The sequence below is a fragment of the Albirhodobacter sp. R86504 genome (assembly GCF_042466415.1).
Classification (GTDB): Bacteria; Pseudomonadota; Alphaproteobacteria; order Rhodobacterales; family Rhodobacteraceae; genus Albirhodobacter.
This window is the reverse complement of the sequence record NZ_JAXHCH010000002.1, coordinates 1,775,397-1,830,310: the sequence shown is the minus strand read 5'-3', so window position 1 is coordinate 1,830,310 and position 54,914 is coordinate 1,775,397. Positions and strand designations below refer to the sequence as shown.

Below are 54,914 nucleotides of genomic sequence, written 5' to 3'. Positions count from 1 at the left end.
GCAAGGCGCGCCGTCGCCGCAGGCTATTGCCGAAGTCATGATTGTCGGTGAGGAGCGGCTGCAGGCCTATAGCGCCTGCGCCAATGGCGGGGCGGGCGCTTATCGTTACAAATTGAGCGACGGGCGCGCGGTGGTGCATTGCCATGGCAAGCCGAGCGATCCGATCGGCGCTATCAATTCCGCAGGGATCGCGGGGTTACGCGTCGCGCAGACGGGCCAGAGCTGGGCTGTCGCGCCGCAAGAGGTTTCGCGCACTGGGCAGTCACCTGCACAGGCACAGGCACAGGCACCGGTTGCGGGGCAGCGCGCTTATATTTCCGGCGTGACGGGCCAGCCGATCAAGCGGGGCTTGTTCGGCGGGATCGCGAAATCCCAACCCGCACCGAAGACCTTCAACGCGCCCCTTATTGGGGGCTCAGGCTATGCGGTGCAGGGGGCTTATGCGCCTGCGTTTGTCGCGCCACTTGCGCCGGCCTATCAGGCTCCATCAGCGACGCCGTCGGGCTATGTGTCGCCCTATGCCGTGAAGCCGCAGGCCTCGGCGACGCAGGCCACCACGGCCTCGGCGGGTCGCGTGAGCGCTGCGCGTCGGGAGTACAAAGTTCCTGCGGGCTACACGGCTGCTTGGGATGACGGGCGGCTCAATCCAATGCGCGGCCCCCAGACCTTTGCGGGCAATGTGCAGATGGCACAAGTTTGGACCGAGGAAAGCCCCGCCAATCTCGTTTCTTCGCTTCGCTAAGAAGGCTTTTGGGCGAGGGCTGCGTGCCCCTGTCTGACGTTCTAAAATCAAAACCACCCCATGCGGGGTGTTTTTGTGCGTGCGCGTTAGGCCATGGCTCAGATACGCCAGTCTTTACGCGCACGCGATTTGCCTATGGTGCAGACCGAACACCCTTCCGCTTCGCTCGGCTTCGCGAAAAGCCGCCGCCGTTTAGCATGTTGCTACCGAGACGTTCAGCTCCTTCGCAGTGCGCGGGCGCGCGACACGCCTTTTTCTGGGGCGAGCATCGTTTGCACCCATGCTTCAAAAAGGGCTGCGTCAAAACTCGCGGCTTAGGTCTAGCGATCCCTTCACAGGAGGGGGCAGGGGAGGGCCCAGTCGCCGCTTCGCGCTGCTGCTTAGTGGATGGCCGTCCCGCGCCTGCAGCGCAGCGTGCGCAACGGGGCGAATATGCGCGCGCGTTGGATTTCACGGGAGGGGGCCGTAGCACCGTAATTGACGGATGGCGTCAATCCTGCACGACTATCTCGGAAACAAACGGAACTGTCTGGTGTGAATTGGTGGAGCCTAGGGGGATCGAACCCCTGACCTCCTGCATGCCATGCAGGCGCTCTCCCAGCTGAGCTAAGGCCCCGACACCGAAGCAAAGCCTCTGTGCGTTGGGGGCGATATAGGCGGCGGCGGCTGGGGGTGCAAGTGGAATTTAGTGCCGCGCTACAATTCTTTTGCAGATTGCACGTGAGGATAGGGCGCGTCCGCATTGCTGCGGGAAACGGCGTGTCACCAAGGTAAACGAAAAAAGGCGCACGGGAAGCCCGAACGCCTTTTTCGTTTTGAAGTCAGACGCGATTAGCTGTCGTCGTCGTTCGACGCGACATCCGCAATCTCGTCGAGCGAGACATTGTCGTCATCGTCATCGTCGAGCAGATCGTCGTCGATCGCATCATCGCTTGCATCCGAATCGATGTCATCGTCATCGGTCAGATCATCCGCAACGACTTCTTCCTCGGCGTTCTGCGACGATTTCTCGGACACCAGCGAGCGGCCACGGCTGCTCACAAGGCTTTCAGCCGAGAAGGTTGCATTACAGACCGGGCAGGTCATCGGGTCTTTGGTCAGGTCATAGAACCTGCTCGCACAATGCGGGCAGAGGCGCTTGACGCCCCATTCCTCTTTGGGCATGGAAAACTCCTTGCATCGCTCTTATTCAGAGAGTTGACGCCGCTTGCCACACTGGGGCGGGGGTGTCAAAGCCTTTTCGTCCGTCGATTGCCGATGGTTAGATAAAATCCACCTAACACGCCCGAAAGGACCGGATGTGAGCCAATATTTCATTCCGGGCGCGCCAGATCTCAGCGTCACCCTGAAACGGTCCGCGCGGGCAAAGCGATACTCGTTGCGCGTCTCACGGTTGGACGGGCGGGTGACATTGACGATCCCGACCCATGCCTCCGAACGGGATGCTTTGGGGTTCGCCGCGGAAAAGGCGGACTGGCTTCGCAAAGTTTTGGAACATTCAGTTCGGGCGCATCGGCCTGAATTTGGCGGGCAGGTCCCGTTTGAGGGGCGCATGTTAAAGATCACCCAAGGCGCGGTAAAAACCCCGCGCGTTGAGGGCGACGCGCTCTTGATGCCCGCAGGTGAGGATCGGTTGAGTGCACGGCTCGAGACTTTTCTGAAATTTCATGCCCGCGCGCGCGTCACGCAAGCCTCCGATCACTATTGCGCGCGGTTGGGGCGCGCCTATTCCAAAATTACGATGCGCGATGCGCGCTCGCGTTGGGGCTCATGCGCGCCGGACGGCGCGTTGATGTATAACTGGCGGCTGATCATGGCGCCGGTGGCGGTGTTGGATTACGTCTGCGCGCATGAGGTTGCGCATCTGGCGCAAATGAACCATTCGCCCGCCTTCTGGGCCGTCGTGGCAGATCTCCGGCCGAGTTACCCGGCAGAGCGTCATTGGCTCAAACAACACGGCACACAGTTGCAGGCGTTGCGGTTCCGTGATTGACGATATCTGTCGCATATGCAGTGATCGGATCTATGACGCCCAAACCTCGCCCTCAAGATACCGCCTCCGCGCATGACCGTCTTTATCGGTCCTTGCGACAGCAAATCCTGCACGGCGAGTTGATGCCGGGACAGGCGCTGACCCTGCGGGGGCTGGGGAAGGCGCACGGTGTGTCGATGACGCCCGCGCGCGAAGCCTTGCGCAGGCTCGTCGCGGAGGGGGCGTTGACCTTGTCCTCCTCGGGCCGCGTCGCCACGCCGGAGCTCTCGAACGAGCGGTTGGAGGAGCTTGCAGCATTGCGCGCCCTGATCGAGCCGGAACTGGCCTCACGGGCACTGCCAAGGGCCCACCTCGCGCTGATCGATCGCCTCACCGCGATCAATGCCAACATCGCAGAGGCGGTCGCCAAACAAGATGCGGTTGGCTACATCCGAACGAACCTCGAATTCCACCGCGCGCTTTACCTTCGGGCGCAGGCGCCAGCGATGCTGGCGGTCATTGAAACAGTCTGGCTGCAACTTGGGCCGACGATGAGCGCGCTTTACAACCGTGTGCAGCGCAACGAGCCGCCCCGCCATCACCGCATGATCCTTGCGGCCCTGAGGGCGGGCGATGATCCGGGGCTGAGGCTGGCAGTGCGAACCGATGTGACCCATGGTTTGCGGCATTTGGCGGCTTGACCGGAGCGCCGTTGCGAGCACACTCAGCGCATACGAGGCGCATTCCCCAATTTCAAAAGGCAGGCGGCATGACCGATACGATTACCGAAGCAGACCGTAAAACGCTCGAGATGACGGTTCTTATGACGCCGGATCTCGCGAATTTCTCCGGTAAGGTCCACGGCGGTGCCCTACTCAATTGGTTGGACCGCGTGGCCTTCTCGCTCGCGTCGCGCTACTCGGGGCGATACGCGGTGACACTTTCGGTTGATCAGGTCACGTTCAAACAGCCGATCCATGTGGGCGAGCTGGTGCGTTTTAGTGCGGCGGTCAACCATACGGGACGCTCGTCAATGGAAATCGGGATCCGTGTCGAGGCCGAAAGCATCACCAAGGGAACACGCCGCCACACCAACAGCTGTTATTTTACCATGGTCGCGGTGGATGAAGATGGCAAATCGGTCGAAGTCCCGAAGCTGGAGCCTGCGACCGAGGCGGAACGTCACCGCTGGCAGGCCGCCGAGCTGCGCAAAACCTTGCGGCGTGAACACGCGGCAAGGATGGAAGCGGCGGCGAAACGGCCGGATTAACCGCGACGCAGGCCTCCGCGCGGCATCGCACATCAATTGACAGGCGCTTGTGATAAGCGCTTGCCCCAATAAGTAAGGGCGGCGCAATCGGCCGCCCTTACTTATCGGTATTTTCGCCGGCTTATGCGTGGATTGCGCCATCCCCGCAGGCGAGAGCCGCCTCACGCACCGCTTCCGAATAGGTTGGGTGAGCGTGGCATGTCAGCGCCAGATCTTGGGCCGAGGCGCCAAATTCCATCGCAACACAGATTTCGTGGATCAGATCGCCGGCGCAAGGCCCGATGATATGCGCGCCCAAAATCCGGTCGGTCGCCTTGTCGGCCAAAATCTTGACGAACCCGTCGCCTTGGAAAATCGCCTTCGCGCGCGCATTGCCCATGAATGAGAATTTCCCGACCTTATAGGCGCGGCCTTCCTCTTTCAGTTGCTCCTCGGTTTTGCCCACGGAGGCCACTTCCGGCGAGGAATAGATCACGCCCGGGATGACGCCGTAGTTGACGTGCCCATGCTTGCCCGCAACGACTTCTGCCACGGCCATGCCCTCATCCTCGGCCTTATGCGCGAGCATTGGGCCAACCACCGCATCGCCAATCGCATAGATGCCTTTGACCGACGTCTGCCAGTGATCGTCGATCTTGATCTGGCCGCGCTTCTCCAACTCGACGCCGAGCGCCTCCAGCCCGAGGCCGTCGGTGTAAGGTTTGCGACCGGTTGCCACGAGCACAACTTCCGCATCGATGCTCGCTTCGGATTCGTCCTTGCGCAGCTTGTAGGTGACGGTGTTCTTGTTCTTGCCTTTGGAGACGCCCTGAACGGCAGCGCCCATCACGAAGTTGATGCCCTGCTTGGTCAGCATCTTCTGGAAGGAACGGGCGACTTCGGCATCCATGCCAGGTGTGATCGCGTCGAGGAACTCAACCACGGTCACATCCGCGCCGAGACGCTTGTAGACCGACCCCATTTCCAACCCGATCACCCCAGCGCCAATCACGACAACCGATTTCGGAATCTTCTTCAGGGACAGGGCGCCCGTCGAGGTGACGATTGTGTCTTCGTCAACGTCAATGCCGGGAAGGGAGGACGGAACGGAGCCCGACGCGACGATAATGTTTTTGGCGGTGTGAACGTCCTCGCCAACCTTGACCTGACCTGCGGCAGGGATCGACCCCCAACCCTTGAGCCAGGTCACTTTGTTCTTCTTGAAAAGGAACTCGATGCCCTTGGTGTTGCCGTCGACAACATCTTGTTTGTAGGATTGCATCTGATCCCAATCCACCGACGGGGATTTGCCCTTCAGGCCCATCTTGGCAAAGTTATGCTCGGCCTCATGCAGGCTGTGTGTCGCGTGCAGCAGCGCCTTGGAGGGGATACAGCCGACGTTAAGGCATGTGCCGCCCAAAGTCTCGCGCCCCTCGACGCAAGCGGTCTTCAGGCCCAATTGCGCGCAACGGATCGCACAAACATAGCCGCCGGGGCCGCCGCCGATAACGATCACATCAAATTCTGCCATGGTCTTCTCCTTGGTCTTGCGCGGCGCTAGGGCCGCATCAGGTCTGGTGTCTCTGCCGGATATTGGCAGGGGGTGTTGGGACGCGGGCGTGGTTTAGTTCAGCGCCGCAATGAAAAGCGTGGCACAGGCCGCCAGCGCGACCAGCCAGATATAAGACCGCCACGGCTGCCAACCAAGCGCATAGGCCGGGGCGTAGATGATCCGCGCGATGAGATAAGCCCACGCGGCGATAACCGTGACCGTTGTCGATTGCCCGGTCAGTGCGATGAGCAGGACGCCGGCCGCATAGAATGCGAACATCTGGGTATGATTATCATAGGCCCGTAGCATGCGTGCTGTCGATTTGCGCATCTCGCGGGAGGGCATCCGATCGCGCGGCGAGGTGGTGTATCCCGTCCCCAGATCGACATTGGCCATGTAGGAGGCGATCGCGAACTGTACGAAATGCAGCAAACCCGTCACCGCAAGGGCGATCATCTCGGGCGTCATGGGAAGGTTCGCGTAAATCACAGCAGGCTCGCAATGATCATGGCCAGTGTGGCAAGGAAGCCGATTGCGAAGATACGTGTTCGCCACGGAACCCAGGAGAAGGCGTAGGCCGGCACATAGAGCGCGCGTGCAATCACATAGATCCAAGCGCAGAGCGCGGTGAACAGGCTGTTTGAGGCGGTAAATTGCACCAAGACGACAGCGAGCACGAACAGCCCGATGTTCTCGGTGTGATTGGCCAGCGCGCGGCGCAGGCGTTTGGTCTTTTCCGAAAGCTGCGCGTCCAGATTTTCGCGTGTGCCGACATTGCCATCGTGCCCGATGTCAGCCTCAAGCGATCGCTGCGACCAGCCCACCAAGACGACATGGATGAGGGCTGTTGCGGCGAGGGCGGCAAGTTCAGGGGTCATCATCGTGCAAAACTCCGGATCACGGAAGCGGCGAGAGCCGCGCCTCCAGCGCCGATACGGGGCGATAAAGCACGGCTCTGCGTTGCGTCAACTTTGGATAGGGTGGCGGGCCAAACGCCGCGACCGTTGATCATCGCCGCAAAAATCAGTCGAAGACGGAGTATTGCTGACAGTGTGAAGATCAACAGCCGCATTGCCTTGGCCCTAACCGGATTACAGATCCATCAACAAGCGGCGCGGATCTTCGAGTGCTTCTTTGACGCGCACGAGGAAGGTCACGGCCCCTTTGCCATCCACGATACGGTGATCGTAGGACAGCGCGAGATACATCATCGGACGGATCACAACCTGACCGTTGATCGCCATAGGACGATCCTGGATTTTGTGCATCCCGAGGATACCCGATTGTGGAGGGTTCAAGATCGGGGACGACATCAAGGAGCCATATACGCCACCGTTCGAGATGGTGAACGTGCCGCCCTGCATTTCTGCCATCGACAGCTTGCCATCACGGGCGCGGGCGCCTTTCTCGGCAATCGCTTTCTCGATTTCCGCGAAGGACATCGCGTCGGCGTTGCGGATGACCGGAACCACGAGGCCCGTCGGTGTACCTGCGGCCACACCCATGTGCACGTAGTTCTTGTAGACGATCTCGTTGCCGTCGATCTCGGCGTTTACTTCCGGCACTTCTTTAAGCGCGTGGACGCAGGCCTTGGTGAAGAACGACATGAAGCCAAGACGCGCACCGTGCTTTTTCTCGAACTGGTCTTTGTACTGCGTGCGCAGCGCCATGACCTCGGTCATATCCACCTCGTTATAGGTGGTGAGCATGGCTGCGGTGTTCTGGCTTTCTTTCAAGCGCTTCGCGATGGTCGCACGCAGGCGGGTCATCTTCACGCGCTCTTCGCGCGACGCGTCATCGGCGTTGGAGGCTCCGCGCGGCGCAGCAGCAGGGGCCGCCGCGATCGAGACCGATGCCGATTTCGGCGCGGTCGCGGCCTTTGCAACGTCTTCTTTCATGATCCGGCCATCGCGCCCCGTGCCTGTGACCTGATCTGCCGAGAGACCGGCCTCAGCCATCGCTTTTTTCGCGGCAGGCGCATCCTCAACATCTTTTCCGGCAGCAGGGGCAGCTGCGGCGGGCGCCTCGGATTTCGGCGCTGGTGCGGCGCCTTCACCTTCAGACACGATCGCAAGTTTGGCTTTCGCGTCAACAGTTGCGCCTTCCGGCGCGAGGATCTCGGTCAAAACACCAGCAACGGGCGATGGAACCTCAACGGACACCTTGTCCGTTTCCAGCTCGCAGAGCATTTCGTCTTGCGCGACGGTGTCGCCAACTTTTTTGAACCATGTCGAGACGGTTGCCTCGGAGACGCTTTCCCCGAGCGATGGAACCATAACGTCAGTCATTTTGACCTCATTCGATTGTGCCGCAGCAGGGGCGGCGGAAGATGCAGGTTTGGCGTCGGCGACGGGGGTTGCCGCAGCATCGCCTTGCGTGAGTGTGGCGAGGAGCGCGTCAACGCCGACGGTTTCCCCTTCGGCGGCGACGATTTCTGCCAAGGTGCCGGCTTCGGGTGCATGCACCTCAACCGTTACCTTATCGGTTTCCAACTCGCATAGCATTTCGTCAGCTTCCACGCGATCTCCTGGTTTTTTGAACCAAGTTGCCACGGTCGCTTCAGAAACGCTCTCGCCTAGTGTCGGGACACGAACTTCGGTCATATCAACCCTCCAATGCGTCGTTGATGAGCGCTTCTTGCTCGGCTTTGTGGCGCGAGGCGAGGCCCGTTGCCGGGGAGGCGGATGCCGCACGGCCTGCGAAGCGCGGGCGCGCATGCTTGGAATCCGTCTTTGCCAGAACCCATTCTAGGTTCGGCTCGACGAAGGTCCAACCACCTTGGTTTTTCGGCTCTTCCTGACACCACACGATCTCGGCATCTTTGAAGCGCGAGAGCTCCTTGACCAAAGATTGTGCTGGGAACGGGTAGAATTGTTCGAGGCGCAGCAGGTAGACATTATCCAGACCACGCTTGTCACGCTCGGCCAGCAGGTCGAAGTAGACCTTGCCCGAGCAGATAACGACACGCTTCATCTTGTCATCTGCGACCAGTTTGGTGTCCGAATGGCCCAGTTCCGCATCATCCCACATGACGCGGTGGAAATGCGAACCCGTCGTGAATTCTTCCGCCTTCGACACGCAGAGCGGATGACGCAGAAGCGATTTCGGTGTCATCAGCACGAGTGGCTTGCGGAAGTTCCGATGGATTTGGCGACGCAAGATGTGGAAATAGTTCGCCGGGGTCGAGCAGTTCGCGACGATCCAGTTGTCCTCTGCGGAGTTTTGCAAGAACCGCTCAAGGCGCGCGGACGAGTGCTCGGGGCCTTGCCCCTCAAACCCGTGCGGCAACAGCATCACGAGGCCCGACATCCGCAGCCACTTGCGTTCACCCGAACAGATGAACTGATCGAACATGATCTGCGCGCCGTTGGCGAAGTCACCGAACTGAGCTTCCCACATGGTGAGGGCGTTTGGTTCGGCCAATGAATAGCCATATTCGAACCCGAGCACCGCATATTCAGAGAGCATCGAGTCGATGACCTCATAGCGCGCCTGACCTTCGCGGATATTGTTCAGCGGGTAGTAACGCTCTTCAGTCGATTGGTCGATCAAGCCGGAGTGACGCTGCGAGAAGGTGCCGCGCGTGCAATCCTGCCCCGACAGACGCACCGGATAGCCTTCCACCGTCAACGATCCAAAGGCCAGAGCCTCCGCCGTTGCCCAATCAAAACCTTCGCCCGTCTCGAACATCTTGGCTTTGTTCTCGAGCTGACGTGCCACGGTTTTGTGCAGGTCGAAGTTCGTAGGCGCTGTCGAGAGCGCCTTGCCGACCTCGGCAAACAGCTCCGGCGAGACAGCCGTCGTGCCAGCGTCGTATTCGTCCTTCTCCCGATCGAGGTGCTTCCAGCGGCCATCGAGCCAGTCAGCCTTGTTCGGCTTGAAGTTCTTACCGGCCTCAAACTCCTCATTCAGGTGAGCTTGGAAGGCTGCTTTCATATCTTCGATTTCGCCCTCGGGGATGAGACCATCCTTGACGAGACGTTCGGTATAAAGCTGCAGCGTGGTTTTGTGGCCCTTGATGTTTTTATACATCACAGGGTTTGTGAACATGGGCTCATCGCCCTCGTTATGGCCGAAGCGACGGTAGCAGAAGATGTCGAGGACCACGTCCTTGTGGAACTTCTGGCGGAATTCGATCGCAACTTTGGCCGCGTGAACCACGGCCTCCGGATCGTCGCCGTTCACGTGGAAAATCGGGGCCTCTACCATCAACGCGATATCCGTCGGATAAGGCGACGAGCGCGAGAAATGCGGCGCGGTGGTGAAGCCGATCTGGTTGTTCACGATGATATGGATTGTGCCGCCGGTGCGGTGGCCTTTCAGGCCCGAGAGGCCAAAGCCTTCCGCAACAACGCCTTGGCCCGCGAAGGCTGCATCACCGTGCAGCAAAATCGGCAACACTTGCGTGCGGTCCGTGTCGTGCAGCTGGTCTTGCTTGGCGCGCACTTTGCCCAACACAACAGGGTTTACCGCCTCGAGGTGGGATGGGTTTGCAGTCAACGAAAGGTGGACTTTGTTGCCATCAAACTCGCGGTCAGAAGATGCGCCGAGGTGGTATTTCACATCGCCTGAACCATCAACGTCATCGGGTTTGTAGGAGCCGCCTTGGAACTCGTGGAAGATCGCGCGGAACGGCTTGGACAGAACGTTGGCCAGAACCGACAGGCGGCCCCGGTGCGGCATGCCGAACACGACCTCTTTCAGGCCAAGCTGCCCGCCGCGCTTGATGATGCCTTCCATCGCGGGGATCAGAGCTTCACCGCCATCAAGGCCGAAGCGCTTCGTGCCCATATATTTGACGTGCAGGAATTTCTCGAACCCTTCGGCCTCGACGAGCTTGTTGAGAATCGCGCGGCGGCCCTCGCGGGTGAACTTGATTTCTTTGCCGTAGCCCTCAATGCGCTCTTTCAACCACGAAGCTTCTTCGGGGTTGGAGATATGCATGTATTGCAGCGCGAATGTGCCGCAATAGGTGCGCGTCAGAACGTCGATAATTTGACGCATGGAGGCGATTTGCAGGCCCAGCACGTTATCGATGAAGATCGGGCGATCCATGTCGCTTTCGCTGAAACCGTAGGATTTCGGGTCAAGCTCGGGATGGAGCGCATCATCGCGCATCCCGAGGGGATCGAGGTCTGCGACGAGGTGGCCGCGAATCCGGTAGGCGCGGATGATCATCAATGCGCGGATGCTGTCCAGCACGGCGCGTTTGACGGCATCATCAGAGACCTCAACACCTTTTTCAGAGGCCTTCTCGCGAATTTTCTTGCCCGCGCCTTTGGCTTCGGCCGGGGCGGCCCATTCGCCGGTGAGCGCAGCAGTCAGATCGTCATTGGCAACCGGTGGCCAATCAGCACGGCCCCAAGAGGCGCCAGCCGCCGATTTCTTGGCATCTGTTTCGGCATCGCCCAGCGTTGCGAAGAACGCGGCCCATCCCGCATCGACCGACGACGGATCGGCGGCGAAATTGGCGTAAAGCTGTTCTACATATTCCGCGTTGTGCCCTTGCAGGAAGGACGAAGCGTGGAGTTCATCGTTAGGGGTCTGGTCGTTCATTGTGTCACCTCGGGGGACGGGTGGTCGGTTACAGTCGGCCTGCGGTGAGGCAGGGGGTGTCGGCAGTGATTTGGGCCGTGGCGGATAGGCCACAGATATCGCGCGTGGTCGCAATCGCAAGCGCTGCGATCTCTCGATCGTTCAACTCACGGAGAGATTTCCCCGCAAGATCCGCCTCGATCTCATTGTTACTGGGGTTTTCCGCAGCAACCATGAGCAAGATCGCTTCTTGCTGTTTTTGCGCATCGAGTGACGGAGGGTCGGTCTTGTGTGCGCCTGCATGATATCCCGCTACGGCATAGGTCGTCTTCGAGTAGGGTTCGGGCGTGTAGGGCTCCACCAGGGAGCCAGCGGGTGCGATCTGCCCGACATCTGCTGCGCCACAACCTGCGAGGGAGAGTGCCGCGACGCCGGATAGAATGCGGAGCAAGATACTCATCCTCTGAATCCTTACTGGGGTGCGCTTGCGGGTTACTGATACGGCGTGGCGGCAATCGGGCCACCCGCGTAATGTGCGCAACCATCAGAATAGGCGGCGGAATTTGCAGCGCCGCACGGAGCGGCTTGCCCGTTGACAATCGACCCGTTCGAGCGTGCGGTGTTGGCCACGGCGTAGCCGGTGCCGCCCGTTGGTGTCATACCGGCCGGCACTTTGCCTTGGCCGATAATCGGGTGCGTCGTGACGGGGCCATGGTTGGCGTGAATTTCTTGACCGCCATAAACGACGGTGCCGGTTTGGTCTGGAATGCTGGTGATGCCGTGGTGGCTGCCGCAAGCGGCGAGCGATGTCAGGCCGAGGGCAAGCAACGAATTACGAAGGGACATAACAACTTCTCCTAAACGAACCATTTGGCCCATGTTACGGCGGTTTTCCCGGCATGTAAGGGCAAAAAAGCTTTTTGCTGCTTTGCGCTTACGAGAAGGGCGAAGAGGGGGCCGCGAGAACGCGACCCCGATTTTCTGTGTTGGTCTTAGGCCTTGATGGCTTCCATCACGGCTTGGCCGAGATGCGCAGGGCTTTCCGCAACGACGATGCCAGCGGCTTTCATCGCTTCGATCTTGCTCTCTGCATCGCCTTTGCCGCCCGAGACGATCGCACCGGCGTGGCCCATGCGACGGCCCGGAGGGGCTGTGCGGCCTGCGATGAAACCAGCGGTTGGCTTCCAACGGCCTTTTTTCTTCTCGTCAGCGAGGAACTGCGCGGCTTCTTCCTCTGCCGAGCCACCAATCTCACCGATCATGATGATCGATGTGGTTTCCGGATCTGCCAAGAACATCTCAAGGATGTCGATGTGCTCCGAACCCTTGATCGGGTCGCCGCCGATGCCAACAGCCGATGATTGGCCGAGGCCGAGGTCTGTCGTTTGCTTCACCGCTTCGTAGGTCAGCGTGCCCGAGCGCGAAACAACGCCCACGGAGCCGCGACGGTGAATGTGGCCTGGCATGATGCCGATCTTGCAAGCGTCCGGCGTGATAACGCCTGGGCAGTTTGGCCCGATCAAGCGCGACTTCGAGCCCTCCAGCGCGCGTTTGACGCGCATCATGTCGAGAACCGGAATGCCTTCGGTGATGCAGACGATGAGTTCCATCTCTGCGTCGATGGCTTCCAAGATGGAATCCGCTGCGAACGGCGGCGGCACGTAGATTGCCGATGCGTTTGCGCCTGTGCGCTCGCGCGCCTCATGAACCGAGTTGAAGACCGGCAGGTCGAGGTGGGTTGTGCCACCTTTGCCTGGCGTCACGCCGCCAACCATTTTCGTGCCGTAGGCAATGGCTTGTTCCGAATGGAACGTGCCTTGCGAGCCAGTGAGGCCTTGGCAGATGACTTTGGTGTTTTCGTTTACGAGAACGGCCATTGGATTACCCTTTCACCGCTTTGACGATCTTCTGCGCTGCATCAGCGAGGTTGTCGCCTGCGATCACGTTAAGACCGGAGTTCTGGATGATTTCTTTGCCGAGTTCGACGTTCGTGCCCTCAAGGCGCACAACCAGCGGAACTTGCAGGCCAACTTCTTTCACCGCCGAAATCACGCCCTCTGCGATCACGTCGCAGCGCATGATGCCGCCGAAGATGTTCACGAGGATCCCTTTTACGTTCGGGTCCGAGGTGATGATCTTGAACGCTTCGGTCACTTTTTCTTTTGTCGCGCCGCCGCCTACGTCGAGGAAGTTGGCCGGTTCTGCGCCGTAGAGTTTGATGATGTCCATCGTGGCCATCGCCAGACCTGCGCCGTTCACCATGCAACCGATTTCGCCGTCGAGGGCGATGTAGTTCAGGTCGAATTTCGACGCGGCCAATTCTTTCGGATCTTCTTCGGTCTCGTCGCGCAGGGCGGCGATATCGGCATGGCGATACATCGCATTGCCATCGAAGGACACTTTCGCGTCGAGCACTTTGAGGTTGCCGTCGGTCATGACGATCAACGGGTTGATCTCAAGCATCTCCATGTCTTTCTCGATGAAAGCACGGTAAAGATTTTTCACGAGAGCAACGCATTGCTTAACCTGCCCGCCTTCCAGACCCAGCGCGAAAGCAACGCGGCGGCCGTGGAAATCGGAAAGGCCAGAGGCCGGATCAACGGAGAAAGAGATGATTTTCTCGGGGGTCGACGCCGCAACTTCTTCGATGTCCATGCCACCTTCGGTGGAGACGACGAAGGAAACGCGCGAGGTCTGGCGATCGACGAGCAGCGCGAGGTAGAGTTCACGCGAAATGTCCGAACCATCTTCGATATAGATGCGGTTCACTTGCTTACCAGCAGGGCCGGTTTGGTGGGTGACCAGCGTGCGGCCAAGCATTTGCTTGGTCAGCTCTGCGGCTTCTTCCACCGACTTGGCGAGGCGGACACCGCCCTTTTCGCCAGCTTCGGCTTCTTTGAATTTGCCTTTGCCGCGGCCGCCAGCGTGAATTTGCGCTTTAACAACCCAAAGCGGGCCGCCGAGTTGGCCTGCTGCGGTTTTGGCGTCTTCCGCTTTGAAAACGGGTTGGCCGTCGGAGACCGGGCAGCCGTAGCTCTTCAAAAGAGCTTTGGCCTGATATTCATGAATGTTCATGGCAGTTTCCCATGCTGGTGCAATTTGGGCGACTGAATGCCACAGTTTTTTGACGCGGCAAAATGGTAAATGGTTCAAATTGTGCATTGTGCGCGTAATTCTGTGTTTTGTGATCACACAAATGAAAAGTGTGATCACAAAAAGAGTTCGGATAGCGGTGGCGGCCTTCGGATAGCCGAGTCGTGAGGCAATCGGCCGCAGGCAGCGTAGCGGGAAGCATCTCGCGGCGGATCAGCACCCCGCGAGAGCGCCGGAGCTTGCGCCGTAAAAGGCACTTTCCAAACAAAAAGGCGCAGCCGAAGCCGCGCCCTTTAAATCATACTAGAGTCGCTGATTATGCGAGCGAAGGATCAATGCCTTTGCATGCCTCAACGAGGCCTTTCACAGCGTCAACCGACTTGTCGAACATTGCTTGCTCGTCTTTGCTGAGCTTGATGTCGATGACTTTCTCGATGCCGCCAGCGCCGATCACGGTCGGAACGCCGACATACATGCCGTCGAGGCCGAGAGCGCCCTTCACGAATGCTGCGCACGGCAAGACACGCTTTTGGTCTTTGAGGTAAGCTTCCGCCATCTCGATAGCCGAAGTGGCCGGCGCGTAGAATGCGGAGCCGGTTTTCAACAGGCCAACGATCTCGGCGCCGCCGTCGCGGGTGCGCTGGATGATCGCGTCGAGCTTGTCTTGCGTGGTCCAGCCCATTTCGACCAAGTCTGGCAACGGAATGCCGCCGACGGTCGAGTACCGTGCCAATGGAACCATCGTGTCGCCGTGGCCGCCCAGAACGAAGGCGGTAACGTCGCGCATGGAGACGCCAAATTCGACCGAAAGGAAGTGGCGGAACCGAGCGGAATCGAGCACGCCTGCCATGCCGACAACTTTTTCTGCTGGAAGGCCGGAGAACTGCTGCAGCGCCCAAACCATCGCGTCAAGCGGGTTTGTGATGCAGATCACGAACGCGTTTGGCGCGTGGGCTTTGATGCCTTCGCCGACCGACTTCATGACTTTCAGGTTGATGCCGAGAAGGTCATCGCGCGACATGCCGGGCTTGCGCGGTACGCCAGCGGTGACGATGCACACGTCTGCGCCTGCGATGTCGGCATAGTCGTTCGTGCCTTTCATCACAGCGTCGAAGCCCTCGGACGGGCCGGATTCCGCGATATCAAGGGCCTTGCCTTGGGGGGTGCCTTCCGAGATATCGAACAGAACAACGTCACCGAGTTCTTTAATCGCAGCGAGATGAGCGAGCGTGCCGCCGATCTGTCCTGCGCCGATCAGCGCGATTTTGGGTCTGGCCATGAGGTCCTCCGGTCAGGTGGATTGATGTATTCTGACGCGGATGGGTTAGACCTTTGATCGCCATCTGGCAAGTGTTGTGCTGCAAAGCAGCGGTTGGATGCCTCAATTGTATGCAATTGCACACCGCGTTTGCGCTAACAGCAGCGGGCGTCATGCCAAACATACGTTTATGACGGGTTTCTTTTTGATGGGGGAGCGTGCACGACTGCGCAAACACCAACTCGCAGATCGATAATGCGGTCTTTATTGCGGTCAGACGCTTGGTTTTCGGAGCCGGTGGTGCATGGATTGACGTGATTCCGGAAGGGTGGGGCGCATGTTGGAGCTTGGAGTGTGGGAATGGGCGATCGCAATTTTCGCCGCGATAACGGTCGGCCTCGCGAAAGGCGGTCTGCCTATGATGAGCTCGCTGGGCGTGCCATTGCTCGCCGCCACGATGAATCCGGTTGCTGCGGCGGGGCTGTTGCTTCCGGTGTTTGTCATCTCCGATCTTTTCGGGCTTTACGCCTACCGCCGCAATTTTGATGCGCGGGTTTTGAAAATCATGATTCCCGCCACCGCGATCGGGGTCACGATTGGTTGGGCGACAGCGTCAATCGTGCCTGAGGATGCTGTCACGGGGCTGGTCGGTTTAATTGGTCTTGTTTTCGCTTTGAACGCGCTTTTGCGCCCGAGTTTAGGGCAAGCGCATCGGGCTAAGATCGGCGCGGGCATGTTTTGGGGCACCATTTCCGGCTTCACCAGCTTCGTCAGCCACTCCGGCGGCCCGCCATTTCAGGCCTACGCCATTCCTCTGCGGCTCGAAAAATCGGTGTTTGCGGGGACTGCGACGATCACTTTTGCTTGGGTGAACGCGATCAAACTAATCCCCTATATTGCTTTGGGGCAGATCAACTTGAGTTCGCTGGAGACGGCGCTTGTTCTGGCGATCCCAGCGTCCATCGCTGTGTTCATTGGGGTCAAGCTGGTCAAAATCGTGCCGCAAGACCTGTTTTATAAAATCGTGACGTGGGCGCTTTTACTGATCTCGCTGCACTTGCTGTGGAAATCCGTTTTCGGCTGAAATTCTCACGCAGGCTCGCCCTTTGCGGCATCGGTCTGCGCCGTCGATTCGAAATGCTCTCCCGTTGCGACGAGGCAGCTTTCTCCTGAGGCGATTGTGACGATGATGGTCCAGCTTCCTTGAGGGGAGGCGTAAGTCTCTATGACGGGGTTGTTTGTCGCGAGGCCGATGGATTGACGGGTTTCGGCATATCGTTCGGAGAGTTGGCGCAGCACTTCCGCGCGAGGCGCGCAGGTTGCTTGCGCCGCATGCGCATTTTGAACGGCAAGAATGAGCGCGACGAATCCGAAGGACAGGGCAAAGATGGTGGATTTCATGTGGGATCTCCTCTCGAAACCGCCGTTGATCTGATTGCGTTAACCCTGCCGAACAGTCGCAAAGATCGCGTTAATGAAGGGCGCGTAGGGGCTCCGGGCGCGTTGATTGCTGCGATGCGGCAAATTGAACCTTGCCAAATGTGCCGCAATAGTGCTTTGTGACGAAATAATCTTGCGAGGAGATCCGCGATATGACTGTCCGTCCCTACCGATCAGCGCTTTATATTCCGGGCTCGAAAGAGCGCGCTTTGGAAAAAGCGCGAAGCTTACCTTGTGATGCGATCTTGTTTGATCTGGAAGATGCTGTCGCGCCGGATGAAAAGATCGCCGCGCGCGATTTGCTCTGCAAGACATTGACGGAGAACGGCGCGGCGTATGGCGCGCGGGCAAAGATCGTGCGGGTGAATGGGTTAGACAGTGCTTGGGGTTCCGACGATTTGGCTGCCTTCGCCGCGGCGATCACGGCTGGCGCGCAGATTGATGCCGTGCTGATCCCGAAAGTTTCGTCGCCCGCCGATCTCGATGCGGTGGCTCAGTTGATCCCCGATGTGCCACTATGGGCGATGATGGAGACCGCATTTGGCATGATAAACGCGCCCGCGATCGCGGCGCATCCCCGCCTGACGGGTATGGTGATGGGCACCAATGATTTGGCGAAAGAATTGGGCACGCGAGTCCGCGCCGACCGTCTGCCGATGCAGGCAGGGCTGGGCCTTTGCTTGCTCGCTGCAAAGGCGCACGGGTTGGTTATTCTCGACGGCGTGTACAATGCGTTTAAGGATGAAGCGGGGCTGTTAGCTGAGTGTGAGCAGGGCCGCGACATGGGGTTTGATGGAAAAACGCTGATCCATCCCGCCCAGTTGGACACCGCAAATACCGCCTTCGCGCCCTCGTCGGCCGAGATTGATCTCGCACAGCGGCAAATCGCGGCTTTCCAAGAGGCGGAGGCGGCGGGGCAGGGCGTTGCGGTTGTGGATGGCAGAATTGTCGAGAATCTGCATATCGTGACCGCGCGGCAAACTCTGGCCAAAGCCGAGGCGATTGCCGCGCTCAGCTGATCTGAAAGGCAGGCAAGGCATATGACACTCCTTATTCTCGGTATCTTACTATGGGTGCTGCCGCATTCGTTCAAACGCGTTGCGCCCGCCGCGCGCATGAATATGGGCAAGCAAGGCCGATCAATGGTCGCAGGGCTTGTGATTTTCGGCGTCGTTTTGATGGTTATCGGCTATCGGATGGCGCCGGTCACGCCAATTTACACGCCGGTTCCGGGGATCGGACATCTCAATAACCTGATGATGCTGGTTTCGGTTTATCTATTCGGCGTGGGGGGCACGAAAGGGATCCTTTATCCGAAGATGCGCCATCCGATGCTTTGGGGCATGGTCATCTGGGCGGTCGCGCATTTGCTCGTGAATGGCGATCTGGCGTCGATCTTGCTGTTCGGGTCCTTGGGGCTTTGGGCGCTCAACGAGATGCGCTTGATCAACCAAACAGCTTGGGTTCGCCCCACCAACGGCCGCGGGATCAAGGGCGATGCGATGAATGTCGTCGGCACGCTTGTTTTGTTTGGCCTGTTCGCGAGCGTTCATATCTGGCTGGGTCATAATCCATTTGTGGGGACATACGGATGAAACTCTATCGTTTGATTACCGACGACGACACGTCGCAGTTTTGCCACCGCGTTTCGGGCGCGCTTGCCAAGGGGTGGGAGCTCCATGGCTCGCCCGCCTACGGGTTTGACGCGACCAAGGGGGTGATGCGCTGTGCGCAGGCGGTCGTGAAGGAAACCGAGGGTGAATATCACCCTGATCTGAAACTCGGAGAGCAATAGGATGAAGGCTGCCAAAACGAATTCGGGACGTTTTTTTGAAGATTACCACGTTGGGCAAGTGATCCGCCACGCCGTGCCCCGCACCGTTAGCGGCGGCGAGCGCGCGCTTTATCATGCGCTCTACCCTGCGCGCGGGGCACTGTATTCTTCGGATACCTTCGCGCAAGGCTGCGGCCTGAAAGCGAGCCCGATTGATGATTTGGCAGCCTTCCATCTTGTCTTCGGCAAGACCGTGCCGGACGTTTCTATCAATGCCGTGGCCAATCTGGGCTACGCACAGGGACGTTGGCTTTTGCCGGTCTATGCGGGTGATACGCTACGCGCCGAAAGCGAAGTGATCGGTGTGAAGCAAAATTCCAACGGAAAATCCGGCGTCGTTTACGTGCGCACACGCGGGATGAACCAGCGCGACGAGATCGTATTGGACTATGTGCGCTGGGTGATGGTGCGCAAAGGAAATCTTGACGCGCCCGCGCCGGAACCTGTCGTGCCGCAATTGTCTGAGGCGGTCGCGGTCGAAGATCTCGTGTGTCCTGCGGGGCTGGATTTCAGCGCCTATGATTTTGATCTGTCGGGTGAGCCGCACCGGATGGCAGATTACGACATCGGCGAGAAAATAGATCATGTCGATGGCGTCACCATTGAGGAAGCCGAGCATATGATCGCAACGCGGTTGTGGCAAAACACTGCCAAGGTGCATTTTGATGCGACTTTCCGCGAGGACGGGAAACGATTGATTTACGGTGGGCATGTTATCTCGTTGGCGCGGGCTCTGTCGTTCAATGGTTTGTCCAATGCGCAAATGATCGTCGCCCTCAATGGCGGTGCCCATGCGAACCCCTGCTTTGCGGGGGATACAATCACGGCTTGGTCGGAGGTGTTGGACAAAGCACCAACGGGCGCGCCGGGCGTGGGCGCGATCCGCTTGCGGCTCGTCGCGGTGAAGCAGGGGGCGGACCTCTTTGCGCTAAAAGGTGAGGATGGAAAGTACCGACCTGAAGTCCTCTTGGATCTCGATTACTGGGCATTGATGCCGTTATGACGGCGGGCGCGCTGAGGCATGCAAGCATCGCGAGACTCAGCGCCCCTGAAGTTGTCAAGCGGGCGCGTGCGGCCGTCAGGATGTGATCACGCCACGAAAATTTGTGATCACAAAGATGAATTTTACGCATTTCGCGCCTTGAAAACGCACTTTTCGCCGCCCGAGTAGGTGACTTGTGAGAAAATTAGGGTATTTGATAGAGCAGAAATCCAGCCAGGCCCGCCAGATTTCCAGTTGCGCGGCCTGCATGAGACAAGGGATGAGATCATGGCAGAGCCGACCCGGGTCAACCGGCCCCTTTCCCCCCATTTGCAAGTGTACCGTCCGCAGCTGACGTCGATCACGTCGATTCTGACACGGATCACTGGCAATGCGCTGATCGTGGCGTCGTTGCTGATCGTCTGGTGGCTGCTTGCTGCCTCGACGGGTGGGGCATCTTTCGAGACAGCGAACGCGGTCGTTACGTCGTGGTTCGGCGATCTCGTCTTCACCCTCTCGCTTTGGGCGATCTGGTATCATTACCTCGCCGGCCTGCGGCATCTGTATTTCGACGCCGGAAAAGGCCTCGAAATCGAGACGGCAGAGCTGTTGGGGAAGGCCGTCATCGGCGGTTCGGTGATCCTCACCATCATTACAATCATTCTGGTTTGAGGAGGCCGCAATGCGTTATTTGACCGACCGTAAACGCGCCGTTGGCAAAGGGGCTTCCGGCTCCGGCACTGAGCATCACTGGCACATGCAGGTGAGCTCCGTCGCGCTGGCCTTCCTGGTCCCGACCTTCTTGATCATCTTCGGCCGCGCCCTAGGTAAAGGCCACGCTGAGGTGATCGCCACCTTCTCGCATCCCTTCGTCGCAATCCTGACAGCGATCGTGATCTTCGTCTCGATGCGCCATTTTGCGGCCGGCGCAACGATGATGATTGAGGATTACTTGCGCGGTTGGGCGCGTAAAGCCGCGGTGATGACCGCGATTTCCCTTTCCTACGCGATCACAGCGGTGGGCCTGTTTGCGCTCGCCAAGATCGCGCTCTGAGGACTGAGCAATGGCAGAATATCAATACGAGACACATGACTACGATGTGGTCGTCATCGGCGCGGGCGGCGCTGGCTTGCGCGCAACGCTTGGCATGGCCGAGCAGGGCTTGCGCACCGCTTGTGTGACAAAAGTATTCCCGACCCGCTCGCATACTGTTGCGGCGCAGGGCGGCATCGCGGCATCCCTTGGCAACATGGGTCCCGATAGCTGGCAGTGGCATATGTTCGACACCGTAAAAGGGTCGGACTGGCTCGGCGATACCGACGCGATGGAATATCTCGCGCGCGAAGCCCCGAAGGCGGTTTACGAGCTGGAACATTACGGCGTTCCGTTCTCGCGCACCGAAGAAGGCAAGATTTACCAGCGCCCGTTCGGCGGCCATACCACCGAATTCGGTGACGGCCCCCCGGTCCAGCGCACCTGCGCTGCTGCAGACCGCACCGGCCACGCGATTTTGCACACGCTTTACGGGCAATCCCTGAAGCATAACGCCGAATTCTACATCGAGTATTTCGCAATCGATCTGATCATGTCGGACGATGGCGTCTGCCAAGGCGTTGTGTGCTGGAAGCTCGATGACGGCACGATGCATATCTTCAACGCGAAGATGGTTGTGCTGGCCACCGGCGGCTACGGCCGCGCCTATTTCTCGGCAACCTCCGCCCATACCTGCACTGGCGACGGCGGCGGGATGGTGGCGCGCGCGGGTCTCGCGCTGCAAGATATGGAATTCGTACAATTCCACCCGACCGGCATCTACGGTTCGGGCTGCTTGATCACCGAGGGCGCACGCGGCGAAGGCGGGTATCTGACCAACGCCGAGGGCGAGCGTTTCATGGAACGCTATGCGCCGCATTATAAAGACCTCGCGCCGCGTGACTATGTTTCCCGCTGCATGACGATGGAAATCCGCGAAGGCCGCGGCGTGGGCGAGGGCAAGGATCACATCCACCTCAACCTGTCGCACATCCCCGCGGAAGCTCTCGCAGAACGTCTCCCCGGCATTTCCGAATCCGCGAAAATCTTCGCCGGTGTGGATTTGACGAAGGAGCCGATTCCGGTTCTGCCGACGGTTCACTATAATATGGGCGGCATCCCCACGAACTATTGGGGCGAAGTCCTGAACCCGACCAAAGACAACCCGACCGGCATCGTTCCGGGCCTGATGGCTGTCGGCGAAGCGGGCTGCGCCTCCGTGCACGGCGCGAACCGTCTCGGGTCGAACTCGCTGATCGACCTCGTGGTGTTTGGCCGCGCCGCCGCAATTCGCGCCGGCAAAGTTGTCGACCGCGAAGCAAGCGTTGCCCAGCCGAACAAAGCCGCGATCGACAAAGCGTTTGACCGCTTCGACACGCTGCGCCATGCGAAAGGCGGCACGCCGACCGCAGAGCTGCGTCTGGAAATGCAAAAGACGATGCAGGCTGATGCTGCCGTGTTCCGTACCTCGAAAACGCTCGAAGAGGGTGTGACGAAGATGACGGCGATTGCGGCGAAGCTGAATGATTTGCATGTGACGGATCGCTCGCTGGTCTGGAACTCCGATCTGATGGAGACGCTCGAACTCACCAACTTGATGCCGAACGCTTTGGCAACGATTGTTGGGGCGGAGGCACGTAAAGAAAGCCGCGGCGCCCATGCGCATGAGGACTTTGCAACGCGTGACGACGAGAACTGGCGCGTGCACTCAGTTATGCGCGTCGAGGGCGACAAGGTTGAGTTGTCCTATCGCCCTGTCATCAAAGATCCGCTGACCACCGAGGCCGAAGGCGGCATCGAATTGGCGAAGATCGCACCGAAAGCACGGACTTTCTGATGCGATTTGCTGCGGCATACGGGGTTGCGGTGGCGGGGTTTCTCGCCGCTTGCGGCCCGGTGCCGGTCGAGCAAGCCGAGGAAATCTGCCTCCGCGATGCCGAACTCGCCGCCGCTCCCCGAGGGGAAGTTGGCGTCGGGATCGGCTCGGGTGGTGCGCGCTCCACGATCAAGCTCGAACTCAGCGGTGATTATCTTACGGGGCGTGACCCTTCGCAGGTCTATGCCCGTTGCGTCTCCAACAAATCCGGCCAGCTTCCGACGCGGCCGCTCACTTCCCGAACTGATTGGAAGGGATAAATTATGGTTGAATTTACACTCCCGAAGAATTCGAAGATCCGCGTCGGCAAGACGTGGCCAAAGCCTGCCGGCGCAACGAATGTCCGGAAGTTTCAGATCTATCGCTGGGATCCAGAGACGGGTGAAAACCCGCGCGTGGATAGCTACTTCCTCGATATGGATAAGTGCGGCCCGATGATTCTGGACGCTCTTATCAAGATCAAAAACGAGATTGATCCGACCCTGACGTTCCGTCGTTCGTGCCGCGAGGGCATCTGCGGATCCTGTGCGATGAACATCGACGGCATCAACACCCTGGCGTGCATCTACGGCCTTGATGAGGTGAAGGGGGATGTCAAAATCTATCCGCTGCCGCATATGGAAGTGGTTAAGGATTTGATTCCCGACCTCACGCATTTCTACGCGCAACACGCGTCGATCATGCCGTGGTTGGAGACAAAAACCAACAAGCCCGCGAAAGAATGGCGCCAGTCCATTGATGATCGCAAGAAGCTTGACGGTCTCTATGAATGCGTGATGTGCGCTTGCTGCTCGACATCCTGCCCGAGCTATTGGTGGAACTCCGATCGCTACCTCGGGCCAGCAGCGCTGCTCCATGCCTATCGCTGGATCATCGACAGCCGCGACGAGGCAACGCCGGAGCGTCTCGACGAGTTGGAAGACCCGTTCAAACTCTACCGTTGCCACACGATCATGAACTGCGCGAAGACTTGCCCGAAAGGCTTGAACCCTGCCAAGGCAATTGCGTCGATCAAAGGGATGATGGTTGAGCGCGTCGTCTAAGTCAGCCGCCTGATCATTGTGTTTCGAGAGGGCCCCGCTGAAATGCGGGGCCCTTTTTGTTTGCACGTTGGGACGTGTGACTTGCGGCATGTGCATACCGCACTTGCAGCATTACACCCTGCTGCATTGCGGCGTTAGCGATTATCAAGCGCGGCAGATACACACCACATATCTCAACGGAGGTCACCATGACCGCGCATGATCAAAAACTCAAAGCGGCATCGGCAATCAAATCTGCCGAGGCTGTTGAGGCGCTACTAGGCGCTTATTATCAACCGCAGCCGGAAGCGGCCTCCACGCGCGATGCCGCTGCGCAGGATTTGAACCCACTCGAGCAAATGTTTGCTTACTACGACTCCTGATTGCATCTGCATCGGCAAAAAACTGACGGAAAAGCCCTAGCGTGAAAGCTGGGGCTTTTCTTTTTCTCTCAACTTGCGATGCTGCGGGTATGAAGATCTTCTCCCATCATCCCGCCCCGTCCGATGCTGCAACGCGCCAAGCGGTCACGCCGGTGATTTGCTATCCTAATGAGACGCTACCTGTGCCCAATCTCGACCAATTACGGTCCGCGCGGGCGGGTTGGGAAAAGGTTGATGAGGTGTTGGTCCCCCCGCGCGACGCGGCGTGTTTCTCCGTGCCAGCGGGATGCTTTTTCCGGATTACATCGGTTGAGGGCCCTCAGGTCGGGGATCTCAACCTTTGGTCGCAAGACCTGACCGAGCGGTTCTACTCGGGTAAGACCCGGGCCCTGCACGGAACGCATGTGAGCACGGGCGATCAGCTTTGGACGAATTTCCCGACACTGCGCTCGATGGCGGTGATCACCGATGACACCCTTGACTGGTACGGGTTCGATTCCTTTGGCGGGGCGGTGCACGATGTTATCGGAACGCGTTGCGATCCCTATACGCACAGCTTGCTTAAAGGCGGGCAATACCATCAGTGCTGCCACTCCAATCTGACTCGCGCGCTGGCGGAGGCAAGGGGCATGGGCCTGTGGGAAGCGGAAGCCTATGTCCATGATGTGCTCAACGTTTTCATGTGCACCGGCTTCACGCGCGACACTGGGCAGTATTTTATGAAAGCCAGCCCTGTTCGCGTGGGGGACTATCTCGAATTCTTCGCGCAGATCGATCTCTTTGGCGCGTTGTCGGCCTGCCCGGGCGGAGACTGTTCCGCGGAGCACAGTTCAGATGCGGCGATGTGCTATCCGCTGCTAGTCGAAGTGTTCAAGCCCGCATCCGTGCCGCAAGGCTGGGAGGCTCCACGTCGCAACGGGTATGACCGGTCGCACGGAGTCTGATGACAGGGCAGGGGGCTAGTCTTCCTGCTTGAGTTCGGAGGCTAGAAACCGCTCGAACGCGTCGAGGTCGACGGGTTCGAACTGTCCGAAACTCTGTATCCATGTTGTCGCAGGGCGCATCGCATTCGGGTCGAGCTTGCACCATTTTACGCGACCGCGTTTCTCTTGGGTAATCAGGTTCGCATCGGCAAGGATCGTCAGATGCTTGGAAATCGCAGCGAGAGACATCTCAAACGGTTCGGCCACATCCGTGACCGCCATGTCATCTTCCAGCAGCATCGTCAGGATCGCCCGACGGGTCGGGTCGGAAAGAGCGGCGAAGATACTGTCGAGCGAAGGGTTCTGCATGCGCTAGTGATGGGGGCTGATTTGTTAAACGTCAACCGATTGGTTGAATATTACATAAAGGGTTTTTCAGCATCTTCTGGCACTCATCGCCGAGGGCCCCGATTTTCGAAATTATAAATTATATCGTATAATCAGTTAGTTGCGCTGATCTCGATCCGCCACTTCCGGCGTTGACTCACAACCCCGTGACGTCTATCAACCCGTTAAGTTTTGAGCGGGGAAAGATCATGAGCAACAGCCCCTCTGAACAGCCTGATCCGGAGCGTCTGAAGGCGCTTGAGGAACGGTTGGATGAGGTCAAGCGTGCCCATGCTCCCAAGCCCCGCGTCGATCAGGATCTATCGCGCGGTGATATGGCGTGGCGGATGGTGGTCGAGATGGTTTCGGGGCTGGGGATCGGTTTCGGCATCGGATACGGGTTGGATGTGCTGTTTGGTACCCTGCCGTGGTTCATGCTGATATTCACGCTTCTTGGCTTTGTGGCGGGGATCAAGGTGATGATCCGCACGGCACAAGACATGGGTAAAGAATCTGAAGCGGCCGCGGCCGCTGATGCAAAGGGGAAATAAACGTGGCGGACGAACAACACACTGGATTGGTATTCCACCCGATGGATCAGTTTCAGATCCATCCGTTGTTTGGCGATGGCCCGATCGCTTGGTATACCCCGACAAACGCAACACTGTGGATGGCGCTTGCGCTTCTGACCGTTGTGTTGTTCTTCGTTACCGGCACCCGCGGGCGCGCGACGATCCCAAGCCGCATTCAGTCCATTGCAGAGCTGACCTATGGGTTCGTCCATAAAATGGTCGAAGATGTGGCCGGCAAAGATGCGTTGAAGTTCTTCCCTTACATCTTCACGCTCTTTATCTTCATCGCAGTGTCGAACTTCCTCGGCCTGATCCCTATGTCCTTCTCGACTACGTCGCACATTGCGGTCACCGCAGTGCTCGCGTTGTTGGTCTTCGTAACGGTGACCGTTGTCGGCTTCGTAAAGCACGGCTTCGGCTTCCTCGGCCTGTTCTGGCCTTCGTCCGCGCCGCTCGCGCTGCGCCCTGTTCTGGCAGTGATCGAAGTGATCTCTTACTTCGTACGTCCTGTCAGCCATTCCATTCGTCTTGCAGGTAACGTCTTGGCTGGCCACGCCGTTATCAAAGTGTTCGCAGCCTTCGCGCCGCTGGTCCTCATGTCGTGGATCGGTGTGCTGGTGACGCCGCTGTCGATCCTTGCAATCACCGCAATGTATGGTCTCGAGATCCTTGTGGCTCTCATCCAGGCCTACGTGTTCACGATCCTGACCTGCCTCTACCTCAAAGACGCGCTGCACCCAGCGCACTAATCGAAGCAGGTTTTCAATTCCAACCTTTCTAATCCTCAAGGAGACTACCCCATGGAAGGCATCGCAGAATTCGGTCAATACCTCGGCGCAGGCCTCGCTTGCTTCGGCATGGCTGGTGCAGCAATCGGCGTGAGCAACGTTGCAGGGAACTTCCTGAACGGCGCATTGCGTAACCCGTCGGCAGCAGCTGGCCAGACCGCTACGCTGTTCATCGGCATGGCATTCGCAGAAGCACTGGGGATCTTCTCGTTCCTCGTCGCTCTGCTTCTCTTGTTCGCAGTCTGATCCTTACTTTGCATCCTTAATGTCGGATGGGCACGTGCCGCGTGCCCATCCGGTCAACTGTAAGGGTCCAGGGGGACGACATGGCAAACGAAACGCATGACGCGGCCACATTGGCGGCTAACGCGGCGCACGGAGCAGCACCCGCTGCAGACCACGCAGCACAATCCGCCGGCATGCCGCAACTTGATGTCACGACTTTCGGAAACCAGATTTTCTGGCTTCTCGTCAGCCTCGTCGTCATCTACTGGGTGCTTTCGCGCATCGCTCTGCCGCGCATTGGTGCGGTCTTGGCGGATCGTCAAAGCACCATCGTTGGCGATCTTAACGCCGCTGACGAGTTGAAAGCAAAAGCGAAAGCCGCTGAAGTTGCCTATGAAAAGGCACTTACCGATGCGCGTTCGCAAGCTCAAGAGATCGTAGGTAAGGCCAAGGCCGAGATCCAAAAGGATCTGGACCTTGCCATTGCTAAAGCGGATGCAGAAATTGCAGCCCGCACTGCGGAATCGGAAAGCCGGATTGACGAGATCCGCGCTGGTGCTGCGGAGGCGGTGGAAGTCGTCGCCAAGGACACGGCAGCGGAGCTGGTCGCGGTTTTGGGCGGCAAAGCAGATGCAGCAACCCTCGCGGCGGCTGTTTCGGCACGGTTGAAAGGGTGAGATGATGAAAAAACTGATCGCTCTCCTCACCGTTGCGGGCGCCTCGCCTGCTCTTGCTGCATCGGGCCCGTTCTTCTCGCTTCGCAACACCGACTTCGTGGTGCTGATCGCCTTCCTGATCTTCGTTGGCGTTCTCGTTTATTACAAAGTTCCTGCTCTTATCGGCGGGCTTTTGGATAAACGCGCTGCGGGGATCCAAGCGGATCTGAACGAGGCGAAAGCTTTGCGCGAAGAAGCTCAAACGATCCTCGCCCAGTACGAGCGCAAACAGCGCGAAGTGCAGGCTTTGGCCGATGAGATCGTTGTCTCTGCGAAGCGCGACGCGCAAGCAGCTGCGGAGCAAGCTAAGCTTGACCTCCAAGCATCGATCGCACGGCGTCTGAAATCTGCTGAGGAGCAAATTGCCTCTGCAGAAGCAGGCGCGCTGCGCGAAGTTCGGAATTCGGCTGTTTCGGTGGCAATCGCCGCCGCGAGCGAAATCTTGGCGAAGCAAACGAGCGCTTCCGACAAGTCAGCTTTGATTGACGCTGCGATTGCTGATGTGGAAACACGTTTCCACTAAACGTTGATCGTAGTGTCTCGGAATAAACCCGCGCTTCGGCGCGGGTTTATCTATATCTGGGGGAGGGGCCTTTACCTACCCGCGCTCAGTTTCTTGCCGTAACCGCAACCGCGCAACGGCTTCGTGCCGCTCGGATTTGCTTTGTTCGGCTTGCGCTTGATCGACAAAATTGAGATGCGCCTCCACGGCGAGCCGGGCAGCCTTTGGATCACGCGCTTGCAGGCCCGCGTTAATCGCACGGTGCTGTTCCAATAAAATATCGCGCGTCGAGCGCGAGCGGAACATGATCGCGCGGTTGTAGAACACCCCTTCGCGCAGCAGATCAAACATCGCCCGCATCATATGCAACATAATAACGTTGTGACTGGCCTCAATAATCGCCATGTGAAATTCGGCATCGAGCGTGGCTTCTTCCGAGGGGTTTCGCTTCGAATGTGCGAGTTCCATCTTATCCAAAATCGCCTGGATCACGGCGAGGTCAGTCTCGGACGCCAAAGACGCCGCGCGCTCAGCGGCAAGACCCTCAAGATCTCGCCGGAAGGAGAGGTAATCCGCGACCGCCTCCGAATGCGCGGCGAAGAGACGGATCAGGGCTGGTGAGAATGCCGATCCTAAGACATCCGCCACATAGATGCCCGCCCCTGCACGCGCGGCGAGTAGCCCCGCTTCTTGCAGCTCCGCGATCGCTTCACGGAGACTTGGACGCGAGACACCGAGCCTTTCCGAAAGCTCGCGTTCCGCAGGCAGTCGCTCGCCCGGGCGCAGGACACCTTGCAAAATAAGCCCTTCGATCTGGCGCACGACAGCCATCGAAAGCTTCTCCGATTCAACTTTTTGAAATGGCATGGCCCCTCCCGTTGGTCAGAATTTAGGACCACTTTGCGGAAGGAGCAATGAAAAAGGCCGGACAATTCGTCCGGCCTTCTCTTCGGGTGGGGAAAGACAGATTAGCTGTTCGGACGGATCACGAACTCGACGCGACGGTTTTGGGCGCGTCCTTCTGCCGAGAGGTTCGATGCAATCGGTGCATCTTCGCCGCGCCCATAGGCGTTGATCCGAGCGCGCGGGACACCGGCGCCGATCAGCACCGAAGCCACCGAGTTGGCGCGTGCTTGGCTGAGGTTTTGGTTGTAGTTCGCATCACCGGTATTGTCAGTATGGCCGACAACGTTAACGGTGGTGTCCGGATAGCGGTTGAGCGACCCTGCGAGCGTGTAGAGATCTTGCTGCAAATCGGCGCGAAGCGTTGAGCTATCGGTTGCGAACAAGACGTCTTGCGGCATGGTGACGACGAGCTCGCTGCCTGTATTGACGATTGAGACGCCGTTGGTGCCGAGGTCACGCTCAAGCTCGGCTGCTTGCTTGTCGAGCTGGCTGCCGATCGCGCCGCCAATCAAGCCACCGACGATCGCGCCTGCCGCTGCCTTCTCGAGCCGCTCGTCGCCGCTGCGTGTGCCTGCTGCAACGCCACCGATGAGGGCGCCGGTGATCGCCGCACGCTGCGCGTTGCTATATTCGCCACTTTGGTCGGCGCAAGCGGTCATTGCGAGCAGTCCAGTGAGGGCGATGCCCATTTTGCGGGAGATGATCTTGGAGCGCATGGCGCTTAGGGAAGTTGTTTGGGTCATATTCGGCCTCTTTTCATACCCCGTCTGCTCGGGGATCGCGGCCCTTATATCAAATCTCCCCATGAGAGGACTATCACAGATGCGATGTTGGCGAGTTTCCGCGCATCACTTCTCGGCGAGCGAACTCGAGCGCTAAGAGGCGCTCTTTTCGCGGCAATCCCCAGTGATACCCACCCAAAGCCCCCGACTTGCGCAGGACCCTGTGGCACGGGATGAGGACCGCAAGCGGGTTCGCGCCGACTGCATTGCCGACTGCGCGCGCCGCTTGGGGCGCGTCGATTTGGGCGGCTAGGCTAGAATAGGTGGTTGTTTCTCCGTCGCGCAGTTGCAGTAACGCCTCCCAAACCTTGATTTGGAAGGGGCCGCCGATCGGTGCTAGCCGAATTTCTGGCGTTTGGATATCGGGTGACGCGCCGCAATCGTCTTGGCCGAACGCCGCATCGATCAACGGTTGAATTGGGGTAGGGTCTTCGATCAATCGGCTGGCGGGCCATCTTCGGGCGAGGTCATCGCGGGCGGCGGTATCGGTGGTTTCGACAAAGCCCAAACCGCACAGGCCCCGCGTGGTTGCCGCGCCGACCATGCGTCCCAACGGGGTGTCAAACGCGCCATAGCGGATCTCCGTGGTGCCGCCCGCCGCAAATTCGCCCGGTGTCATGGCCTCCCAGCGGATCGTGAGATCATGAAGACGGGAGGGACCCGAGAGGCCGAGATCGTCCGCGATGGTGAGAAGCGGGGCACCCGATGCCAAGGCGGGGCGGGCGCGCGCCATGAGCAACGCTTGTTGATATCGCTTCGGCGAGATCCCTGCCCAAGCGGAAAAGACGCGCTGAAAATGCGCAGGGGAGAGGCCGCAATCGGCTGAGAGTTCGTCAAGCGAAAGGGAATGGGCGTTGGGTTGATCCATCCGGTCAAGAGCACGGGCGATCAGCCGGTAATGGTATGCCGTTGACGCCTGATCGTCGCAGGCGCTGCGCGAAAGGGTTGTCTCGCCTGTGTCATCGGGGCTCGGAAACCGCTCCAGCTCCACGCCGCTCTTATCTGCCATATCCAATCCTCGCGCTTTGGATCAGGTTAGCCTCGCGCCCGATGTTGCGCGACCTGAATCCTGCGTAATCCTCGGACTGCGGATCGCGTTCGGTAACTGTCTATGCCGCGGCACGTGCGCTTTTTCGGGTTTGCCGGACAAACATTGCGGTCTCCCATTCCGCAAGGCAGGCGCGTGCGGCCCTGACATGGTGGTGGAGAACTGGCGCCAGAGACGCTGCGGCCTCGGGCTCCAGCAGAGCGAGGAACTCGGGCGCGACGAGCGCAGAGGCCAGCCAGATATCCTCGGCGAGAATGATCTCGGGCCTCGGGAGCACGATCGACCAGAGAACCGTGTTCGCCAGCGGGGGGAAGGGAGTCGCATCGCGCGCGAAATCTTCGATTCGGGCGAGCATTTCTGTTTCTCCAAACCAGAGATCGAGGAGGGGGGCCGCCAATAGAATTTGCGCGGCGGGGGTCAGTGTCAGATCATGGCTTGGTTGATTCGGCCCGAATGCGTCAGCCTCAAGCGTTACCAGCTCCGCGTCGCGATCGGGCCCGCATGTTGTTTGCGCGATATGGACCACCGGTTGGTAACCATTGTCCCGCGTTAACACCATGTCTCCTTCGCGGAGCCAATCGACCGGCTGGGGGCCTTCTTTCGTTGCGATCATCGTCCCCGACGCAAGAAACCCCTGATCGAAGCTTCCTTGCGGGGCCGTGAGATGCCGCCTCGCAGGGGATTGATGATGGGCGCGATAGCGCTCTTTGGGGGTCAGACGCGCCGATGCCACATAAAGTGCAAGCGAGCCGTCGATCTCGAAGGAATCGATGCGGATGGCATCTCCAGCCTCCGCCCGCAGGATCAGTGGCCGGTCGGCAGACAGCGTCCCCGTTGCGCGAATTCTACCGGCGGGATCCTTCAGTCGGGCAAGCGGCAAGGCCCCCGTCGCGGCCTCACGCGTTGTCGGCTCTTGATAGTCAATGGGGAGGGCTTGCGCGGCAAGCTCAGGCGTATCTTCCGCCGTCTCGATGAGCCACATCATCCGATCGTGGTCGAAGCCATCAACCAAGGACCACGTGTCAGTTGCAGGGCAATAGATCAACGCATCTATAGAATATCCTTGATCCATAATTTGACCTGTCTGTGACAACATAACTTCGGGCGAGGGTCCCGTGGAATATTGCGCCAGTTTTCCCAAGACACTGTTAATCCCGAGTCAGGAGAGGCGGACAAAATCATGCGGATTTTAACGGCTCGCTGCCGTATGTGAGAGTTTTCGTCGAACACTTGCGATAGGCTCCGCGGCACGGCATTAGGGAGTGAAGTGCAGAGGTGCGATATGGCAAAACAGCTTGACTACCTAACGATGAAAGAGATTTTCACGCGCTTTCAAGCGGGTGAGCCGCACCCCAAAGGCGAGCTCGATCACATCAATGCCTACACATTGGTCGTCGCCGTAGCGCTGTCGGCGCAGTCGACAGATGTCGGTGTGAATAAGGCCACAAAGGCCCTTTTCCCGATTGCCGACACGCCGCAAAAAATGCTCGCTTTGGGCGAGGTAGGGCTGATCGAACATATCAAGACGATCGGCCTGTTCCGCCAAAAAGCGAAAAATGTCATAAAGATGAGCCAGATCCTCGTGGATCAGTTCGGCGGCGAAGTTCCCTCATCGCGGGCGGCATTGACCAGCCTGCCTGGTGTCGGGCGCAAGACGGCAAATGTTGTGCTAAATATGTGGTTTCATTATCCGGCGCAGGCCGTGGATACCCATATTTTCCGCATCGGCAACCGTTCCGGTATTTGCCCGGGTAAGGATGTTGACGCGGTTGAGCGCGCGATTGAGGATCACGTGCCTGTCGAGTTTCAAGATCACGCGCATCACTGGCTGATCCTTCACGGACGGTATATCTGTGTCGCCAGAAAGCCCAAATGCGGGGCGTGCCATATCCGCGACCTGTGCCAATTCGAGGAGAAGACCCAATGAAGAAATATCAGGTTGTCGGAATCGGCAATGCGATCGTCGATGTGCTGAGCCAGACAGATGACGCGTTTCTTGATCAGATGCAGATCGAAAAGGGGATTATGCAGCTAATTGATCGCGATCGTGGCGAGGCTCTTTATGCCGCGATGTCCGAACGCACGCAGGCCCCCGGCGGATCGGTGGGCAATACGCTTGCGGGATTGGGCAATCTTGGCCTGAAAACTGCCTTCATCGGGCGCGTCAAGGATGATGCGCTGGGGCGGTTTTTCGCAGCATCTCTGGCGGCTGAGGGGACTGATTTCCCCAATGCGCCTGTGGCCGATGTCGAATTGCCCACGTCGCGCTCGATGATCTTTGTGACGCCGGATGGCGAGCGTTCGATGAACACCTATCTTGGTGCAGGCGCAGATTTGGGCACGGAAGACGTGTCGCTGGATGTGGTTGAAAACACCGAATGGTTGTTCTTGGAGGGGTATCTGTTCGATAAGGATCACGGCAAAACCGCCTTCCTCAAAGCCGCGCAGGGCTGCCATCGCGGCGGCGGGCGCGCTGGGATCTCCTTATCCGATCCGTTCTGCGTCGATCGCCACCGTGATAGCTTCCGCCGCCTCGTGCGGGACGAACTGGATTTCGTGATCGGCAACGAGCATGAGTGGGCATCGCTTTATCAAACTGATTTGGAAAGCGCGCTTGCACAAGCCGCCCTTGAATGCGGCACGATCGCTTGCACGCAGTCGGGTCGGGATGTGTTGGTCATCCGCGGAAATGAGCGTGTCTCGGTGCCGGTCAAGGCCGTGACGCCGGTTGATGCGACAGGCGCGGGCGATCAATTCGCGGCCGGGTTTATCTACGGCCTTGCGCAAGGGCTGCCATTGGAGGTTGCGGGCCGAATGGGGTGCCTTGCGGCCTCCGAAGTCATCGGTCATTTCGGCGCGCGCCCTGAAAGCGATATCAAGGCGCTCTTCGCCAACGCAGGCCTGATCTAACCGGCCCGAGACGTCTGCGCGCAAGGAGGTTCACTCCTCGCGCAGACGCCTCTCATCCGCGACGACGTGCCCCGTAATCGGCGCATAAAATCGCACATGCCGCGCCTAGCGCCCAGCCGCCCAAGACATCGCTCGGCCAATGCACGCCGAGCGCAACGCGGCTGACGCCAACCAGCGCCGAGAGCGTGAGCGCCGCGCCTATCAAAGCGCGCCGCAGCTCGGGCGCCACGCGCGCGATAGCAAGCGCGAGTGATAGCCAAACAACAACCGCCATCATCGAATGCCCTGACGGAAAGCTCGCAGACGTCACAAGCGTGCCGTGCGGAACAAGGTCAGGCCGCGGGCGCGCGAAGAGCGCTTTGAGCCCGTTTGACAAGATTTGCCCGATGACGACTGCCGCGATGATCCGCGAGGCGAGCGCCGAATGGCCCATCCGCATGAAGAGGGCGCTGGACCCGAGAACGGTCAGCGTGAGCACAGTCACGCCGCCCAACCCCGTCAGATCGCGTAGGACGGTCTCCGTCCAGATCGGGCCGCGCAGCATCGCGAGATCGCCCGTCGTGCGGAATGCGTGGAGCAAGGCCGCATCCCAATCGGCGGAGATATTGGAGGCGACAGCCGCCCAGACCCCGCAGAATACGAGAGAGCACAGCCCTGCAATCCATCTGCTACGTGTCATTTCGCTAACGTCCATTCTTGTGCGAAGCGCCCCATCCCATCAAAGCCCAAGCCCAAAGACATAGCGCCCCAGCGCGCAGCAAAAGGGGGCTGCCGCCCCCTTCACGCCGGAATGATCACACGATCAGCTGTTGAGCTTGGCGTGAACCTCATCGAGGTCAATCTCGCCGATCGGCATTTTGTTATCAGGATTGTCAAAATCATACTGGAACAATTGGAAATCTTTTTTGTAAATTTCCCACACCAGATGCTTCGACAAATCGTCGAAATAATCCGACACCTTATGAAGCCGCTTCGGCCCGTGACCCTCGGATTCGTTGAATTTTGGAATCGCGGCAAGATCCACCGCATGGCGTGTCTCGATCTTGTCGAGCACCTGCTGCATCCCGTCATTGAACTGTTCGGTGAAGAAAATCTTGTCGTAAGTTCCACCGTTCACGATGAAGGTCGAAATATGACCTGACATCGCGGACCAATGGATGTCTGGCTCCATCGGGCGCTTCCAACGGATGGTGTCGCGCGCGAACAGCAAGAATCGGCGGAAGCTTTTGATTTGATCGAATTCGAATCCGTCCTCTGGCGAGCCGACTTCGATGCCGTATTTCTGGATCAGCTGTGGCACGAGATTGCCACGGTACCGCTTACCGTTGCGCTGGATTCCGCAGATCTTATCGAAGAAGGATGATAAGATCCGCGCATAGGGGTTGCGCACGCAGGTGAAGGCGTAGCTCTTGTGGTTGCGGACGTTTTTCTCAATCGCCGCGTGCGAGTTTTCCATCGACCACTTGTGCATGCCGCTTGTCGCATCATGGATATCGCCGTCGAAAAACTTGCCTTGATCCGAATAGTACATGATTTGACCGATGGTCGAACACGCACATTTTGGGACAACGCGATACACGACGGACTCACTTTCCGTCATCCACGTTCCAGGAAAACCCATGAAAACCTCCAATGCAGCACAGTGCAGTTTGCATCCGGCCGATATAATTAGATATTTAAAATCAAAGAACCTCTGTCTTTTCAACGTCTGATGACGTTAAAACTGCGGATAATCAACATTAGGCACGGCGTATCGTTTCGAATATGGCAAAAATCGCATTCATTTTGCTCACCCACAAGGATCCCGAGGGAATCATCGCGCAGGCTCAACGGCTCGCGTCGACGGGTGATTACGTGTCGATCCACTTCGATGCGCGTGCGAAACCTGCCGATTTTGAAAAAATACGCGCCGCTTTGGGGGATAACCCTTCGGTTGCATTCGCCCGAAAGCGGTTCAAATGCGGTTGGGGCGAATGGAGCCTTGTCGCCGCGACGCTCGAGGCGGTGCGCGCGGCCTATGCATCTTTTCCTGATGCGACCCATTTTTACATGCTCTCGGGCGACTGTATGCCCACAAAGACGGCCCAATATGCCCATGATTTTCTTGATCGCGATCCGGTAGATTACATCGAGAGCTTCGATTTCTTTGCGTCCGACTGGATTAAAACAGGGTTCAAGGAGGAGCGGCTCATCTATCGCCATTTCTTCAATGAGCGTACGCGAAAATGGCTGTTCTACCGCAGCTTTGATTTGCAAAAGGCGCTGGGGATCACCCGCAGCGTCCCTGACGACATTCAGATGATGATCGGGTCGCAATGGTGGTGCTTGCGGCGGTCGACGATCGAATCGGTCCTCGAGTTTTGCGACACCCGCCCCGACGTGATGCGGTTTTTCCGCACGACATGGATTCCGGACGAGACCTTTTTCCAGACGGTCGTGCGCCACGTGGTGGCTGACCGCGAGATTCGTACCCGCACGTTGACCTTCTTGATGTTTACCGACTACGGGATGCCGGTCACTTTCTATAACGACCATCACGACCTTCTGCTGAGTCAGGATTTTGTCTTCGCCCGCAAGATCAGCCCCGAAGCGCTGGATCTCAAAGCCCGCCTCGGGGCTCTTTGGGGCGAGCGGGATGTGCATTTCCCGATCTCCAACGAAGGCGCCTCGCTGTTTAAGTTCCTATCGGGGCGCGGGCGGCTCGGTCGCAGGTTTGCGCCGCGCTTTTGGGAAACGGAATCCAGTTTGGGCCGCGATCGCGAGCTGATGATGATCGTGTGCAAGAAATGGCACGTGGCCAAGCGGGTGGCGGAACAATTGCGCCGTCTGTCCGATGTTCCGGTGGTTGAATATCTGTTCAACGAGGAAAGCTGCTGGCTACCCGATCTCGGCGGGATTCAGTCCACCATCGAGAAGCGCAACCGCCATCGCCGCGCATTGGTGCGCATGCTTTATGATTACAATCAAAGCGACCGTCTGGTGATCTGTCTTGATCCCGCCGCGATTGACCTGATGGAAGATTTTAGCGGTGATAAGGTCGTCTCGCGCGTGCTTGAAATCGATTGCGAATTTACGGACGACTATCTGATCGGACATGCGCGCCGTGTTGGGCTGGCGGGCGAAAGCACACCGCAAGAGGTTATCAACCGAATGCTGCCAACCATTCGCGCGGATCTCCGGTTTGAGAGCGACCGGATCAGGGATGCGAATTTCCCGGTGGTCCTACGTCTGCGCGAATCGGCGTCGGTCGATGAAAACGCCAGTGTCCTCGCGCAGATGTTCGGCCTGACATCCGAGGCCGCGCGCGAGATTGCCGAAACACATTACCTGTTTGTCGATTGAAGGAGCCGCCGATGGCCTATGCTTACGACACTTCGAATATTTTCGCGCGCATTTTGCGGGGCGAAATTCCGAACTCGACCGTACTTGAAACAGAGCATAGCCTCGCGTTTCGCGATATCGCGCCGCAAGCGCCTGATCATGTGCTCGTTATCCCGAAGGGGCCTTACGTGACCTATGATCACTTCTGCGCAGCCGCCTCTGACGCGGAGATCGTCGATTTCGCGCGGGCGGTGGCGCGGGTTTGCGCGGCGCTTGGTGTTGAGGAAAACGGCTACCGCGCGATCACCAACGCAGGCACTCACGGTGTGCAAGAGGTCCCGCATTTCCACATGCATATTGTTGCGGGCCGCCCGATGGGCCGGATGCTGGAGCAAAGCTAAAGAGCAACGCGGGCGAGGGGGGCGAGCCGTCCGCTCCCCCCGCCTGACGCCGCTGATAAGGGTACTCAGCCGAGGTCTTCGCGCAAGGCGATGGGGAAGAACACGCCTCGAGACCGCAGGCCGATCCAGTCTTCGCCGTCTATGGCCTCCACCTCCGCGATGTCGATCAAGCGGTAGAAGCTTTTTCGATCAATGCGCGCTTCAAGGCCGCGCCGGATATGCAGATACGGGCGCGGCTCGTCACCGTTAAATTGGACACGAATTGCATTGTCCGGCCCCGCGATCACCTCATCGCCCAGATTGGTCGTAAAACACAAATCGCCCTCGGCATTGCGGTCGAAGTCAATCGCGATAAACGGTGCGTCCTCGACGCGGATGCCGACTTTCTCCACCGGCGTGACGAGGAAATACTGACCGTCTTCGAGCTTCAAGATCGAGCCGAACAGCTTCACCAAAGGCATCCGCCCGATCGGCGTGCCGAGGTAAAACCACGTCCCGTCTGCCTTGATCTCCATATCCAGATCGCCGCAGAACGGCGGGTTCCAAAGATGGACAGGGGGCGCGCCTTTTTTCGACGCGCTGCGGGCGGAACTGGCGAGACTATCGGCAGTCACAGAGTTTTGTGGGGGGGTGTTTGTCTGCATGTGCCTTTGCCATTGGGTTCGACTGCGATATCTGCTTTGTTCATATTATAGCGTTAAAGGAGCTTTTGTCACATGTCCGAGGCAGATCAGATGATGCATGAGATTGAGGCCTTGGGCGAAAAGCTCGCGCAAGCAAAGGCTTCGATCAATCACAGGTTTATTGGTCAGGAACGTGTGGTGGAGCTTGTCCTCGCCACCTTGCTTTCAGGCGGTCATGGATTGCTCGTCGGCCTTCCGGGGATGGGTAAGACGCTTCTCGTCGATACGCTGGCCACGGTGATGGGGCTGGGATCGAATCGCGTGCAATTCACGCCGGATCTTATGCCGGGCGATATCCTGGGCTCGGAGGTGCTTGATACGGGCGCAGACGGCAGGCGAGCATTCCGGTTCATTGAGGGGCCCGTGTTTTGCCAGCTTTTGATGGCGGATGAAATCAACCGCGCCAGCCCGCGGACCCAATCGGCGTTGCTGCAAGCGATGGCGGAGAAAGAGGTCACAATCGCGGGCGAGCATCGTCCCTTGGGGCGGCCATTCCATGTTCTGGCAACGCAAAACCCGATTGAACAAGAAGGCACCTATCCGCTGCCAGAGGCGCAACTTGACCGCTTCTTGATGCAGATTGATGTTGAATACCCCACTCGCGCGACTGAACGCGATATCTTGATGGCGACGACCGGCGCGCAGGAGGCGCAAGCGCATGCGGTCTTCACCTCGGATGAATTGATCGCTGCGCAATCCTTGGTCCGGCGGATGCCCGTCGGGGCTGCGGTGGTCGACGGTGTGCTGGATCTTGTGCGCGCCTGTCGTCCGACCGAGGCCGAGGCCCATGACGCTGTGCGGGCTTCGGTGGCTTGGGGCCCCGGGCCGCGCGCGGCGCAGGCCTTGATGCTGACGGCGCGTGCGCGTGCGCTCTTGCGCGGGGAATTCGCGCCGACACTCGACGATGTCGCCGCTATGGCGCGCCCTGTCTTGAGCCACCGGATGGCCCTGAATTTCGCGGCGCGCGCGAAGGGCGAGACTCTTCACGGTGTGATTGATGCCGTCATGATGTCCAGCTTTCAGCGTGAGGCGGCTGAGTGACGCAATCGGGTGACCCTCTCGCCGCTTCAGGCGCGTCCGCGGCGGTCGAGTTGCGCGGGAAGGCGGAGACGCTCAGCTCTGGTCTGCCGCCGCTGATGCTTTCGGCCATGGCGCTGGCGGATACCGTTCGCATGGGCGCGCACGGGCGTCGCCGTATCGGCGCGGGGACGGAGTTCTGGCAATACCGGCCCGCAGAGGCGGGCGACGGCGCACGGCTGATTGACTGGCGCCGGTCCGCGCGCGCGGATGCGCAGGTCGTTCGCGAACGCGAGTGGCAACTCGCGCAATCCGCATGGGTCTGGGTTGATCCTGCAACGTCCATGCGGTTTTCGGCGGGGGACGATCGCCCGCAAAAGGCGCATCGCGCGGCGGTGCTCGGGCTTGCAATGGCGGTCTTGTTGATCCGCGCGGGCGAGCGCGTGGGCTTGCTTGGCCAAACCCCCTTGGCGGCGCGGGGTGGGCGGGCGCAAATTGAATCTTTAAGCGCGGCGATGTCGCCTGAGGGCGAAGCCGGTCTTCTCCAAACTCGGGCAGGCGGGTTGGACACAGGGGAGGTTCCACCGCATGCCGAAGTCATCGTGATATCGGATTTTCTGGCGGATCCGGCTCCGGTCGAGGCGCAAATAGCCTTGCTGGCGGCGCGCGGTGTTCGGGGCGTTCTGATGCAGGTGCTGGACCCGGTGGAGGAGGATTTCCCGTACCGTGGTCGCGCGATTTTCGAGTCCGTGGGCGATGATCTGAACTTCGAGAGCGCAGATGCCGCGGATCTTCGACCGCGCTACCTCGCGCGACTGGCCGAGCGCCGCGAACGGATTTCGGCGGCGGCCCATGCGGCGGGCTGGCATTTTGGCACGCATCACACAGGCGAACCGGCGCAATCCGCCTTGCTGTGGATGGCGGGTGCATTGCAAACGTCGGCCGCTTCATCGGTGGCGCCGCGATGATCGGTTTCGTGTCGCCTTGGCTCCTTACGGGGCTGATCGCATTGCCAGTTCTATGGCTCTTGCTGCGCGCCGCGCCCCCCGCGCCCTTGCGACACCGGTTTCCGGCTGTCGTGTTGCTTTTGGGATTGGAAGATCGCCAGAAACAGGCCGAGCGCACGCCTTGGTGGGTGTTGTTATTGCGCATGTTAACGCTGGCTGCGGCGATCATTGGCTTCGCCGGCCCGATTCTCAATCCGGTCGCGGTCACCAATTCGGATCGTCCGCTGCTTATTCTTTCCGATGCGAGTTGGGCGCTGGGGGGGCGTGTTGCGCAGGTTGAGGCGCGGATACGAACCGAGATTGAAAGCGCGGGCGCGTCCGGTCGCCCGGTTGCGCTGGCGGGTTTGACGCGCGAAATGCCAGATCAAATCACCTTCACTACGGCGGAGGATGCGCTCGCGACCCTCCCCGATATCGCGCCTCAGGCGTGGGATCCGCTCCCCGTTAACGCCGCAAACCTCCCCGAAGGCGGGTTTGATACGCTTTGGCTCTCCGACGGGTTGGAGCGTGCAGATCGCGCAGATTTGCTCGCGCAGTTGCGTGCGCGGGGCCAAGTGCGTGTGGTGGAGCGTGGCGGCCTTGTCGCGCTGAGCCCCGCGAAAGTGGTGGAGACTGCGCTGACCATCCGGGCGATTGCGCCGCGCGCGGGAGGCGAGGTCGAGGTCGCCGCAATCGGCCTTGATCCTTCGGGCGTTGAGCGTCGCCTTGCGCAGGTCACGACACCCGTGAATGCGGATGCTGTGTTCGACCTGCCGCCGGAACTGCGCAATCGTATCACCCGCTTTGAGGTTTCGGGCCAGTCCCATGCCGGCGCGGTGAGCTTGACCGATGACGGGTTGAAGCGCCGCAAAGTTGCTTTGGTCGAGCTAGGCCGCGCGCGCGAAGGGTTGGAGTTGCTTTCGCCGCTGCACTATCTGCGCCAAGCGCTTTCGCCGTCGGTGGATTTGATTGAGGGTGATCTGGCGGATGTTTTGCAAGCCTCGCCTGATGTGATAATTCTTGCCGATCTGGCGGATATGCCCGAGGCCGACCGTCTGGCGGATTGGGTTGCGGAGGGGGGGCTATTGCTCCGGTTTGCGGGGCCGCGGCTCGCAGCGTCCGATAACGTAACCGACCCGCTTTTGCCGGTGACTTTACGGGCAGGCGGGCGATCTGTGGGTGGTACGATGTCTTGGGGCGCGCCGCGCAATCTCGCGCCTTTCAACGAAGACTCGCCCTTCAGCGGGCTTATCGTTCCCGATGAGGTGGTCGTGCGGTCGCAAGTGGTGTCCGAACCCTCGCCGGAACTGGCCGATCGCGTGATTGCCTCGCTGGAAGACGGCACGCCGCTTGTCACCCGCGCGCAGTTCGACGACGGGCAAGTGGTGCTCTTCCATGTCACCGCAAATGCGGAATGGTCGAGCCTGCCGTTGTCGGGATTATTTGTATCGATGCTTGAACGTCTGGCCGTGTCGGCGCGCGCAGGGGAGTTTGGTGCGCAAGATGTATCGGGTGGCCCGTGGGAGGCCCGCAAGCTGCTTGATGCGCGCGGGCAATTGCGCGACGCACCGGAAACGGCGGGTGTTGAGGCGGCCGATCTCGCGCAGGCCCTCACCGCGCCCCAGCGAAACGATACGCCAGCGCCCGGCCTATATTCCGCAAATGAACGGCAGGTCGCTCTCAACGTGATCAGTCAGGGGCGGGGGTTGTCTCCGGCCGTTTGGCCACAAGATATCGTTGTGGAGGGCGGAGACGAGATGCAGCAGATGCCACTGAAAGGCGCATTGATTTCCGCCGCGTTGATCGGCGCGCTGCTTGATATTTTCGCGTCCCTCTTTGTCGCAGGGCGGCTTTGGGGCCCAAAGCGGGGCAGCCGTCGCGGCCAAAAGGGCGCAGCACTTCTCTCGCTTTTACTTGCGATGTCGTTGTTGAGCGTCGCGCCGCATCCGGCGCAGGCTGAAACCGACCCCGCGCGGGCTGTTCGCGCGGCTGGGGGCGTCGTGCTGGCCTATGTCCAAACGGGGGATGCGGCGCAGGACGAGGTCTCACGGGCAGGGCTGGACGGGCTATCCCAAATGCTCGCGCGGCGCACCACCGTCGAGCCGGATGCCCCGATGGCGGTGGATTTGGAAACAGATGATCTGGCGCTGTTTACCTTCCTCTACTGGCCGATAACCGAAGATCAACCCACCCCCTCGGCGCAGGCCTATCTCAAGATTAATCGCTACCTGCGGTCTGGCGGGATGATCCTATTCGATACGCGCGATGCAGGAATCGCCGGGTTTGGCACCGCCACGCCGGAAGGGCGCAGGTTGCAAGCCTTGGCCGCGCCGCTTGATATTCCGCCGCTTGAGCCGATCCCGCAAGACCATGTCATCACGCGTAGCTTCTACCTTTTGCAAGATTTCCCCGGTCGCCATGCGCGCACCGCCGTCTGGGTTGAGGCGGCGGTGGACGCGGAGGAGGCGGCGAATGAGGGAATGCCGTTCCGCCAGCTCAATGACGGGGTCACGCCGGTTGTGATGGGGGGCAATGATTGGGCGGCTGCTTGGGCTGTCGATGCGCGCGGCGCGGCGATGTTTCCCGTCGGGCGCGGAATGGGCGGCGAGCGCCAACGCGAGGTCGCATATCGATTCGGTATCAATCTGATCATGCATGTCCTGACGGGTAATTATAAATCGGATCAGGTCCATGTGCCGGCTCTGCTGGAAAGGCTCGGGCAATGAACGCGTGGAACATCGAATTTGCGCCGCTCGTTGGGTGGGTGCTGGTGGGCGGCCTCGGCGCGGCTGCTGTGATCTTGACGGCTTTCGCGCTTTGGCGCGGATTGCGGGGCTGGGTGCTGCGGGGCATCGCGCTGGGCGCTTTGGCTTTGGCGTTGGCGGGGCCTGCTTTACAACGACAAAGCTTTGAGAGCCTCTCTGATATCGTTTTGCTAATTGAGGACCGTTCCTCTTCGCAAACCCTCTCGGCCCGTGCCGATCAGACGGATCGCGCCGTTGCCGATCTGGAGCGCAAGATTTCCGCGATGCCCAACACCGAACTGCGCAAGATTACGGTGGCCGATGCCGAAGAAAACGCAGGGACTTTGATCGGCGCGGCGCTGGCCGAAGCTTTCGCGGCCGAGCCAAAGGCGCGCATCGCGGGCGCGTTCATCGTCACGGATGGTCAGGTGCATGACGCAGGTGCGCTGGTTGATGCCGCGCCCGCGCCCGTGCATGTGCTTTTGACGGGGGAGGGCGATGACTGGGATCGCCGCCTCGTGATTTCAAATGCGCCCACGTTCGGGATCATCGGCGAGCCAGTGTCCGTGCGCCTCAAAGTCGAGGACGAGGGGGCGGCCCCGGCGGGCGGATTTGCCGATGTAACGATTTCGATCGACGGAGAGGATCCGCAAACGACCAATGTTCCTGTGGGTGTCGATCTGGAGTTGCCTTTGGTGCTCGATCACGGTGGCCAGAATGTCGTGCAGATCGAGGTTGCCGCAGGCGAGACTGAGCTGACCGACCGAAACAATGCGGCGTCGGTGCAGATCAACGGCGTGCGCGACCGGCTATCGGTTTTGCTCGTCTCCGGTGAGCCCCATGCGGGTGAACGGACATGGCGCAACCTCCTAAAATCAGACGCTGGCGTTGATCTGGTGCATTTCACGATCCTGCGCCCGCCAGAGAAACAAGACGGCACCCCCGTCTCCGAGCTCTCGCTGATCGCCTTTCCGACACAGGAACTGTTTGTCGACAAGATCAATGATTTCGATCTGATTATCTTCGATCGCTATTCCGAACGCGGGATCCTGCCGAGCTCGTATTTCCGCAACATCCGCGATTATGTGCAAGGCGGCGGTGCGATTTTGATCGCTGCGGGGCCGGAGTTCGCATCTGTCGAAAGCCTCGCCTATTCGCCCTTGGCCGAGATCATTCCCGCCAGCCCGACGGGCCGCGTGATCTCGGGCGCATTCCTGCCACGCCCCACGGCGCAGGGGTTGCGCCATCCCGTTATCGCCGCGCTGGAAGGGATGCCCGAAGTTGCGGGCGAGGGCGGGGACGATCAAGCCACTTGGGGGCGTTGGCTACGCCAGATCGAGGTGACCGATCCGACGGGGGAGGTGGTCCTAACCGGCGCGGAGGATAAGCCGTTGCTGATCTTAAGCCGCGAGGGCGAGGGGCGCGTGGCGCTTTTGGCCTCTGATCAGGCATGGCTGTGGGATCGCGGCTATGAGGGCGGAGGGCCGCAATTGGAGTTGCTGCGCCGCATCGCCCATTGGGAAATGAAAGAGCCCGAACTGGAGGAGGAGGCGCTTTACGCAGAAGTCTCCGCGGGCACGATGGCGCTAACGATCATCCGCCGCACCATGGAGGAGACTGTCGGCGATGTGCAGGTGGTCCATCCCGACGGGGAGAGCGAGGCGGTTACATTGACGGAGACCGCACCGGGGCGCTTCACGGCCCGTTGGATTGCGCCGGAGCCTGGCCTCTATCGCTTGATTGAGGGCGATCTTGAGCGGGTTGTTGCAATGGGCCCCGCCAGCCCGCGCGAGTTTGAGCAGACGATAGCCGATCAGGCTCCGCTCGCGGGGCCTGTTGCGGCCTCATCGGGAAGCTTCCAGCGGATTGAAGATGGCTTGCCCTTGGTGCGGCGCGTGCGTGAGGGCGGGGTGACTGCCGGCCAAGGATGGGTCGGCATCACGCCGCGTGAGGCGCAATCGGTGACGGGCATCCGCCGCACGGCGCTGTTGCCAGACTGGGCTTATCTGGTCTTCGCTGCGCTTATGCTCGTCGGGGCTTGGCTCTGGGAAGGGCGCGGCGGACGCAGGGCTTAAGATGGCAGATCTGTCAAAAGGGCGCGCCGCGAGACCGAAGCAAACTCACGTCGCCACAGCATGGCGAAGGTGAAGACGCTTGCCCCCATCAACGCCAAAGGTCCGAGCAACCAAGCCAGTGACGCAAGGGCAAAGTAAACCGAGCGCAGGCCGCGGTTGAAGGCGCGCGCGGCATTGATGTTGACCACGGCGGCCTGCGCGGCGCGGGCATAGGCCAGATCACCGATTTCATTCGGCACGGCCGCCATCGTGATGGCGCAATAATTGAACAGCCTGTGCGACCAGACAAATTTTAAAAACGCGTTTGATCCAAACAGAACCGCCGTCAGAATCTTGGCCTCCCACAAAAGGGCGGGCCCGTCATCTAGCGCCAAATCGGAGGCGAGCGATGTCAATCGATCTGGATTGCCGATCAGTGCCAAGCCACCGCCAATCGCAATAAGGGCCGTCGATGCGAAAAATGTCGTCGCTTGGCGCAAACTATCCATCATCCCCGCGTCGAAAATCCGCGGCTGGCGGGTCACGAATTGTCGCATCCATTCGCGCCGGTAGCTTTCCATCAGCACCCCGACCGAGAGCCTGTTTGCGGACGGGTTTTCCGAAAGCCACCCGATGATCCACCAAGAGAAAACGAATGAGGCGAGGGCCACCAGATCGGCGGCTGCGAAGGGTCCGAGAAGGAGTGTTTGTGAGGTCATGCAGTCTTCTTAGCGCGGCTTGGGGGGCGGGGCTAGCGGGCAAATCAAGGGTTGCGCGCCGACCTTAATTGGTTATAAAATATTACCAGATGGAGGCCCTACCATGCAGATGCCAAAACCCGATGCGATGGTCATCGCGCGCAAACCACGGATCGTTGCCGCTTTGCGGGCGGTGTTGCCGGATGACGCGGTAATTGATGATCCGCGCGAAACCAAAGCGTATGAGTGCGATGCGCTTGCGGCCTACCGCTGTATGCCATTGGCTGTCATTTTGCCGCGCACCACTGCGGAGGTTGCGAGCGCGTTGAAAACCTGTGCGGCTTTGGGCGTGCCGGTCGTGCCGCGCGGGGCGGGAACCTCCCTCGCGGGTGGCTCGATGCCTTCTGAGGATGCGGTTGTTTTGGGTCTCGCGCGGATGAATTCCGTGCTGGAGGTCAGCTATGCAGATCGCGCGATTAAAGTTGAAGCGGGACGAACAAATCTTTCGGTGACGGGGGCAATTGAGGGCGATGGGTGGTTCTACGCGCCCGATCCGTCGAGCCAGCTCGCCTGCGCGATTTCGGGAAATATTGCGATGAATTCGGGCGGCGCGCATTGCCTCAAATACGGCGTGACGACGAATAACCTCCTCGGGGTCACGATGGTGACGATGGCGGGAGAGGTGGTTGAGATCGGCGGCCCTTATCTCGATGCGGGCGGTTTGGATGTGCTCGGCGTGATTTGCGGATCGGAGGGGCAGCTTGGCGTTGTGACCGAGGCGTGGCTGAAAATCCTGCCAAAGCCCGAAGGTGCGCGCCCTGTTTTGGTGGCATTCGGGTCCAACGAGGTCGCGGGGGCATGCGTGGCCGATATCATCCGCGCTGGGGTTTTGCCGGTTGCGATTGAGTTTATGGACCGGCCCTGCATTGAGGCGACAGAGGCGTTCTGCCATGCGGGTTACCCCGACTGCGAAGCGCTTTTGATCATTGAGGTTGAAGGGTCGAATAACGAGATCGCGGAGCAGATCGCGCTGATCCGGTCGATTGCGATGCGCCACGATCCGATCGAATTCCGCGAGGCGCAGACAGAGGACGAGGCAAAACGTATCTGGCTGGGTCGGAAATCAGCTTTCGGGGCGATGGGCCAGCGCGGCGATTATATGTGTCTAGACGGCACGATTCCGGTATCGGAACTGCCGCGTGTGCTTGCGCGGATTGCGGACTTGTCGGCGCAGTTCGGGCTGGAGGTGGGCAATGTGTTCCACGCTGGCGATGGGAACATGCACCCGCTTATTATCTACAACGCCAATAAACCCGGCGATCAGGAGCTGTGCGAGGAATTGGGCGCGGAAATTTTGAAGCTCTGTGTTGAGGTGGGCGGCTGCTTGACGGGCGAGCACGGCGTTGGGATCGAAAAGCGCGACCTGATGGAGGTGCAATTCAATGCGCCCGATCTGGAGGCCCAAATGCGGGTCAAGGATGTGTTTGATCCCAAATGGCTTTTGAACGCCGCTAAAGTTTTCCCATTGCATGTAAGCGCCGCGCGCCGTGAGGTCCAATGACGTATCGCCCTGAGACGGAAGCCGATCTGGCCGAGATTTTGCGCAAGGTGCAGGCCCCGCTGGAGGTGCGCGGCGGGGGCACGCGGGCTGTCGGGGATATACGCGGTGAGGTTCTTGAGACGCGGGGTCTGACCGGCGTCCGCTTGTATGAGCCGGGCGCAATGACACTTGTCGTGGGCGCGGGGATGCCGCTCGCGGAGGTTGAGGCGTTGCTCGCGTCGGAGGGACAGCGTTTGCCGTTTGAGCCGTCGGGCGCGGCGGGGTCGACGATCGGCGGTGTCGTGGCGACGAATGCTTCGGGTCCGCGCCGTGTGCAGGCGGGTGCGTGCCGCGACAGTCTGATCGGCGTGCGATTTGTCGACGGGTCGGGTGAGATTATCAAGAACGGCGGGCGCGTGATGAAGAATGTCACGGGCTACGATCTCGTGAAGCTGATGGCGGGATCGTGGGGCACATTGGGTGTTCTCACAGAACTCTCTTTCCGCGTTCTTGCGATCCCGCAGGCGTCGGCCACGGTTGTTGTGCGCTGCGCGGCGGGTGAGGCGCCTCGAGTTTTGGCCAAGGCGCTCGGATCGCCGTTCGATGTCTGCGGAGCGGCATGGGCTGAGGGGCGCGCACTGGTGCGCGTCGAGGGCCTTTCCGCGTCTGTCGAATATCGCGCGGCGCAGCTTTGTGCGATTTTGGGCGGCACGGTGGAGGCGGTTGACTGGGCGCAGATCCGCGATTTGACACCGCTCTCAGGCGCGGGCGATCTGTGGCAATTTTCGCTGCGCCCATCGCAGGCGGCTGATGTTGCGGCACGGCTTGATGCGCCGTTGATCATGGATTGGGGCGGGGGGCGGATCACCGCGCGCTTGGCCAAAGGGGTCGATGCGCGGGCCCTCGCCGCGCCCTACACCGGCCATGCCACACGTCTATCGATGGGGGCAGGGGCCTTTGAGCCTGAGACAGCGCCGGTCAAGAAACTGACAGATTCATTGCGAGCGCGTTTCGATCCGCGCGGGATTCTCAACGCAGGAAGGCTCGCCTGATGCAAACCAGCTTTACCCCCGAACAACTCACCGACCCCGGTATCAAACGCGCGAGCGAAATTCTGCGGGCCTGTGTTCATTGTGGCTTTTGCACCGCGACCTGCCCGACCTATCAGGTCTTGGGGGATGAGCTCGATAGCCCGCGCGGGCGAATTTATCTGATCAAGGATATGTTGGAGAGCGGGCGTCCGGCGGATGCGAAAACGGTAAAACACGTTGACCGCTGCCTGTCTTGTCTGGCCTGCATGACCACTTGCCCGTCGGGCGTGCACTACATGCATCTGGTGGACGAAGCGCGCGCGTATATTGAGCGCACTTACACCCGCCCTTGGCACGATCGCGCGCTGCGTTTCATGTTGGCGAAGATCGTGCCCAATCCGCGCCTGTTCCGGTTTGCGATGCGCGGCGCGATGTTGGCACGGCCGTTCGCGCGGTTCCTGCCCGATGCGCGGCTACGGGCGATGGTGGGGATGGCCCCGCCGCGATTGCCGAAACCTTCGCCCAATGATCTGGCGCAGGTGTTTCCCGCCAATGGCGCGCGCAAATTCCGCGTGGCCTTGCAGATCGGCTGCGCGCAGCGGGCGCTGAACACGGATATCAACGATGCCACGATCCGGCTGTTGCAACGGCTGGGATGTGATGTCGTGATCCCGAAGAATTTGGGGTGTTGCGGCGCGCTGACACATCACATGGGCCGCGAGCATGAGGCGCACGCGCAGGCGCGCCATAACATCAACGCCTATCTGGACGCGGGCGATTTGGATGCGGTTATCATCAACACATCGGGTTGTGGCACCACGGTGAAGGATTACGGGCATATGTTCCGCAATTCCGAGATGGCCGCGGGAGCGACGAAAATCTCTGCGCTGGCGAAAGATGTGTCCGAGTTTGTGGCGTCCATTGGCCTGCCGTCCGGCGCGCCGAAGGGGCTGCGTGTGGCCTATCATTCGGCCTGTTCGTTGCAGCACGGCCAGCAAATCAAAACCGCGCCGAAGGATCTTTTGAAACAGGTCGGGTTTGAGGTGGTGGAACCCGCCGATCCGCATCTGTGCTGTGGCTCTGCTGGGACCTATAATTTGCTGCAACCGGAAATTTCGGGCGAGCTGAAGAAACGCAAGGTCGCGACGCTGGAAGCCAAGAAGCCCGATGTCATTTCGGCGGGCAATATCGGCTGCATGATGCAGATCGGCTCGTGCACCGGTATTCCGATTGTACATACGGTGGAGCTGTTGGATTGGGCGCTGGGCGGGCCAAAGCCGCGTGCGATGACATGAGGGCTTTGCCATAGTCTCGCCGCAAGGTATGGGTATCCCAGCACAATGCCGGAGACGCTGCCGGATCCCCCAATCGGAGCCCAGATGCGCTTTCTCCTCACCTTGATCCTCATCTTGCCCATGTTAAGCGGCCCGCTTGCGGCGGAGACATCCCGCCTGAAAACGCTCGCGACGGGCGACGATACGCGGGGTTGGCAAGGGGTGGGAAGGCTCGAGATTGGCGATCACTCTTTTTGCACCGGGGCGTTGATCGCGCCTGATTTGGTGCTCACGGCGGCGCATTGCCTGTTCTCGAAAGAGACGGGCGAAATGGTGGCCGCCAGCGATATTCGCTTTCTTGCAGGGTGGCGCAACGGGCGCGCCGAGGCCTATCGCGGCGCACAGCGCGCGGCGGTGCATCCGGGCTATGATTATATCGACCGTGATCGAATCGCCCGCGTCGCCTCCGACATCGGGTTGATCCGGTTGGATAAGCCTATTCGATTGCCCTCGATCCAACCGTTTGACCTGAATGCAACGCCTTATCCCGGCGATCAGGTCGGGGTTGTGTCCTACGCGCGGGACCGTTCCGAGGCCCCCTCCCTGCAGGAAGTTTGTGAAGTGCTCAAACGCGACGGGGATGTTTTATTGATGTCTTGCGCAGCAGAGTTTGGGGCCTCAGGCGCGCCGGTATTTTCCATGCGCAACGGCGAGGCGCCGCAGATCGTGTCGGTGATTTCAGCGAAAGCGGAAATGGACGGGGCGCGGGTGTCTTTAGGGACGGCGGTGGATGCCGTCGACGAGGTCCGCGCAACGCTTGACGGGCCTGACATCGGGGGTGCCTCGGTGACCAAGCGACTTGGGGCGAAATTCCTTCGGCCCGAATGAACCTGCGATTTTTGCTGGCCTCGGGCATGTGACGCGTGCGGGAGGGGCGGAGGGATCGGCTGACGTCCCACTCCCCGCCTAAAAACTCGCGCGAGGTCTTGAAACCCTCAATTTCGCATCCCAATTTGAGAGGGCAGGGGCGCCATGACGGGCCCTTGATGAACCGTTCGGCCCCGCTTGGGGCGAACACTCCCATATCGCTCAAATGAGGATGTGCTATGCGTAATTTTGATTTTTCGCCGCTCTACCGTGCCACTGTCGGCTTTGACCGGATGGCCGATTTAATGGATCGCGCCCTATCCGCCGAGACCGTTCAGCCCGCTTACCCCCCCTATAATATCGAAAAACTGAGCGATAACGCTTACCGGATTTCGATCGCGGTGGCGGGGTTCTGTGCTGACGATCTGTCGGTTGAGTTGCGCGAGGGCCAGTTGATTGTCGCGGCCAAGAAGGCCGATGACGGTGTCGAACGCAGTTATCTGCACCGCGGCATCGCAACGCGCGCGTTTGAGCGCCGCTTTGCGCTGGCGGACCATGTGAAGGTGACGGGCGCTGCCAATGCGGACGGCATGTTGCATATCGATCTCGTGCGCGAGGTGCCAGAGGCGCTCAAACCTCGTCGGATCGAGATCACTGCCGTGCAATCTGAGGGCACGACGCTTGATGCGAAAGCGGCCTTGCCGGCGGCCACGCAAGTTTAACCTTAGCTATTTAAGGAAAAGGGCGCGCTTGTTGCGCCCTTTTCTGTATCAATTCGGGGGCGCGTATCGCGCGCAAACTCCCGCCAAACGCGCGCGGGGCTTTGTGCGTATCTGGGCATGGGCGACGCGCTTGCTCTGTGATCTTACGAACGCTGTCGGGAAAAACCCGTGCGCAAAGCGCCATCCCTCAATCGGGCGATTTTAGAACGCTTTGCGTGCGCGCATGGCGGCTTGAATCGTGCCGTCGTCGAGATAGTCAAGCTCTCCGCCAATCGGCACGCCCTGCGCGAGAGAGGTGATCGACACCGACAGCTTCTCCAGCGCGTCGGCGATATAATGCGCGGTGGTTTGCCCCTCGACAGTTGCGTTGAGCGCGAGGATCACCTCGTCCACCGTGGCCGCGCGCTCGAGTAACTTGGGGATACCCAGTTCTTCCGGCCCAACGGCGTCAAGCGCGGATAGAACCCCGCCGAGGACATGGTAGCGCCCCTTGAAATGGCCGCCCCGCTCCATCGCCCAGAGATCCGCGACATCCTCGACGACGCAAATCTCGCGGTCATTGCGCTTGGGGTTGGCGCAGATTTCGCAAATTTCCGATGTCGCGATATTCCCGCAGATCGAGCAATCACATACCGTCTCTGCGAGATGGTCCATCACCGTCGCAAGCGGGGCCATGATTTGTTTGCGCTTGCGCAAAAGATGCAGCGCCGCGCGGCGCGCAGAGCGCGGCCCAAGCCCCGGCAACCGCGCCATCAGCGCGATCAGGGCTTCGATCTCCGCGCCCGCTGACATCAGAAGGGCAGGTTCATATCGGCAGGCAGACCCATCTCGGATGCCAGCTTTTGCATCTCCGACTGTCCGCGCGCGGCGGCGCGGGCCTGCACCTCTTTGATCGCGGCCAGAATCAAATCCTCGACGACTTCCTTTTCGGACGCGACGAGAATGGAGGGGTCGATCTCCAACCCGGTCAATGTGCCCTTGGCATTGGCCCGCGCTTTGACCAAGCCCGCGCCGGCTTCGCCCTCAACCTCGATATGCTCGAGGCTCTCTTGCAATTCCGCCATGCGGCCTTGCATCTCTTTCGCGGCTTTCATCATCTTGGCCATATCGCCAAGACCGCCCAAACCTTTCAACATGCTCTCTCCTTGGCTTTCGCCTTAGCTATCCTCGAACGGATCCCATTCATCCTCAACCTCTGCCAAAGCGCCTTCCGACACTTCAGCGGCAAGATCTTGCGCGGTTTTGATGTCGTCGATTTTCGCCTTTGGGAAGGCGGCAATTACGGCTTGGACCACGGCGTTTTGTAACGCTTCCTCGCGCGCGGCGGTGAAGGCGGCGTCGCGATCCTCGTTTATGGTGCGTCCGCCGCCCGATGACACGACCGACACGCCCCAACGCGCACCCGTCCAGCTTTGCAGGCGCGCGCCGAGCACCTGCGCGAGGTCGCGCGGTGCTTCGGGGGTCGGCTCGAATTCGATCCGGCCCGGAGTGTAACTGACGAGCCGCAAGTGAGATTCGACCTCAACGAGAAGTTTCACATCCCGCATGCGCTTGATCAAGGCGACGACATCTTCAAACCGCGCGAACCGCTCCAATGATGCCTCAGGCGCAATTGCGACAGCCAAGGCGGCACGCCCACCACCGATTGAACGCGGACCCGATCGCGCGACCGCGCCGGGCATCGCCCACCCCAATCCTGCCGCTAAGGCTGTCGGACCCGTCATCGCGCCCGCTCCTGCCTCCGCAGTCGCGACTGCATGCGTGCCTGTGCCACCGGGGGCAGGGGCGCCGCCGCCAGAGGGTGGCATGGGCGGGCCGCCATTCGGGCCTTTGGCGATGCGTTTGAGGAGCGCTTCCGGATCGGGAAGATCCGCGACATGGGTAAGCCGGATGAGGGCCATCTCAGCCGCCATCATCGCGTTTGGCGCGCCGCCGACTTCCTCGAGAGCTTTCAAAAGCATCTGCCACAGCCGCGTGAGAACGCGCATCGGAATCGCCTCTGCCATGACTTGCCCGCGGGCTTGCTCGTCAGGGGGCACAGTCGGGTCATCGGCGGCGTCGGGCGTGATTTTGATGACAGAAATCCAGTGAGTGATTTCCGCCAGATCACGCAGAACCGCCATCGGGTCCGCGCCATCGGCGTATTGCGATGACAGCTCGGTCAACGCCTCTGCTGCCTCGCCTTTCAAGATCATATCAAACAGATCGAGAACGCGGCCACGATCCGCAAGCCCCAGCATCGCGCGAACTTGCTCGGCGGTGGTTTCCCCCGCGCCATGCGCAATCGCCTGATCCATAAGCGACATCGCATCGCGCACGGAGCCTTCCGCCGCGCGGGTGATCAAAGCCATGGCATCGGGGGCGAGGGCTGCGCCTTCGAGCTGCGCAATCTTTGCCAGATGGGCGAGCATCACTTCCGGCTCGATCCGTTTGAGGTCGAAACGCTGGCACCTTGACAGAACCGTCACCGGAACCTTGCGGATTTCGGTGGTGGCGAAGATGAATTTCACATGCTCCGGCGGCTCCTCAAGCGTTTTGAGGAGTGCGTTGAACGCGCTGGTCGAGAGCATGTGAACTTCATCGATGATATAGACTTTATAGCGCGCAGAGGCCGCGCGATAATGTACGGATTCGATGATCTCGCGAATGTCTCCGACGCCGGTGCGCGACGCGGCGTCCATCTCCATCACGTCGACATGGCGACCTTCAGCAATCGCGACGCAATGCTCGCAGGTGAGGCAGGGCTCGGTTGTCGCGACGCCTTTGCCATCTGTCCCTATGCAATTGAGGCCCTTCGCGATGATCCGCGCGGTGGTGGTTTTGCCCACGCCCCGCACACCGGTCATCACAAACGCATGGGCGATCCGGCTGGCTTCGAACGCGTTTTTCAACGTCCGGACCATAGCCTCTTGCCCGATCAAATCGGCAAAGGTTGCGGGGCGATATTTGCGCGCCAGAACCTGATAGCCTTTCGGGTTGTGATCGGTCTCGGGATTGTCGCTCATGAAGGCTCCTTGGTTGGGGCCAATCTAGGGTCTCTGCGCCCCATCGGCAAGCAGTCGCGGCGAAAACGGCCGCCACGGTGCGCAGGGGTTTGATGCGATGATCGAACACGCGGTCGATTGCGCCGATGTGACGTCATACATATGTGGGGGAAAAGGTGAGAGGCTGGACAGCGACCCAAACGGGACTCGTTGCGGCTGCTTCCTTCCGGACCTGACCGGGTTGGCGAGGCGCTCGCCCGCGCCAACCTCTCACGGGTGGATATAGGGCGGCGCGACGGGATTCGCAAGATCGTGTTTGAAAGATGATGCGGGCGCGCGCTGCCCGCCTTGCTCTACACGTTGTGAGGTGCCGCGCTCCAAGGCCGCGTGGCGGATTATAGCGTCAGACCCAGCCGCAAAAAGCCGTCATCGTCGATCCCGAGAGGCGTCGGTGAGAATTCTGCGATCTCAATGAGGTGATCACGCGCCCGAGGTCCGGTGCGCAAGACTGCGCCTGTTTGCACCGGCATGGGCGCGAACCGCCACACGGGGAGAGCGGGGGGGCAAACGGGCGGCTCTCGGACAAAAGCTCTCTTAGCAGCTCTCGGCTATCAAGAGTGGAGCTGTAGACCGCCGCGTCGCGCGTCGCGCCCGCGACGGCGAAAGCGCCCGATGCGCGGTAATCATTCGTCGCGATGATAAGGGGTTGCTCGGCCAAAAGCGGCTTGCCATCTAGGCGGATGTTCCTGATCCGGCGAGAGAGGGGCGCTGCGAGGCGGCCACCGGTATGATACCGCGCTGCGGATGTGAGGTCGATCTCGTAGGTTAGCCCGTAGATCACGTCGAAATTGTAGCTTGGCTG

At 59.8% G+C, this 54,914-nt stretch carries 59 protein-coding genes, 1 tRNA gene and 1 other RNA gene (2 of these 61 cut by a window edge); 34 read left to right on the top strand and 27 right to left on the bottom strand.

Annotation, left to right across the window (positions count from 1 at the left end; all coding sequences use genetic code 11):
* Positions 1–742 carry the 3' portion of a hypothetical protein gene (locus SJY32_RS10765; RefSeq protein WP_376874805.1) on the top strand. 662 nt of this gene lie to the left of the window's left edge, so only the last 742 of its 1,404 coding nucleotides appear in the window; its start codon lies beyond the left edge, outside the window; it ends in the stop codon at positions 740–742.
* Positions 743–1,282: 540 nt separating this feature from the next.
* On the opposite strand, the gene SJY32_RS10760 is transcribed toward SJY32_RS10765, so the two are convergent.
* A tRNA-Ala gene (locus SJY32_RS10760) sits at positions 1,283–1,358 on the bottom strand.
* Between the two features lie 215 nt (positions 1,359–1,573).
* Complete coding sequence (locus tag SJY32_RS10755) at positions 1,574–1,906, bottom strand: FYDLN acid domain-containing protein (protein ID WP_376874802.1); 333 nt, start codon at positions 1,904–1,906, stop codon at positions 1,574–1,576.
* 136 nt (positions 1,907–2,042) lie between these two features.
* Between SJY32_RS10755 and SJY32_RS10750 the strand changes: the two genes are divergently transcribed.
* The 3 genes from SJY32_RS10750 (at position 2,043) to SJY32_RS10740 (ending at position 3,984) form a co-directional block, all read left to right on the top strand.
* On the top strand, positions 2,043–2,735 hold the full coding sequence (locus SJY32_RS10750) for a M48 family metallopeptidase (RefSeq protein WP_376874799.1): 693 nt from the start codon (positions 2,043–2,045) through the stop codon (positions 2,733–2,735).
* Positions 2,736–2,767: 32 nt separating this feature from the next.
* Complete coding sequence (locus tag SJY32_RS10745; protein WP_376874796.1) at positions 2,768–3,415, top strand: GntR family transcriptional regulator; 648 nt, start codon at positions 2,768–2,770, stop codon at positions 3,413–3,415.
* Positions 3,416–3,483: 68 nt separating this feature from the next.
* Complete coding sequence (locus SJY32_RS10740; protein ID WP_376874793.1) at positions 3,484–3,984, top strand: acyl-CoA thioesterase; 501 nt, start codon at positions 3,484–3,486, stop codon at positions 3,982–3,984.
* Positions 3,985–4,105: 121 nt separating this feature from the next.
* Here the strand turns inward: SJY32_RS10740 and lpdA are convergent, their stop codons facing one another.
* The 10 genes from lpdA to mdh all read right to left on the bottom strand — a co-directional run bounded on the left by lpdA (position 4,106) and on the right by mdh (position 15,422).
* Positions 4,106–5,494 (bottom strand): dihydrolipoyl dehydrogenase, encoded by a 1,389-nt coding sequence (gene lpdA, locus SJY32_RS10735; protein WP_376874790.1) that lies wholly within the window; start codon positions 5,492–5,494, stop codon positions 4,106–4,108.
* A gap of 93 nt (positions 5,495–5,587) precedes the next feature.
* A complete protein-coding gene (locus tag SJY32_RS10730) occupies positions 5,588–6,004 on the bottom strand; it encodes an MAPEG family protein (protein ID WP_376874787.1) in 417 nt (138 codons plus the stop codon).
* Positions 6,001–6,396 (bottom strand): MAPEG family protein, encoded by a 396-nt coding sequence (locus SJY32_RS10725; protein WP_376874784.1) that lies wholly within the window; start codon positions 6,394–6,396, stop codon positions 6,001–6,003. The genes SJY32_RS10730 and SJY32_RS10725 overlap by 4 nt, the downstream gene beginning before the upstream one ends.
* Positions 6,397–6,606: 210 nt before the next feature.
* Positions 6,607–8,118: a 2-oxoglutarate dehydrogenase complex dihydrolipoyllysine-residue succinyltransferase gene (gene odhB / locus SJY32_RS10720; protein ID WP_376874781.1), complete on the bottom strand. Its 1,512-nt coding sequence runs from the start codon at positions 8,116–8,118 to the stop codon at positions 6,607–6,609.
* Position 8,119: 1 nt separating this feature from the next.
* A complete protein-coding gene (locus tag SJY32_RS10715) occupies positions 8,120–11,071 on the bottom strand; it encodes a 2-oxoglutarate dehydrogenase E1 component (RefSeq protein WP_376874778.1) in 2,952 nt (983 codons plus the stop codon).
* Positions 11,072–11,099: 28 nt separating this feature from the next.
* Complete coding sequence (locus tag SJY32_RS10710; RefSeq protein WP_376874775.1) at positions 11,100–11,510, bottom strand: hypothetical protein; 411 nt, start codon at positions 11,508–11,510, stop codon at positions 11,100–11,102.
* 32 nt (positions 11,511–11,542) lie between these two features.
* Positions 11,543–11,896 carry a hypothetical protein gene (locus tag SJY32_RS10705; protein ID WP_376874772.1) on the bottom strand — a complete coding sequence of 118 codons (354 nt, stop codon included), beginning with the start codon at positions 11,894–11,896 and terminating at the stop codon, positions 11,543–11,545.
* Positions 11,897–12,042: 146 nt separating this feature from the next.
* Positions 12,043–12,927: a succinate--CoA ligase subunit alpha gene (gene sucD, locus SJY32_RS10700; RefSeq protein ID WP_376874769.1), complete on the bottom strand. Its 885-nt coding sequence runs from the start codon at positions 12,925–12,927 to the stop codon at positions 12,043–12,045.
* A gap of 4 nt (positions 12,928–12,931) precedes the next feature.
* Entirely contained in the window at positions 12,932–14,125 is a 1,194-nt protein-coding gene (sucC, locus tag SJY32_RS10695; RefSeq protein ID WP_376874766.1) for an ADP-forming succinate--CoA ligase subunit beta, read from the bottom strand.
* A 334-nt stretch (positions 14,126–14,459) separates the two neighbouring features.
* The gene (gene mdh / locus SJY32_RS10690; RefSeq protein WP_376874763.1) at positions 14,460–15,422 is read right to left on the bottom strand and encodes a malate dehydrogenase; all 963 of its coding nucleotides are present in this window, start codon (positions 15,420–15,422) and stop codon (positions 14,460–14,462) included.
* 316 nt (positions 15,423–15,738) lie between these two features.
* Here mdh and SJY32_RS10685 point away from each other — a divergent pair, with 316 nt between their 5' ends.
* Entirely contained in the window at positions 15,739–16,485 is a 747-nt protein-coding gene (locus SJY32_RS10685) for a sulfite exporter TauE/SafE family protein (RefSeq protein ID WP_376874760.1), read from the top strand.
* A 5-nt stretch (positions 16,486–16,490) separates the two neighbouring features.
* Here the strand turns inward: SJY32_RS10685 and SJY32_RS10680 are convergent, their stop codons facing one another.
* On the bottom strand, positions 16,491–16,802 hold the full coding sequence (locus SJY32_RS10680; protein ID WP_376874757.1) for a hypothetical protein: 312 nt from the start codon (positions 16,800–16,802) through the stop codon (positions 16,491–16,493).
* A 191-nt stretch (positions 16,803–16,993) separates the two neighbouring features.
* Between SJY32_RS10680 and SJY32_RS10675 the strand changes: the two genes are divergently transcribed.
* The 11 genes from SJY32_RS10675 to SJY32_RS10625 all read left to right on the top strand — a co-directional run bounded on the left by SJY32_RS10675 (position 16,994) and on the right by SJY32_RS10625 (position 24,915).
* Positions 16,994–17,860, top strand: coding sequence for an HpcH/HpaI aldolase/citrate lyase family protein (locus tag SJY32_RS10675; protein ID WP_376874754.1), 867 nt, complete (start codon positions 16,994–16,996; stop codon positions 17,858–17,860).
* A gap of 21 nt (positions 17,861–17,881) precedes the next feature.
* Positions 17,882–18,436 carry an NnrU family protein gene (locus SJY32_RS10670; RefSeq protein ID WP_376874751.1) on the top strand — a complete coding sequence of 185 codons (555 nt, stop codon included), beginning with the start codon at positions 17,882–17,884 and terminating at the stop codon, positions 18,434–18,436.
* On the top strand, positions 18,433–18,636 hold the full coding sequence (locus tag SJY32_RS10665; protein WP_376874748.1) for a DUF1737 domain-containing protein: 204 nt from the start codon (positions 18,433–18,435) through the stop codon (positions 18,634–18,636). Before SJY32_RS10670 ends, SJY32_RS10665 begins: the two co-directional genes overlap by 4 nt.
* Before the next feature lies 1 nt (position 18,637).
* Positions 18,638–19,678 carry a MaoC family dehydratase gene (locus SJY32_RS10660; RefSeq protein ID WP_376874745.1) on the top strand — a complete coding sequence of 347 codons (1,041 nt, stop codon included), beginning with the start codon at positions 18,638–18,640 and terminating at the stop codon, positions 19,676–19,678.
* Between the two features lie 267 nt (positions 19,679–19,945).
* Complete coding sequence (gene sdhC, locus SJY32_RS10655) at positions 19,946–20,329, top strand: succinate dehydrogenase, cytochrome b556 subunit (RefSeq protein ID WP_376874742.1); 384 nt, start codon at positions 19,946–19,948, stop codon at positions 20,327–20,329.
* A gap of 10 nt (positions 20,330–20,339) precedes the next feature.
* A complete protein-coding gene (gene sdhD, locus SJY32_RS10650) occupies positions 20,340–20,711 on the top strand; it encodes a succinate dehydrogenase, hydrophobic membrane anchor protein (RefSeq protein ID WP_376874739.1) in 372 nt (123 codons plus the stop codon).
* 10 nt (positions 20,712–20,721) lie between these two features.
* Positions 20,722–22,527, top strand: coding sequence for a succinate dehydrogenase flavoprotein subunit (sdhA, locus tag SJY32_RS10645; protein ID WP_376874736.1), 1,806 nt, complete (start codon positions 20,722–20,724; stop codon positions 22,525–22,527).
* Positions 22,527–22,826: a hypothetical protein gene (locus tag SJY32_RS10640; protein ID WP_376874733.1), complete on the top strand. Its 300-nt coding sequence runs from the start codon at positions 22,527–22,529 to the stop codon at positions 22,824–22,826. The genes sdhA and SJY32_RS10640 overlap by 1 nt, the downstream gene beginning before the upstream one ends.
* A gap of 3 nt (positions 22,827–22,829) precedes the next feature.
* Positions 22,830–23,609: a succinate dehydrogenase iron-sulfur subunit gene (locus tag SJY32_RS10635; protein ID WP_376874730.1), complete on the top strand. Its 780-nt coding sequence runs from the start codon at positions 22,830–22,832 to the stop codon at positions 23,607–23,609.
* A 188-nt stretch (positions 23,610–23,797) separates the two neighbouring features.
* Positions 23,798–23,971, top strand: coding sequence for a hypothetical protein (locus SJY32_RS10630; RefSeq protein ID WP_376874727.1), 174 nt, complete (start codon positions 23,798–23,800; stop codon positions 23,969–23,971).
* 89 nt (positions 23,972–24,060) lie between these two features.
* Positions 24,061–24,915 carry an urea carboxylase-associated family protein gene (locus SJY32_RS10625; protein ID WP_376874724.1) on the top strand — a complete coding sequence of 285 codons (855 nt, stop codon included), beginning with the start codon at positions 24,061–24,063 and terminating at the stop codon, positions 24,913–24,915.
* Positions 24,916–24,930: 15 nt separating this feature from the next.
* On the opposite strand, the gene SJY32_RS10620 is transcribed toward SJY32_RS10625, so the two are convergent.
* Positions 24,931–25,263: an ArsR/SmtB family transcription factor gene (locus tag SJY32_RS10620; protein ID WP_376874721.1), complete on the bottom strand. Its 333-nt coding sequence runs from the start codon at positions 25,261–25,263 to the stop codon at positions 24,931–24,933.
* A 227-nt stretch (positions 25,264–25,490) separates the two neighbouring features.
* On the opposite strand from SJY32_RS10620, the gene SJY32_RS10615 reads away from it, so the two are divergent.
* The 5 genes from SJY32_RS10615 (at position 25,491) to SJY32_RS10595 (ending at position 28,105) form a co-directional block, all read left to right on the top strand.
* Entirely contained in the window at positions 25,491–25,832 is a 342-nt protein-coding gene (locus SJY32_RS10615) for an AtpZ/AtpI family protein (protein ID WP_376874718.1), read from the top strand.
* Positions 25,833–25,834: 2 nt separating this feature from the next.
* Entirely contained in the window at positions 25,835–26,602 is a 768-nt protein-coding gene (locus SJY32_RS10610; RefSeq protein ID WP_376874715.1) for a F0F1 ATP synthase subunit A, read from the top strand.
* Between the two features lie 51 nt (positions 26,603–26,653).
* The gene (locus SJY32_RS10605) at positions 26,654–26,887 is read left to right on the top strand and encodes a F0F1 ATP synthase subunit C (RefSeq protein ID WP_376874712.1); all 234 of its coding nucleotides are present in this window, start codon (positions 26,654–26,656) and stop codon (positions 26,885–26,887) included.
* An 80-nt stretch (positions 26,888–26,967) separates the two neighbouring features.
* Entirely contained in the window at positions 26,968–27,543 is a 576-nt protein-coding gene (locus tag SJY32_RS10600; protein ID WP_376874709.1) for a F0F1 ATP synthase subunit B', read from the top strand.
* A gap of 4 nt (positions 27,544–27,547) precedes the next feature.
* The gene (locus tag SJY32_RS10595) at positions 27,548–28,105 is read left to right on the top strand and encodes a F0F1 ATP synthase subunit B (RefSeq protein WP_376874706.1); all 558 of its coding nucleotides are present in this window, start codon (positions 27,548–27,550) and stop codon (positions 28,103–28,105) included.
* Positions 28,106–28,180: 75 nt separating this feature from the next.
* Here SJY32_RS10595 and SJY32_RS10590 read toward each other — a convergent pair whose 3' ends face one another.
* The 4 genes from SJY32_RS10590 to SJY32_RS10575 all read right to left on the bottom strand — a co-directional run bounded on the left by SJY32_RS10590 (position 28,181) and on the right by SJY32_RS10575 (position 31,892).
* Positions 28,181–28,951, bottom strand: coding sequence for a FadR/GntR family transcriptional regulator (locus tag SJY32_RS10590; RefSeq protein ID WP_376874703.1), 771 nt, complete (start codon positions 28,949–28,951; stop codon positions 28,181–28,183).
* Positions 28,952–29,052: 101 nt separating this feature from the next.
* The gene (locus tag SJY32_RS10585; RefSeq protein WP_376874700.1) at positions 29,053–29,733 is read right to left on the bottom strand and encodes an OmpA family protein; all 681 of its coding nucleotides are present in this window, start codon (positions 29,731–29,733) and stop codon (positions 29,053–29,055) included.
* Positions 29,734–29,806: 73 nt separating this feature from the next.
* Entirely contained in the window at positions 29,807–30,640 is an 834-nt protein-coding gene (locus tag SJY32_RS10580; RefSeq protein WP_376877687.1) for a bifunctional helix-turn-helix domain-containing protein/methylated-DNA--[protein]-cysteine S-methyltransferase, read from the bottom strand.
* 241 nt (positions 30,641–30,881) lie between these two features.
* The gene (locus SJY32_RS10575) at positions 30,882–31,892 is read right to left on the bottom strand and encodes a Hint domain-containing protein (protein ID WP_376874697.1); all 1,011 of its coding nucleotides are present in this window, start codon (positions 31,890–31,892) and stop codon (positions 30,882–30,884) included.
* Positions 31,893–32,102: 210 nt separating this feature from the next.
* Between SJY32_RS10575 and nth the strand changes: the two genes are divergently transcribed.
* Together nth and SJY32_RS10565 are read left to right on the top strand one after the other, a co-directional pair.
* The gene (gene nth, locus SJY32_RS10570) at positions 32,103–32,747 is read left to right on the top strand and encodes an endonuclease III (RefSeq protein ID WP_376874694.1); all 645 of its coding nucleotides are present in this window, start codon (positions 32,103–32,105) and stop codon (positions 32,745–32,747) included.
* Positions 32,744–33,730, top strand: coding sequence for an adenosine kinase (locus SJY32_RS10565; RefSeq protein WP_376874691.1), 987 nt, complete (start codon positions 32,744–32,746; stop codon positions 33,728–33,730). The genes nth and SJY32_RS10565 overlap by 4 nt, the downstream gene beginning before the upstream one ends.
* 52 nt (positions 33,731–33,782) lie before the next feature.
* Here SJY32_RS10565 and SJY32_RS10560 read toward each other — a convergent pair whose 3' ends face one another.
* Positions 33,783–34,409 (bottom strand): phosphatase PAP2 family protein, encoded by a 627-nt coding sequence (locus SJY32_RS10560; protein WP_376874688.1) that lies wholly within the window; start codon positions 34,407–34,409, stop codon positions 33,783–33,785.
* Between the two features lie 123 nt (positions 34,410–34,532).
* Complete coding sequence (locus SJY32_RS10555; protein ID WP_376874685.1) at positions 34,533–35,351, bottom strand: sulfotransferase family protein; 819 nt, start codon at positions 35,349–35,351, stop codon at positions 34,533–34,535.
* A gap of 143 nt (positions 35,352–35,494) precedes the next feature.
* Between SJY32_RS10555 and SJY32_RS10550 the strand changes: the two genes are divergently transcribed.
* Together SJY32_RS10550 and SJY32_RS10545 are read left to right on the top strand one after the other, a co-directional pair.
* The gene (locus tag SJY32_RS10550) at positions 35,495–37,072 is read left to right on the top strand and encodes a DUF5928 domain-containing protein (protein ID WP_376874682.1); all 1,578 of its coding nucleotides are present in this window, start codon (positions 35,495–35,497) and stop codon (positions 37,070–37,072) included.
* Positions 37,073–37,083: 11 nt separating this feature from the next.
* A complete protein-coding gene (locus tag SJY32_RS10545; protein WP_376874679.1) occupies positions 37,084–37,452 on the top strand; it encodes an HIT domain-containing protein in 369 nt (122 codons plus the stop codon).
* Between the two features lie 65 nt (positions 37,453–37,517).
* On the opposite strand, the gene SJY32_RS10540 is transcribed toward SJY32_RS10545, so the two are convergent.
* On the bottom strand, positions 37,518–38,096 hold the full coding sequence (locus SJY32_RS10540) for a DUF1285 domain-containing protein (protein ID WP_376874676.1): 579 nt from the start codon (positions 38,094–38,096) through the stop codon (positions 37,518–37,520).
* Between the two features lie 72 nt (positions 38,097–38,168).
* Between SJY32_RS10540 and SJY32_RS10535 the strand changes: the two genes are divergently transcribed.
* Genes SJY32_RS10535 through SJY32_RS10520 form a run of 4 tightly spaced genes read left to right on the top strand, consistent with a single transcriptional unit; the run spans position 38,169 to position 44,957 of the window.
* Positions 38,169–39,176: an AAA family ATPase gene (locus SJY32_RS10535; protein ID WP_376874673.1), complete on the top strand. Its 1,008-nt coding sequence runs from the start codon at positions 38,169–38,171 to the stop codon at positions 39,174–39,176.
* On the top strand, positions 39,173–40,120 hold the full coding sequence (locus tag SJY32_RS10530) for a DUF58 domain-containing protein (RefSeq protein WP_376874670.1): 948 nt from the start codon (positions 39,173–39,175) through the stop codon (positions 40,118–40,120). The genes SJY32_RS10535 and SJY32_RS10530 overlap by 4 nt, the downstream gene beginning before the upstream one ends.
* Positions 40,117–42,864 (top strand): DUF4159 domain-containing protein, encoded by a 2,748-nt coding sequence (locus tag SJY32_RS10525; protein WP_376874667.1) that lies wholly within the window; start codon positions 40,117–40,119, stop codon positions 42,862–42,864. The genes SJY32_RS10530 and SJY32_RS10525 overlap by 4 nt, the downstream gene beginning before the upstream one ends.
* Positions 42,861–44,957: a hypothetical protein gene (locus SJY32_RS10520; protein WP_376874664.1), complete on the top strand. Its 2,097-nt coding sequence runs from the start codon at positions 42,861–42,863 to the stop codon at positions 44,955–44,957. The genes SJY32_RS10525 and SJY32_RS10520 overlap by 4 nt, the downstream gene beginning before the upstream one ends.
* On the opposite strand, the gene SJY32_RS10515 is transcribed toward SJY32_RS10520, so the two are convergent.
* Positions 44,954–45,655, bottom strand: a complete 702-nt coding sequence (locus SJY32_RS10515; protein WP_376874661.1) for a DUF599 domain-containing protein — start codon at positions 45,653–45,655, stop codon at positions 44,954–44,956. The genes SJY32_RS10520 and SJY32_RS10515 overlap by 4 nt on opposite strands.
* A gap of 103 nt (positions 45,656–45,758) precedes the next feature.
* On the opposite strand from SJY32_RS10515, the gene SJY32_RS10510 reads away from it, so the two are divergent.
* The 5 genes from SJY32_RS10510 (at position 45,759) to SJY32_RS10490 (ending at position 51,068) form a co-directional block, all read left to right on the top strand.
* On the top strand, positions 45,759–47,195 hold the full coding sequence (locus SJY32_RS10510; RefSeq protein WP_376874658.1) for an FAD-linked oxidase C-terminal domain-containing protein: 1,437 nt from the start codon (positions 45,759–45,761) through the stop codon (positions 47,193–47,195).
* Positions 47,192–48,226 (top strand): FAD-binding protein, encoded by a 1,035-nt coding sequence (locus tag SJY32_RS10505; protein WP_376874655.1) that lies wholly within the window; start codon positions 47,192–47,194, stop codon positions 48,224–48,226. The genes SJY32_RS10510 and SJY32_RS10505 overlap by 4 nt, the downstream gene beginning before the upstream one ends.
* Positions 48,226–49,500, top strand: a complete 1,275-nt coding sequence (gene glcF, locus SJY32_RS10500) for a glycolate oxidase subunit GlcF (RefSeq protein ID WP_376874652.1) — start codon at positions 48,226–48,228, stop codon at positions 49,498–49,500. The genes SJY32_RS10505 and glcF overlap by 1 nt, the downstream gene beginning before the upstream one ends.
* A gap of 84 nt (positions 49,501–49,584) precedes the next feature.
* Positions 49,585–50,367 carry a trypsin-like serine peptidase gene (locus tag SJY32_RS10495; protein ID WP_376874649.1) on the top strand — a complete coding sequence of 261 codons (783 nt, stop codon included), beginning with the start codon at positions 49,585–49,587 and terminating at the stop codon, positions 50,365–50,367.
* Between the two features lie 218 nt (positions 50,368–50,585).
* A complete protein-coding gene (locus tag SJY32_RS10490) occupies positions 50,586–51,068 on the top strand; it encodes an Hsp20 family protein (protein WP_376874646.1) in 483 nt (160 codons plus the stop codon).
* 201 nt (positions 51,069–51,269) lie between these two features.
* Here SJY32_RS10490 and recR read toward each other — a convergent pair whose 3' ends face one another.
* The 5 genes from recR to SJY32_RS10465 form a co-directional block, all read right to left on the bottom strand.
* On the bottom strand, positions 51,270–51,860 hold the full coding sequence (recR, locus tag SJY32_RS10485) for a recombination mediator RecR (protein WP_376874643.1): 591 nt from the start codon (positions 51,858–51,860) through the stop codon (positions 51,270–51,272).
* Positions 51,860–52,204 (bottom strand): YbaB/EbfC family nucleoid-associated protein, encoded by a 345-nt coding sequence (locus tag SJY32_RS10480; RefSeq protein WP_376874640.1) that lies wholly within the window; start codon positions 52,202–52,204, stop codon positions 51,860–51,862. The genes recR and SJY32_RS10480 overlap by 1 nt, the downstream gene beginning before the upstream one ends.
* A gap of 21 nt (positions 52,205–52,225) precedes the next feature.
* Complete coding sequence (locus SJY32_RS10475) at positions 52,226–54,073, bottom strand: DNA polymerase III subunit gamma/tau (RefSeq protein WP_376874637.1); 1,848 nt, start codon at positions 54,071–54,073, stop codon at positions 52,226–52,228.
* Between the two features lie 153 nt (positions 54,074–54,226).
* Positions 54,227–54,325: signal recognition particle sRNA small type (gene ffs / locus SJY32_RS10470), an RNA gene on the bottom strand.
* 130 nt (positions 54,326–54,455) lie between these two features.
* Positions 54,456–54,914 carry the end of a bifunctional 2',3'-cyclic-nucleotide 2'-phosphodiesterase/3'-nucleotidase gene (locus tag SJY32_RS10465; protein WP_376874634.1) on the bottom strand. Its footprint extends 1,491 nt past the window's final position, so the window shows 459 of its 1,950 coding nt (coding positions 1,492–1,950); the start codon falls outside the window, past its right edge — the gene reads right to left on this strand; it ends in the stop codon at positions 54,456–54,458.

Bases quoted from the DNA above. Each gene is read 5' to 3' on its own strand.
- lpdA (WP_376874790.1), bottom strand. From the start codon at position 5,494: ATGGCAGAATTTGATGTGATCGTTATCGGCGGCGGCCCCGGCGGCTAT.
- SJY32_RS10675 (WP_376874754.1), top strand. From the start codon at position 16,994: ATGACTGTCCGTCCCTACCGATCAGCGCTTTATATTCCGGGCTCGAAA.
- SJY32_RS10495 (WP_376874649.1), top strand. From the start codon at position 49,585: ATGCGCTTTCTCCTCACCTTGATCCTCATCTTGCCCATGTTAAGCGGC.
- sdhA (WP_376874736.1), top strand. From the start codon at position 20,722: ATGGCAGAATATCAATACGAGACACATGACTACGATGTGGTCGTCATC.
- SJY32_RS10555 (WP_376874685.1), bottom strand. From the start codon at position 35,351: ATGGGTTTTCCTGGAACGTGGATGACGGAAAGTGAGTCCGTCGTGTAT.
- glcF (WP_376874652.1), top strand. From the start codon at position 48,226: ATGCAAACCAGCTTTACCCCCGAACAACTCACCGACCCCGGTATCAAA.
- SJY32_RS10515 (WP_376874661.1), bottom strand. From the start codon at position 45,655: ATGACCTCACAAACACTCCTTCTCGGACCCTTCGCAGCCGCCGATCTG.
- SJY32_RS10680 (WP_376874757.1), bottom strand. From the start codon at position 16,802: ATGAAATCCACCATCTTTGCCCTGTCCTTCGGATTCGTCGCGCTCATT.
- mdh (WP_376874763.1), bottom strand. From the start codon at position 15,422: ATGGCCAGACCCAAAATCGCGCTGATCGGCGCAGGACAGATCGGCGGC.
- SJY32_RS10585 (WP_376874700.1), bottom strand. From the start codon at position 29,733: ATGACCCAAACAACTTCCCTAAGCGCCATGCGCTCCAAGATCATCTCC.
- SJY32_RS10740 (WP_376874793.1), top strand. From the start codon at position 3,484: ATGACCGATACGATTACCGAAGCAGACCGTAAAACGCTCGAGATGACG.
- sucD (WP_376874769.1), bottom strand. From the start codon at position 12,927: ATGGCCGTTCTCGTAAACGAAAACACCAAAGTCATCTGCCAAGGCCTC.
- SJY32_RS10630 (WP_376874727.1), top strand. From the start codon at position 23,798: ATGACCGCGCATGATCAAAAACTCAAAGCGGCATCGGCAATCAAATCT.
- sdhC (WP_376874742.1), top strand. From the start codon at position 19,946: ATGGCAGAGCCGACCCGGGTCAACCGGCCCCTTTCCCCCCATTTGCAA.
- SJY32_RS10660 (WP_376874745.1), top strand. From the start codon at position 18,638: ATGAAGGCTGCCAAAACGAATTCGGGACGTTTTTTTGAAGATTACCAC.
- SJY32_RS10640 (WP_376874733.1), top strand. From the start codon at position 22,527: ATGCGATTTGCTGCGGCATACGGGGTTGCGGTGGCGGGGTTTCTCGCC.
- SJY32_RS10725 (WP_376874784.1), bottom strand. From the start codon at position 6,396: ATGATGACCCCTGAACTTGCCGCCCTCGCCGCAACAGCCCTCATCCAT.
- sucC (WP_376874766.1), bottom strand. From the start codon at position 14,125: ATGAACATTCATGAATATCAGGCCAAAGCTCTTTTGAAGAGCTACGGC.
- SJY32_RS10665 (WP_376874748.1), top strand. From the start codon at position 18,433: ATGAAACTCTATCGTTTGATTACCGACGACGACACGTCGCAGTTTTGC.
- SJY32_RS10580 (WP_376877687.1), bottom strand. From the start codon at position 30,640: ATGGATCAACCCAACGCCCATTCCCTTTCGCTTGACGAACTCTCAGCC.
- SJY32_RS10505 (WP_376874655.1), top strand. From the start codon at position 47,192: ATGACGTATCGCCCTGAGACGGAAGCCGATCTGGCCGAGATTTTGCGC.
- SJY32_RS10715 (WP_376874778.1), bottom strand. From the start codon at position 11,071: ATGAACGACCAGACCCCTAACGATGAACTCCACGCTTCGTCCTTCCTG.
- SJY32_RS10510 (WP_376874658.1), top strand. From the start codon at position 45,759: ATGCAGATGCCAAAACCCGATGCGATGGTCATCGCGCGCAAACCACGG.
- SJY32_RS10615 (WP_376874718.1), top strand. From the start codon at position 25,491: ATGAGCAACAGCCCCTCTGAACAGCCTGATCCGGAGCGTCTGAAGGCG.
- SJY32_RS10625 (WP_376874724.1), top strand. From the start codon at position 24,061: ATGAAGATCTTCTCCCATCATCCCGCCCCGTCCGATGCTGCAACGCGC.
- SJY32_RS10535 (WP_376874673.1), top strand. From the start codon at position 38,169: ATGTCCGAGGCAGATCAGATGATGCATGAGATTGAGGCCTTGGGCGAA.
- SJY32_RS10685 (WP_376874760.1), top strand. From the start codon at position 15,739: ATGTTGGAGCTTGGAGTGTGGGAATGGGCGATCGCAATTTTCGCCGCG.
- SJY32_RS10480 (WP_376874640.1), bottom strand. From the start codon at position 52,204: ATGTTGAAAGGTTTGGGCGGTCTTGGCGATATGGCCAAGATGATGAAA.
- SJY32_RS10520 (WP_376874664.1), top strand. From the start codon at position 42,861: ATGAACGCGTGGAACATCGAATTTGCGCCGCTCGTTGGGTGGGTGCTG.
- SJY32_RS10550 (WP_376874682.1), top strand. From the start codon at position 35,495: ATGGCAAAAATCGCATTCATTTTGCTCACCCACAAGGATCCCGAGGGA.
- SJY32_RS10745 (WP_376874796.1), top strand. From the start codon at position 2,768: ATGACGCCCAAACCTCGCCCTCAAGATACCGCCTCCGCGCATGACCGT.
- SJY32_RS10605 (WP_376874712.1), top strand. From the start codon at position 26,654: ATGGAAGGCATCGCAGAATTCGGTCAATACCTCGGCGCAGGCCTCGCT.
- SJY32_RS10490 (WP_376874646.1), top strand. From the start codon at position 50,586: ATGCGTAATTTTGATTTTTCGCCGCTCTACCGTGCCACTGTCGGCTTT.
- SJY32_RS10575 (WP_376874697.1), bottom strand. From the start codon at position 31,892: ATGGATCAAGGATATTCTATAGATGCGTTGATCTATTGCCCTGCAACT.
- SJY32_RS10565 (WP_376874691.1), top strand. From the start codon at position 32,744: ATGAAGAAATATCAGGTTGTCGGAATCGGCAATGCGATCGTCGATGTG.
- SJY32_RS10540 (WP_376874676.1), bottom strand. From the start codon at position 38,096: ATGCAGACAAACACCCCCCCACAAAACTCTGTGACTGCCGATAGTCTC.
- sdhD (WP_376874739.1), top strand. From the start codon at position 20,340: ATGCGTTATTTGACCGACCGTAAACGCGCCGTTGGCAAAGGGGCTTCC.
- SJY32_RS10525 (WP_376874667.1), top strand. From the start codon at position 40,117: ATGATCGGTTTCGTGTCGCCTTGGCTCCTTACGGGGCTGATCGCATTG.
- SJY32_RS10755 (WP_376874802.1), bottom strand. From the start codon at position 1,906: ATGCCCAAAGAGGAATGGGGCGTCAAGCGCCTCTGCCCGCATTGTGCG.
- recR (WP_376874643.1), bottom strand. From the start codon at position 51,860: ATGTCAGCGGGCGCGGAGATCGAAGCCCTGATCGCGCTGATGGCGCGG.
- SJY32_RS10670 (WP_376874751.1), top strand. From the start codon at position 17,882: ATGACACTCCTTATTCTCGGTATCTTACTATGGGTGCTGCCGCATTCG.
- SJY32_RS10545 (WP_376874679.1), top strand. From the start codon at position 37,084: ATGGCCTATGCTTACGACACTTCGAATATTTTCGCGCGCATTTTGCGG.
- SJY32_RS10475 (WP_376874637.1), bottom strand. From the start codon at position 54,073: ATGAGCGACAATCCCGAGACCGATCACAACCCGAAAGGCTATCAGGTT.
- SJY32_RS10590 (WP_376874703.1), bottom strand. From the start codon at position 28,951: ATGCCATTTCAAAAAGTTGAATCGGAGAAGCTTTCGATGGCTGTCGTG.
- SJY32_RS10635 (WP_376874730.1), top strand. From the start codon at position 22,830: ATGGTTGAATTTACACTCCCGAAGAATTCGAAGATCCGCGTCGGCAAG.
- SJY32_RS10705 (WP_376874772.1), bottom strand. From the start codon at position 11,896: ATGTCCCTTCGTAATTCGTTGCTTGCCCTCGGCCTGACATCGCTCGCC.
- odhB (WP_376874781.1), bottom strand. From the start codon at position 8,118: ATGACCGAAGTTCGTGTCCCGACACTAGGCGAGAGCGTTTCTGAAGCG.
- SJY32_RS10600 (WP_376874709.1), top strand. From the start codon at position 26,968: ATGGCAAACGAAACGCATGACGCGGCCACATTGGCGGCTAACGCGGCG.
- SJY32_RS10620 (WP_376874721.1), bottom strand. From the start codon at position 25,263: ATGCAGAACCCTTCGCTCGACAGTATCTTCGCCGCTCTTTCCGACCCG.
- nth (WP_376874694.1), top strand. From the start codon at position 32,103: ATGGCAAAACAGCTTGACTACCTAACGATGAAAGAGATTTTCACGCGC.
- SJY32_RS10560 (WP_376874688.1), bottom strand. From the start codon at position 34,409: ATGACACGTAGCAGATGGATTGCAGGGCTGTGCTCTCTCGTATTCTGC.
- SJY32_RS10595 (WP_376874706.1), top strand. From the start codon at position 27,548: ATGAAAAAACTGATCGCTCTCCTCACCGTTGCGGGCGCCTCGCCTGCT.
- SJY32_RS10710 (WP_376874775.1), bottom strand. From the start codon at position 11,510: ATGAGTATCTTGCTCCGCATTCTATCCGGCGTCGCGGCACTCTCCCTC.